The sequence below is a fragment of the Streptomyces sp. NPDC096132 genome (assembly GCF_044763345.1).
Classification (GTDB): domain Bacteria; phylum Actinomycetota; class Actinomycetes; order Streptomycetales; family Streptomycetaceae; genus Streptomyces.
In genome coordinates this window covers 191169-248839 of record NZ_JBIWGA010000002.1, presented here as the reverse complement: position 1 = coordinate 248839, position 57671 = coordinate 191169, and the positions used below count along the sequence as shown (strand labels likewise).

Below are 57671 nucleotides of genomic sequence, written 5' to 3'. Positions count from 1 at the left end.
GGCGGACGATCCGCGCCATCCCGCGTGGGGCGGGTCAAGCGGCGCGTGAACGCCGCGCAGTTGCGGCCACCGGCGTTCGGTGCCCCGGTGAGATGCGGGTGTCCGGAGGCGCGACGAGAATGGAGGGGCGCCGGGACCAGCGGTGCCCCCCGCGCCGCGCCGGCCGTCCGGCACCGGGAGGTATCCATGACCACAGCCGGAGACATCATGCACCGGGGCGCCCGTTGGATCCCCGCCCAAGAAACCCTCGACCGAGCCGCACAGTTGATGCGCGAGCTCAATGTCGGAGCCCTTCCCATCAGCGACGAGAACGAGCGGCTCTGCGGCATCCTCACCGACCGCGACATCGTCGTCGGCTGCGTGGCCCAGGGCCGCGATCCGTCCAAGGTCACCGCCGGAGAGATGGCCCGCGGCACCCCCCGCTGGATCGACGCCAACGCCGACGTCGGCGACGCGCTCCGCGAGATGCAGGACCACCAGATCCGCCGGCTGCCCGTCATCGAGAACAAGCGCCTGGTGGGCATGATCAGCGAGGCCGACCTCGCCCAGCACCTCAGCGAGGACCAGATCGCCTCCTGGGCCGGGAGCGTCTACGCCAGGACCGGAGCCGGCCCGCACTGACGCCGGTCCCACGCGGCGGCACCGGCACCGAGGCAGGCCTTGCTCGGAGCCGGGCCGTGTGCCCTCAGAGCCAGCCGTTGCGCCGGAAGCCGCGGTACAGCACCAGGCAGGCCACGGATATGACGCCGATGACCAGCGGGTAGCCGAACCTCCAGTGCAGCTCCGGCATGTGATCGAAGTTCATGCCGTACACCCCGCAGACCATCGTCGGCACCGCGATCACCGCGGCCCAGGCCGTGATCTTCCGCATGTCCTCGTTCTGCGCGACCGTGACCTGCGCCAGATGCGCCTGCAGGATCGAGTTCAGCAGTTCGTCGAACGCGGCGATCTGCTCCGTGGCCCGCAGCAGGTGGTCGGAGACATCCCGGAAGTACGCCTGTATCTCAGGGTCGACCACCCGCACCGGCCGATCGGCGAGGTCCAGGAGCGGGCGCTTCAGCGGTACCACCGCCCGCTTCAGCTCCAGGAGTTCACGCTTGAGCTGGTAGATGCGCCCCGGGTCGGCCCGCGCGCCGTTCTCCGCGAAGACGTCCGCCTCGACCTGGTCGATGTCCGCCTGCACGGCGTCCGTGACGTTCAGATAGTCGTCGACGACATGGTCCGCGATCGCGTGCAGCACCGCCGACGGGCCCTTGGCGAGCTGGGCGGCGTCGGACTCCAGCTCCTCGCGCAGCGGACCCAGTGAACCGTGCCGCCCGTGCCGTACCGTGATCACGAACTCCTGGCCGACGAACACCATGATCTCGCCGGTGTTCACCACCTCGCTCGTCGCCGTGAGCTCCTCGTGCTCGACGTAGCACACCGTTTTGAAGACCGCGAAGAGCGTCTCCCCGTACCGCTCGACCTTGGGGCGCTGATGGGCTTCGACGGCGTCCTCCACGGCCAGCGGATGCAGGTCGAAGAGCTCGGCGATTCCTGCGAACTCGTCGTTGGTCGGCTCGTGCAGGCCGAGCCAGACGAAGCCGTGGCCGCTCTTGCGCACCCGCTCCACCGTGTCGACGAGATCCTCGCCGACGGGGGCCCGTAGGCCGTCCTGGTACGTCACACAGTTGACCACCGAGGAACCCAGCGGGGAGCGCGCGGGGTGACTCAGGTCGACCCGGGCACGCCGCCGGCCCAACCGTGCCACCTTCCGCAGGCCGCCGACCCTTCCGAGGCCGGTGACCTTCCGCAGATTCCCTGCCATGGTCATCTGGATCTCCTTGCGTGGATCTCCTCGCGCCGCACTCCTGCGCCCTGGCCAGCCAGTCTGCCAGGCCCGCGGATGTCGTGGGTAAGCCTGTGGAAAGGGCCCATTCCGCTTTGTTCCCGCCTGTGGACGAAGGGACTTCGGACCGCCACCGGTACGGACTTCCAGGCCGCTACGGCCATGGATTCCCCGCCGTGCCACCGTGGGCGCGGCGCGCAATCCCGCCGCGTCGACCGCCTCCGGCAAGCCGGACAACTGGGATGATCAGCACATGACGCGAACCGACGGGTACCTTCTCGACAACCAGCAGACCGAGGCGGGGGAACGCTTCGACGCCTTCGCCACCGTCTTCGACCCCACGACGTTCCGCCACCTCGAAGGGCTGGGCATCGGCCCCGGCTGGCGCTGCTGGGAGGTCGGAGCCGGCGGCACCTCGGTGGTGACCTGGCTGGCGAAGAAGGTCGGTCCCACCGGCAAGGTCGTCGCGACCGACATCGACACCTCCCGGCTGGCCCCGGCCGCCCGCCCGCCGGTCGAGGTACGCGTCCACGACGTCGGCGTCGAGGAGCCCCCCACCGAGGGCTTCGACCTGGTGCACGCCCGGCTCGTCCTGGTTCACGTCCCGGACCGGGAGCGGGCATTGCGCTCGATGGTCAAGGCCCTGCGCCCCGGCGGACGCCTCTTGATCGAGGACGGGGACCCCGCCCTGCAGCCCCTGCTCTGCCCCGACGAGCACGGCCCCGAACAGCAACTGGCGAACCGGCTGCGGCACGGCTTCCGCACACTGCTCGCCGACCGGGGAGCCGACCTCGCCTACGGCCGTAAGCTTCCGCGTCTGCTGCGCGAGGCCGGGCTGCACCGCGTCGAGGCCGACGCCTACTTCCCGGTCGCCTCATCCGCCTGCGCGGCCCTGGAATCGGCGACGGTCCGCCAGATCCGCGACAAACTCGTCTCCGCCGGTCTCGCGACGGACGAGGAGATCGACCGCCACCTGGCCAATGTCGCCTCCGGCACCATGGACCTGTGCACGGCACCGATGATCTCGGCGTGGGGGCGCAAGGGATAAGGGGCGAGACCCGTCCTCAGCCGACGCGGGCCTCCTCCGCGGGCGTCGACGTCGATCCGCTCCCGGTGGCCGGCGGCCGGGCGCCCACCCGTTCGACCGCCCGAGCCCCCGCCCGGCACCCCTCGGCCGCCGCGGCTCCGGGCTCCGTGCCCGTGAGCAGGGCGGCGAGGAAGGCGCCCGTGAAGGCGTCGCCGGCGCCCGTGGTGTCCCGGGGCGTCGCCGGAACGGCGGGGACGCGGGTCAGGACGGCTCCGTTCCGGGCGATCAGCGCTCCGTCCGCGCCCTGCTTGGACACCACGAGCGGGACATGGCGGCTCAGCTCGGCCGCCGCATCCGCCCCGTCGGGCAACCCGGTCAGCAGACACGCCTCGTCACGGCTGGGCAGCAGCACGTCCACCCCCTCGACGAGGTCCAGGAAACGGTCGACGCCCAGTTCGACCAGGAAACCCGCCGACGCCGGATCGAGGCTCACCCGCACCCCGTGCGCGCGTGCCGACGCCACCGCCGTACGCACCATCCCGCGCCCGGACTCGGAGAACAGCAGATAACCCGACAGATGCAGTCGGCGCACCCCGTCCAGGAGGGCTGCCGACCAGTCGCCGGGTTCGAGCCGCAACGCGGCGCCACTGTCGGTGAGAAACGTCCGCTCGGCCGCGGCATCCGTGTCGACCAGACAGATCACCGTCCCGGTCGGCGCCACCGGGTCGACGACGAGCCGGGGCCGCACCCCGCAGGCCGTCAACTCCCGTTCGTGCCAGGCCACCGAGTCCGCGCCCACCCGACCGAGCAGCCGTACGTCCGCGCACCCCCAATGCGCCGCCCAGCACGCCACGTTGGCACCCGCGCCGCCCGGCAGCGTCCGGATCACGGCGGCCGTGTCCGTCCCCGCCGCCAACAGCCCCCGATGCCGCGCGACGACGTCCGTCACGACGTCCCCGACGACCAGCAGCGCCCCGCCCGACCGGATCCCGGCCCCCGGCACCCCGGCCGTGGCCAGGTCCGGAACCGGACCGCCACGCTCGCGTTCCGTCTCGCCCGGCCGCCCGGTCACACCCTCACGCCCCGGCCCGAGCCGCCGCGATCCGTGCGGCCAGCCGTACGTTGCCCCGCACCGCTGCCAGATTCGCGCTCAGGGACGCGCCGTCGGTGTGCCGGACCAGGTAGTCGAGGAGGAACGGCGTGACGCCCTGGCCGGTGACGCCGGCCTCCTCGCACGCGTGCAGCGCGTCGGCGAGCACGCGCGCGTGCAACTCCGGATCCAGCTGCTCCTCCTCGGGCACCGGGTTGGCGACGATCAGGGCCGACTCCGGCCCGCCGAGCGTGTCCTGAGCTCGCATCACCTCGGCCACCTGCGTCGGCGTCTCCAGCGTCCAGTCCACCGGATGGCCCGAGTCGGACAGATAGAAGCCCGGGAAGCGGTCCGTGCCGTAACCGGCGATGGCCACGCCCAGCGTCTCGAGGCGCTGCAGGGTCGCCGGAACGTCCAGGATCGACTTCACTCCCGCGCACACCACCGTGATCCGCGTGCGCGCCAGCAGCCCCAGGTCGGCCGACTCGTCCTGGGTCACCGTCCACTCCCGGTGCACCCCGCCGAGCCCGCCCGTGGCGAACACCCGCACACCCGCCAGCGCCGCCAGCAGCGCCGTCGCCGACACCGTGGTCGCCCCGCTCGCTCCCGAGGCGACCGCGAGCGGCAGGTCGCGATGGCCCAGCTTGCGGATGCCGTCCTCGTTGGCGACGCGCTCCAGTTGTTCCTTGTCCAGGCCGACATGGGGCCGTCCGTCCAACACTGCGATGGTCGCCGGGACGGCACCCTCCGCGCGGACGACCGACTCCAGTTCCAGCGCCACCTGGAGGTTGCGCGGGCGCGGCAGCCCGTGGGCGATGATCGTGGACTCCAGGGCCACCACGGGGCGACGCGCGTCGACCGCCTCCCGCACCTCTTCCGACACCACCAGCACCATGCGCCTGTCTCCTGTCCTCGGGTTCTCCCTCATCTCTGGCGGGCGGCACGCCCGGCCAAACCCCGGCGGCCTGTGGGGGACACCACCGGCCCGCGACGCATGACGGCGCGGGCCCGGTCCTCAGAACAGCGGCTCGGGCAGTACCCCCTCCAGCGCGAGCAGCTTCCGCTTGGTCTCCAGACCGCCCCCGAACCCGCCGATGCCGCCGTCGCTCTCGACGACCCGGTGGCAGGGCACGACGACCGGCAGGGGATTGGCACCCATCGCCGTCCCCACCGCCTGCGCCGCACCCGGCTGCCCGACCCGCTTGGCGAGATCCCCGTAGCCGACGACCGCGCCGTACGGCACACCGGAGGCGAGTTCGCGCAGGACCTGGCGGTTGAAGCCCGAGATCAGCGACCAGTCCAGGGGCAGCTCGAAGTCGCGCCGCTCACCCGCGAAGTAGGCGTCGACCTGCCGTATCGACTCGGTCAGCAGCGGGGAATCGGGCGCCTCGACGGGATCCGTGCCCAGCCTGTCCGCGAGCCGGCCGAGCGCCTTGTCACGGACCGCCACGGTGGCGTGGAAGACGACGTTGACCAGACCCTCGCGGGTCGCGGCCAGCAGCAGCGGACCGATGTCGGTGCCGACGACGGCCCACACGACCTGCTGCTCGTTGTGCCCATGGCTGTTCATGCGACCCACCGTACGACCTGCCACTGACAACCGGGTCAGTACCAGTACAGGGCCCTGTGCACCACGTCCGGCTTGTTGGTGATGACGCCGTCGACGCCGTACCCGGCGACGGTCCGCGCGGTGGCGGCGTCGTCGACGGTCCAGACGAAGACCCGCATCGGTTGGCCGTGCGGTCCCCTCAGCGCGTGCACGGCGTCGACATAGCCGCGGGACACGGCGGTGTGCGACGGGTTGATCAGGTCGGCGAAGCCCGCGTACCGGGCCAGGTCCGCCTTGGCCGGCGCGCCCAGCAGGCCGGTGCGCACCGCCGGCTTCAGGGCGTGCACGGTGCGCAGACTGTCGGCGCTGAAGCTCTGCACGATCAGCCGGCCGGTGACATGCCGGCGGTCGAGCCAGCCCTCGTTGCTCAGCAGCTTCAGCGTCTGCTGCTCGATCCCCGGGTACAGCTCGGGGTTCTTGATCTCCAGGAGCAGCTTCTGGTGGTTGTGCTCCACCCGTTCCACGTACTGTTCGAGCGTGGGTACGCGCGCGCCCGTGTACGTGTCCCCGAACCAGCTTCCCGCGTCCAGCCGCGCGATCTCGGCCGCCGTGAAGTCCTTCACCTTCCAGGGCGCACGGTCGGGAAAGACCTCCTCGACGTCGGTCGTACGGCGGAGACTGTCGTCGTGGATCACCACGAGCTCGCCGTCCTTGGTGCGCTGGACGTCGTTCTCCACCCAGAGGATGCCCAGGGCGGAGGCCTCGTCGACGGCGTCGAGGGTGTTCTCCGGTGCGAGTGCGGAGGCACCCCTGTGGGCGATCACCGCGGCCCGGGCGGCGATGCCCGCTCGGGCGTCGTGAACGGGGAGCAGAAGGGCGACGGTGCCCAGGAGCGCGGTGGTCGTGGCGGCAAGTGCGCGCGCGTGCATGCGTACTCCTCGCGTCGTGTGATCACGTACAGCTCCACTGTGACAGCACAGAGTCAACGACGGAGGGGTGCAGGATGACCACAGGATGAAAGGAGACGTCCGAGCCCGCTCACTGCTGCCGCACATGTGCGGCAAGGACGTGTTTCTTTGCCGGAAAATCGTTCGACCATTCCGGTGGGAGTCATACTCTCTCTCAGCCTTTGACCGCTCACGCGGTCCTGGGAGGGCCCGTTTCAGGGAAATCGAGCAACAGGGCGGAAGGGCAACCGCGCATGCAAGGCACGGTCGACGGATTCAGCTACGGACTCGTCACACCGCTGGTGGCCTACGTCATGGCCTGCCTCGGCGGTGCCCTCGGCCTGCGCTGCACCACCAGAGCCCTGCTCGTCGCCCACTCCTGGCGCCCCGGATGGCTCGCCCTCGGCTCGGCGGCGATCGGCTCCGGCATCTGGACCATGCACTTCATCGCGATGATGGGCTTCACGGTCAAGGGGGCGCCGATCCACTACGACAAACCGACGACCTACGCCAGCCTCGGCGTCGCCATCGTCATGGTGGGCGTGGGGATCTTCATCGTCGGCTACAGGGGTGCGACCGGCACCGCGCTGTTCACCGGCGGCACGATCACCGGTCTGGGCATCGCGTCGATGCACTACCTCGGCATGGCCGGGATGCGGTTCAGCGGCAAGCTGGAATACAACACGTTCACCGTCGGCGTCTCCGTCGCCATAGCCATGGCCGCTGCCACCGCCGCGCTGTGGGCCGCCGGACAGGTCAGGGGCTTCCTGTGGAGCGTGGGTGCCAGCCTCGTCATGGGGCTGGCCGTGACCGGCATGCACTACACGGGCATGGCCGCCCTGAGCGTCCACCTGCACGCCACCGGCACCCCGACCGAGGGCGACTCGCCCGCGGCCCTGCTCGCGCCGATGCTGATCGGTCCCCTCGCCTTCCTCCTCCTCGCCGGGGTCGTCGTGATGTTCGACCCGCTGATGGTGATGAAGCCCGACTGGACCCCCGTCGAGCACAAGCCCGGCGTCCCGGCACACCCGCCCGTACAGCACGCCGCACGCCGTACCGCGCTCCGCACCCGCCGAGGGGTGCCCCACCGCGAGTCACGCACCCCGCAGAACCGCTGACCCCGCACCCCGCGCACCCCCGAGCCCCTCCCGGACCGAGCTCCGTTCCCCGGTGAAACCGCTGATCCGACCCCGTTGTCAGTGGGTGGTCGTACGGTGGATGGCATGCGGCCCGTCTCTCACATCGAACGCACGGTGGCGCCCTTCGAGGTCGTCAGCCCCTACCAGCCCAGCGGCGACCAGCCGACGGCCATCGCCGAGCTCGCCCAGCGCATCGAGGGCGGCGAGAAGGACGTCGTCCTCCTCGGCGCGACCGGCACCGGCAAGTCCGCCACCACCGCGTGGATGATCGAGAAGCTCCAGCGGCCCACCCTGGTGATGGCCCCGAACAAGACCCTCGCCGCCCAGCTGGCGAACGAATTCCGGGAACTGCTGCCGAACAACGCGGTCGAATACTTCGTCTCGTACTACGACTACTACCAGCCCGAGGCCTACGTCCCGCAGTCGGACACCTACATCGAGAAGGACTCCTCGATCAACGAGGAGGTCGAGCGGCTGCGCCACTCCGCGACGAACTCGCTGCTCACCCGGCGTGACGTCGTCGTGGTCGCCTCGGTCTCCTGCATCTACGGCCTCGGCACGCCACAGGAGTACGTGGACCGCATGGTCCCCCTGAAGGTCGGCGAGGAGATCGACCGGGACGACCTGCTCCGCCGCTTCGTGGACATCCAGTACACGCGCAACGACCTGGCGTTCACCCGCGGCACCTTCCGGGTACGCGGCGACACCATCGAGATCTTCCCGGTCTACGAGGAGCTCGCCGTCCGCATCGAGATGTTCGGCGACGAGATCGAGGCCCTGTCCACCCTGCACCCCCTCACCGGCGAGATCATCAGCGACGACCAGCAGCTGTACGTCTTCCCCGCCTCCCACTACGTCGCGGGCCCCGAGCGCCTGGAGCGGGCCGCCAACGACATCGAGAAGGAGCTGGGCGAGCGTCTGGCCGAACTGGAGAAGCAGGGCAAGCTCCTCGAGGCCCAGCGCCTGCGGATGCGCACCACGTACGACCTCGAGATGCTCCGCCAGATCGGCTCCTGCTCCGGTGTCGAGAACTACTCGATGCACTTCGACGGCCGCTCGCCCGGCTCCCCGCCGAACACCCTGCTCGACTACTTCCCGGACGACTTCCTGCTCGTCATCGACGAGTCCCATGTCACCGTCCCGCAGATCGGCGCGATGTACGAGGGCGACGCCTCCCGCAAGCGCACCCTCGTCGACCACGGCTTCCGGCTGCCCTCCGCCCTCGACAACCGCCCCTTGAAGTGGGAGGAGTTCCAGGAGCGCATCGGTCAGACCGTGTACCTGTCGGCGACGCCCGGCAAGTACGAGCTCTCGCGCGGGGACGGCGTCGTCGAGCAGATCATCCGTCCCACCGGCCTCATCGACCCGGAGGTCGTCGTCAAGCCCACCGAGGGCCAGATCGACGACCTGGTGCACGAGATCCGCAAGCGCACGGAGAAGGACGAGCGGGTCCTGGTCACCACGCTGACCAAGAAGATGGCCGAGGACCTCACGGACTACTTCCTGGAACTGGGCATCCAGGTGCGCTATCTGCACAGCGACGTCGACACCCTGCGCCGCATCGAACTGCTGCGCGAGCTGCGCGGCGGCGAGTTCGACGTGCTGGTCGGCATCAACCTGCTCCGTGAGGGACTCGACCTGCCCGAGGTGTCCCTGGTGGCGATCCTCGACGCCGACAAGGAGGGCTTCCTGCGCTCCGGCACCTCGCTGATCCAGACCATCGGCCGTGCGGCCCGCAACGTCTCCGGCCAGGTCCACATGTACGCCGACAAGATCACCCCGGCGATGGAGCGGGCCATCGAGGAGACCAACCGGCGCCGCGAGAAGCAGGTCGCCTACAACACGGCGAACGGCATCGACCCCCAGCCGCTCCGCAAGAAGATCAACGACATCGTCGCGCAGATCGCGCGCGAGGAGGTCGACACCGAGCAGTTGCTCGGCACCGGCTACCGCGCGAAGAAGGACGGACGGGGCACCAAGGCCCCCGTGCCCTCCCTCGGCGACAAGGCGGCCAAGGGCGCGAAGACCAAGGCCGCCAAGGGCAAGGCCAAGGAGACGGTCCCCACCGACCGCCCCGCGGCCGAACTCGCCGAGCAGATCGAGGAGATGACGGAGCGCATGCGGGCCGCCGCCGCCGACCTGCAGTTCGAGGTCGCCGCCCGACTGCGTGACGAGGTCGCGGAGATGAAGAAGGAACTGCGTCAGATGAAGGAGGCGGGGCTGGCCTGACGGACCCGTGCGGCTCCTGTTCCCGGGCCGCGCACGCGCTGTGTTGCAAGACCGACACAAAGTGCGTGCCCGGGTACGGGACTGTCAGTGCCTGTGCGTAGGGTTTCCGGCAACCGCGGAGTCCGCGGCAACAGGGGACAGTTCGAGAGGGGAATCAGCCCGTGACCGTCAACATGACCAAGGGCCAGGCCATCAGTCTGCAGAAGAACGACGGGGGCAGCCTGACCGCGGTCCGCATGGGTCTCGGCTGGCAGGCGGCCCCCCGGCGCGGCCTGTTCGGCTCCCGTACCCGGGAGATCGACCTCGACGCCTCCGCCGTCCTGTTCGCGGACAAGCAGCCCGTCGACGTCGTCTTCTTCCGTCACCTGGTGAGCGACGACGGCTCCGTCCGGCACACCGGTGACAACCTCGTGGGCGGCGTCGGCCAGGGCGGCGACGACGAGGCGATCCTCGTCGACCTCGCACGCGTCCCGGTCCACATCGACCAGATCGTCTTCACCGTGAACTCCTTCACGGGCCAGACCTTCCAGGAGGTGCAGAACGCCTTCTGCCGTCTGGTCGACGAGACCAACGGCCAGGAGCTGGCGCGCTACACGCTCGCGGGCGGCGGCGCCTACACGGCCCAGGTGATGGCCAAGGTGCACCGATCGGGCTCGGGCTGGACGATGACGGCCCTCGGTACGCCGGCCAACGGCCGTACCTTCCAGGACCTGATGCCCGCCCTGCTGCCGCTGCTGTAACACGACCCGGCCCGCGGACACGACAACACCACACGCGACACAGGGGGACAGGCGATGACGGCCGAGCTGGTGCGGGGGCAGAACCACCCGCTCTCCCAGGCCCGCCTCGAGATCAGGGTCTCGGCCGGCACGCCCGTCGTGGCCGCGGCCACGCTCAGCGACGAGAACGGCACGGCGCAGGGCGTCGAAGGGGTGGCCCACCCGGGCTCGCCGACGCTGCCCGGCCTGGAGGTCTCCCGGCAGGCCGCCGCCGATCACCGTCTCGCGGTGGACCTGGACGCCATGCCGGCGAGCGTGCACCGCGTCAACGTACTGCTCTCCCTGCCGCCGGCCGACGGGGGCGGGCCGGTCAGCTTCGGTTCCGTCCCGTCCCCCGCCGTCGCGGTCACCGGCCTCGACGGCACCGAGATCGCCACGTACACCCTCACCGGCCTGTCCGCCGAGTCGGCGGTCGTCGCCCTGGAGCTCTACCGGCGCCAGGGCGCCTGGAAGGTGCGCGCCGTCGGGCAGGGGTACGCGGGCGGCCTCGCCGAACTCCTCACCGACCAGGGCCTTCCGCAGGCGCACCAGCTCGCGGCCGGTATCAACGAGGCGGTGGCCCAGGGCCTGGCCCGCTCGGTGCCGGCCCCACCGCCCCGCCCGGCCGACGGCGACCGTGCCCGGCAGGCGGCCGCGTCCGCGCTCGGCCCGGACCAGAGCGGCTCCCCGTACGGAGCGCAGGGCGCCACCGGCCCCTACGGGCCGGGGCAGGGCTCGCAGAGCGCCTCCGGGCCGTACGGCCCTGGCCAGAGCCCGCAGTCCGGCACCGGGACGGGCTACCCGACGGGCACACCCGGTCCCACACCGACGGGTTCCGTGCCGACGGGCGCACCGATGGACCCCGCGTCCACCCCCCAGCCGACACCGGCCCCGCCCACCAGCGGCGGCCCGGTCGACTACGTCCACCCCCGGCGGCAGAACGCGGCTCCGCCGCCGCCCCCGCCCACCGCGCCCCCGGCCCAGCCCGGGCAGCCCGCCCCGCCCGTCGCGGGCGACGCGACCGGCTGGTCCATGGACGAGCGGCTCTACAACCAGGTCTGGGGCATGTTCGAGGACCTGGCCCGCACCACCGCCGCCTACCGCAGTGCCGTCGACTTCGCCGACACGCGCCTGGAGAAGGAGCTGGACCAGGTCCTGTCCGACCCGCGCAGCAGGATCGGCGGCCAGGGCGACGCGGCCCGCGAGGCGGCCCAGGCCAGACACATCCAGCTCGTCGACCAGGCCCGGGAGGCCCTGGAGCGGGACCTCGTCCAGCTCACGGCCGAGGCCGACGTCGTCGAACCGGCGCTGCCCCCGGCCTACGCCCGCTGGGACAACCCCGTGTGGCACGCCTACCGCGTCCCCATGGAGATGCCCATGGCCCTGCGCCTGGGCGACCTCCACCTGCCCGAGAGCGACCCGCTGCGCATCCCCGTGCTCGTCAGGCTCCCGCTGGAGCGCGGGCTGTGGATCGACAGCGGAAACACGCCGTCGTCCGAGGAGTCGTTCGCCGACTCCCACGAGCTGCGGCATCTCGCCCTGGTGTCGGCCGTGGCGCACACCGCCCGGCTGCTGGCGGCGTATCCGGCGGGCGAGTTCACCGTGCATGTCATCGACCCGGCGGGCTCGGGCGCGCAGGCGCTCGCTCCGCTCGTTCAGGCCGGAGTGCTCGCGGCCCCGCCCGCCGCCGGCGCCGCGGGGGTGGCGGACGTCCTGGGCCGGCTGACCCAGCGCGTCGACCTGGTGCAGATGGCGGTGCGGGGCGGCGCGGCCGACTCCCTCCCGCCCGGCTTCGACACGTCCCAGCAGCTTCTGGTCGTCAACGACTTCCCGCACGGCTTCGACGACCGTGCCGTGACCCAACTCCGCTACCTCGCGGACGAGGGCCCCTCCGTCGGCGTCCATCTGATGCTGGTCGCCGACCGGGAGGACGCCGCCGGTTACGGTCCGTTGCTGGACCCGCTGTGGCGCGGGCTGCTCCGGCTGACCCCGGTGCCCGACGACCACCTGGCGGACCCCTGGGTCGGGCATGCCTGGACGTACGAACCGGCGCTCGTGCCGCCCGGCAGCCAGGTGCTCCAGCAGGTGCTCGCCCAAGTCGCGAGGGCTCGCACCAAGCACATGTAAAGACACCTGACCAGGGGATTTGGTCTTTCTTTTGCCAATCGCTTTACCTTTCCTTGGTGATTGGGGTACTGTTTTCCTCACGGAGGGGAGTACTCCCTGCTGCGGCGTACCCGTCAATACGGATCGGCTCGATCCCGGGGCGTCGGCCCACTTCCGGGTGGAAGAGACCTCCGGCAGCGCGACGACGCTGATTACCTGCCGTTACGTACTGCCGGAGGCGCAGTGGATGTTTCCCTGAACCTGTGGGTTCTGACCATCGTGGGCCTGGCCGCCCTCATCGCGGTCGACTTCTTCATCGGTCGCAAGCCGCATGACGTGTCGATCAAGGAAGCGGGCATCTGGACCGTCGTCTGGATCGCCCTGGCCGGCCTCTTCGGCCTCGGCCTGCTCGTCTTCGGCGGTGGCCGGCCCGCCGGCGAATTCTTCGCCGGCTTCATCACCGAGAAGTCGCTCAGCGTCGACAACCTCTTCGTCTTCGTCCTGATCATGGCGAAGTTCGCGGTTCCGTCGCAGTACCAGCAGCGGGTCCTGCTGGTGGGCGTCCTCATAGCCCTGGTCCTGCGGGCCATCTTCATCGCCGCGGGCGCCGCCATCCTCGCCAGCTTCGCTTGGGTGTTCTACCTCTTCGGTGCCTTCCTCATCTGGACCGCCTGGAAGCTCATCCAGGAGGCCCGGGCCGACGAGGAGGACGAGGAGTTCGAGGAGAACAAGCTGCTCAAGGCCGCCGAGCGCAGGTTCGGTGTCGCCGACCGCTACCACGGCACCAAGCTGTGGATCCAGCAGAACGGCAAGCGGGTCATGACCCCGATGCTGGTCGTCATGCTGGCGATCGGCACCACCGACGTGCTGTTCGCCCTCGACTCCATCCCCGCGATCTTCGGCCTCACACAGGACCCGTACATCGTGTTCACCGCCAACGCCTTCGCGCTGATGGGCCTCAGGCAGCTGTACTTCCTCATCGGCGGCCTGCTGAAGAAGCTGGTCCACCTCAGCTACGGCCTGTCGATCATCCTGGGCTTCATCGGCGTCAAGCTGGTGCTGCACGCGCTGCACGAGTCCGGGGTCCACGTCCCCGAGATCAGCATCCCGGTCTCGCTCGGCGTCATCTGCGCCGTCCTGATCGTCACCACGATCACCAGCCTGCGCGCCTCGAAGAAGCAGGCGGCGGCCGAAGAGGCGCAGACCGCGAGCGAAGGCGCTCCGAAGGACAGCATCCAGGCCTGACCACGGACGACGTAGAAACAACCAGCCCGGGGAGCGGTGCGCGGCGAATTGCCGACCGCCGCTCCCGGTGCTTCCTTGGGACACGGGCGTCTCCACCAGGAGACGCCCGCTACGGGCGGAGGCACCATGGGCACTTCACAGAAGTTCGTACAGATCATCGACTTCGAGACCGACCGCATCGACGAGATGCGGGCGCTCGCCGAGGAGGGCGAGCAGGGCCTCAGGGACAGCGCGGACGGCCCCAGGCGCCGCCTCGTCCTCAAGGACAGGAACCAGCCGAACCGCTACCTGGTCGTGGTCGAGTTCGACTCCTACGAGGAGGCCATGCGCAACAGCGAATCCCCCGAGACCAGCAAGTTCGCGGAGCGGATGGCCGCGCTCTGCACCACGCCCCCGTCCTTCGTCGACTGCGACGTCGAGGACGCGGCCGAGTTCAGGTGATGCGGGGGGCGCACCGGCCCTAGAAGCCGGAATGCGAAGCCCTGGCAGCTCTGCGACGATCGCTGCATGATCGCTCGGCTCAGGTCGCTCACCACCCGGTGGACGTCCTTCGTGCCGGTGCTCGCAGTCGTCCTCCTGGCCCTGACCTGGGGCCGCGACCTGCCCGCAGCGGTCGTCGCGCTGGTGACGCCGGTCCTCGCCGGGGCCGTCCTGGCCGCCGTGCACCACGCCGAGGTGGTCGCCCACCGGGTCGGTGAACCCTTCGGCTCCCTCGTCCTGGCGATCGCCGTGACGATCATCGAGGTCGCCCTGATCGTGACCCTGATGGTGGACGGCGGCGACAAGAGCGCGACGCTGGCGAGGGACACGGTCTTCGCGGCCGTGATGATCACCTGCAACGGCATTGTCGGCATGTGCCTCCTGGTGGCCTCCCTGCGCCATGGCACAGCCGTCTTCAACCCCGAGGGCACCGGCGCCGCCCTCGCCACCGTCGCGACCCTGGCCACCCTCAGTCTGGTCCTGCCGACCTTCACGACCAGCAAACCGGGCCCGGAGTTCTCCACCGTCCAGCTCACCTTCGCCGCACTGTCCTCGCTGATCCTCTACGGCCTGTTCGTGGCGACCCAGACCGTCCGGCACCGCGACTACTTCCTGCCGGTCACCCGCCAGGGAGAGGTGATCACCGCCGACGACCACGCGGGCGCGCCGTCCTCCCGGACCGCCCTGATCAGCCTCGGGCTCCTCGGTCTGGCCCTGATCGGAGTGGTGGGCCTCGCGAAGGGCGTCTCGCCGACGATCGAGTCCGCAGTGGAGGCGGCCGGCCTGCACCAAGCCGTCGTCGGGGTGGTCATCGCGCTGCTCGTGCTGCTCCCCGAGACCATCGCCGCACTGCGCTCCGCCCGCCGCGACCGCGTGCAGACCAGCCTCAACCTCGCGCTCGGCTCCGCCATGGCCAGCATCGGCCTGACGATCCCCGCCGTCGCCCTCGCCTCCGTCTGGCTCTCCGGCCCGCTCGTCCTCGGCCTGGGCGCCACCTACATGGTGCTGCTCGCGCTGACCGTCGTCGTCAGCTCCCTGACGGTGGTACCCGGACGGGCCACCCCGCTCCAGGGCGGCGTCCACCTCGTGCTGTTCGCGGCCTACCTGGAGCTGGCCATCAACCCATGACCGAAGATGATCGACCAGGTCACTCCATGACCGGCCGTACGGCCGCCACCGGCACCGGCCGGGTCTCCGGCAGCAGCGCGAAGCAGCCGAGGCTGAGCAGCGCGATCCCGGTGAGGTACGCGCCCACACCCCACGGCACCCGCCCCGAGTGCTCCGCCAGAGCCGTCGCCACGATCGGCGTGAGCGCGCCCCCGAGGACACCGCCGAGGTTGTAGCCGACCGCCGCGCCCGTGCAGCGCACCCTCGGCTCGTACAGCTCGGGCAGGTAGGCCGCGATCACCCCGAACATCGTGACGAACGCGAGCAGCGCCCCCAGGAAACCCAGGAACATCGGCAGGGGAGCGCCGGTCGCCAACAGCGCCACCATCGGCATCATCCACAGCGCGGCCGCCGCGCACCCGACGAGACACAGCGGCCGCCGTCCGAAGCGGTCGCCCAGCATCGCCGCCACGGGCGTCAGCGCGCCCTTCACCACCACCGCGCCCATGATGCAGGTCAGCATGACGGTACGGCTCACCCCGAGCCGTTCCGTCCCGTACGCCAGGGACCAGGTCGTCACGGTGTAGAAGATCGCGTAGCCGACGGCGAGCCCGCCCGCGGTCAGCAGGACCAGCCGCCAGTGGTCGCGCACGACCTCCGCGAGCGGCACGCGCGCGTGCTCGCCGATCTCCAGGAACCGGGGGCTCTCCGGAAGCGACGACCTGAGCCACAGCCCGAGCACGGCCAGCACCCCGGCCGCCCAGAACGGCACCCGCCACCCCCACTGGGCGAACTGCGCCTCCGTCAGCGTCGCCGACAGCACCAGCACCACCCCGTTGGCGAGCACGAACCCGACCGCGGGCCCGACCTGCGGGAAGCTCGACCACAGCCCCCGCCGATCGGCGGGCGCGTGCTCCGCCGTGAGCAGCACCGCGCCACCCCACTCCCCGCCGAGCCCCAGCCCCTGCAGAAAGCGCAGTACGAGCAGCAGCAGGGGAGCGGCCGCACCGATCCTGTCGTACGTCGGCAGACAGCCGACCGCGACCGTCGACGCCCCCGTCAGCAGCAGCGAGACCACGAGGACCGGGCGCCGGCCGCGCCGGTCCCCGATGTGCCCGAAGAGCACCGACCCCAGCGGCCGCGCCACGAAGCCCACGCCGAACGTCCCGAACGCGGCCAGCGTCCCGGCCAGCGGCGAGAACGTCGGGAAGAACAGCGGCCCCAGGATCAGCGCGGCCGCGGTCCCGTAGACGAAGAAGTCGTAGAACTCGATGGCCGTCCCCGCGAGCGAGGCGGCGGCGAGCCGTGGCATGGAGGGCGCCCTTACGGTGCGTACATCGTGCATGTCGCGTCAACTACCCACGGTGACGGCCGGTTACGGGGGCGCGCGGGGTGACGGGAGGGGCGGCAGGGTGACGGAGGCGGCCTCTCACCGCGCCGTTTCACCGTGATAGACCGGTTCTGAGCAGCGGTCCCCGACGGACCGCCCCCGAACGGACCGGAGGAACCGTGCCCCGCACCCTGGCCAACGCCCCGATCATGATCCTGAACGGCCCCAACCTGAACCTCCTGGGCCAGCGCCAGCCGGAGATCTACGGGTCCGACACGCTCGCCGACGTCGAGGCGATGTGCGTGAAGGCGGCGGCGGCCCACGGCGGCACGGTGGACTTCCGGCAGTCCAACCACGAGGGTCAGCTGGTCGACTGGATCCACGAGGCACGCCTCAACCACTGCGGCATCGTGATCAATCCGGGCGCCTACTCGCACACGTCGGTCGCGATCCTGGACGCGCTCAACACCTGTGACGGCCTGCCGGTGTTGGAGGTCCACATCTCCAACATCCACAAGCGCGAGTCCTTCCGCCACCATTCGTACGTCTCCCTGCGCGCCGACGGCGTCATCGCGGGGTGCGGGGTGCAGGGATACGTGTTCGGCGTCGAGCGCGTCGCCGCTCTGGCCGGATCGGGCCAGGCCGACGCGTAGACACCGGCCGCCGCGACAGCGGCAAAGTCACGCGACAGCAGCAAAGTCAGAGGCGGCCGGCTTCCACGATCCGCCGCAGGAACCGCTGCGTGCGTTCCTGCTGCGGGTCGCCGAAGACCTGCTCGGCGGTGCCGCGCTCCAGCACCACGCCTCCGTCCAGGAAACAGACCTGGTCGGCGACCTCGCGGGCGAAGCCCATCTCGTGCGTGGCCAGCACCATGGTCATGCCGTCGCCCTTGAGGTCGCGCACGACGTTCAGGACCTCGCCCACCAGCTCCGGGTCGAGGGCCGCGGTGATCTCGTCGAGCAGCAGCAGCCGGGGACGTACGGCGAGGGCGCGCGCGATCGCCACACGCTGCTGCTGGCCGCCGCTGAGCCGGTCGGGGTACTCGCCGGCCTTGCCGCCCAGTCCGAGCCGCTCCAGCAGCCCCCTGGCCTGTTCCTCGGCCTCCGCGCGGGCGACGCCGTGCACGCGGCGCGGCGCGAGCGTGATGTTCTCCAGCACCGTCATGTGCGGGAACAGGTTGTACGCCTGGAAGACCACGCCGATCCGGCGCCGTACCGCGTCCTGGTCGGCACGCGGGTCGGTGATCTCCTCGCCGTCCAGCCAGATCGCGCCGTCGTCGATGTCCTCCAGGAGGTTGGCACAGCGCAGCAGCGTGGACTTGCCGGAGCCGGAGGCGCCGATCAGCGCGGTCACCGTGTGCGGGGCGACCTCCAGGTCGACGTCCCGCAGGACGACCGAGCCGCCGAAGGTCTTGCGGACGGACTCCATCCGCAGCACCGGCGCGTCGCTCATGTCGTTCCTCCTTGGGCCCGCTGACGGTCCATCCGGGCCGTCACCCAGTCCGTGAAGCGGGTCATCGGAATGGTCAGGGCGACGAAGACCAGCCCCGCCACGATGTACGGCGTGTAGTTGAGGCTGCGGCCCACGATGATGTCCGCCGCGCGTACGGCGTCGACGGCGCCGCCGATCGACACGAGACCGGTGTCCTTCTGCAGCGACACCAGGTCGTTCAGCAGCGGCGGCACCTGACGGCGCACCGCCTGGGGGAGCACCACGTACCGCAGCGCCTGCCGGTTGGACAGGCCCAGCGAGCGGGCCGCGGCGCGCTGCGAGGGGTGCACGGACTCGATGCCGGCGCGGAACACCTCGGCGACGTACGCCGAGTAGGTCAGCGTCAGCGCCGTACCGCCGAGCCACACCGGGTCGACCGTCACGCCCTGCAGACGCAGCGCGGGAACGCCCAGGACCACGATCATCAGGTTGATGATCAGCGGCAGTCCGCGGAAGAAGTCCGTGTACGCGGCCGCCAGCACCCGCAGCGGGAAGAAGACGGGGCCGCGCAGGGTGCGGGCTATGGCGATGAGCATGCCGAGCACCAGCACCGCGGCACCGCAGACCAGCAGCAGCCGCAGGTTCAGCCAGAGCCCGTCCAGGACCTTGGGGAACGCCTCGCGCGCGTACTGCCCGTTGAAGAACGTCTCCTTGGTGCGCGGCCAGCCGGGCGCACTGACGACGACCAGGTAGAGGACGACGGCGGTGACCAGGGTCGACAGCGCGGCGATCGCCGTCGCCCGGCGGGCACGCGTGCGCTTGTAGCGCTCCCGCTCCCGCCGCCGCTGCGACGGGACGTACGCGTCACCGCTGCCGCCCCCGGGCATGTCCCCCTTGCCGTCCGCGCCTTCCTGGCCGGACTCGTCCTTCGTGACCGTCACTTGAGCACCGGGGCGTCGACGGCGTCGGAGAGCCACTCCTGCTCGATCTTCGCCAGCGTGCCGTCCTTGCGGAGGGCGTCCACGGCGTCCGTCACGCAGGAGGTGAGCGCGCTGCCCTTGTCGAGCACGAGCCCGAACTGCTCCGGCGTGCCGCCCTGGTTCTCGAACTGGCCGACGATCTGGGCGTCCGTCACCTCGGCGGCGGTGATGTAGAAGGCGGTCGGCAGGTCGACCACGATGGCGTCGACCTGGCCGTTCTTCAGCGCGGACTTGGCCTGGTCGTTCTTCGCGTAGACGGCGGCGTCCTGGGTCGGCTTCACCACGTCGTCGATGTAGTCGAGGCTCGTCGTGCCGACCTGGGCGCCCAGCTTGAGGCTCTTGAGGTCCGCGATGCTCGTGGCCTTCGCGGCCTTGGTGCCCTTCAGCGCGATGACGGCCTGGCGCACGTCGTAGTAGCCGGACGAGAAGTCGACCGCCTTCTTGCGCTCGTCGCTGATGGACACCTGGTTGATGTCGAAGTCGAAGGTCTTCTCACCCGGCGCGAAGGCCTTGTTGAACGGCACGCTCTGCCAGACGACGGCGCTCTGGTCGTAGCCGAGTTGCTTCGCCACGGCGTACGCCACCGCCGACTCGAAGCCCTTGCCGTTGGACGGCTTGTCGTCCTTGAACCACGGCTCGTACGCGGGTTCGTCCGTGGCGATCGTCAGCTTGCCCGAGGTCTTGGTCGCCAACTCGCCCTTGGCGCAGGTCGTTCCGGTCGACGCGGAGGACGTGGCGGACGCGTCGGCCTCGGGCTGCGGGGCGCAGCCGACCGCGGTCGCGAGGAGGGCGACGGTGGCGCCGGCGACGGCGCGGCGCAGAACACGAGGGGCGAGGTGCATGGCGGGAGAGTGGCAGCGAAATCCCTGTTTGTCCACGTCACGCCGGTGTTTGTCCGCATAGTGGGAACGCGTGTTGCATTCTCGTGAACAGGGTCGCGGTGCCATGTCTTGCCTGGGCCGCCGGCCGAGGGCGGGGATCGTAGACCGGCGGCCCATTCCGCGCCGGAGCCGTCATCCCGCGCGGGGCTGCCACCAGTTGACCGCGCAACCACGTGTGCGGGGAGCGCGCGTGGGGCACCGGCGCGTGCGCACGATTCACACGGGGCGCGTGAACGACTTCACGCGCCCCGTGTCAGGAGTTCACCACCCGTGACTCACCACCCGCGCGCGTGCCACTCCGGAAGGTGCGGCCGCTCCGCGCCCAGCGTGGTGTCGTTGCCGTGTCCCGGATAGACCCAGGTCTCGTCCGGAAGCGCGTCGAAGATCTTCGTCTCGACGTCGTGGATCAGGCTGGCGAACGCCTCCGGATCCTTCCAGGTGTTGCCCACGCCGCCCGGGAAGAGGCAGTCGCCCGTGAAGACATGGGGATGCCCGTGCGGGTCGTCGTAGACGAGCGCGATCGAGCCCGGCGTGTGCCCGACCAGATGCCGCGCGGTGAGCTCCACGTTCCCCACGCGGATGACATCGCCGTCGTCGACCAGGACGTCGGTCGGTACGGGGATGCCCTCGGCGTCCTCCCGGCCCGCGTACGTACGCGCACGCGTGGCCGCGACGACCTCGGCGAGTGCCTGCCAGTGGTCGCCGTGCTGATGGGTGGTGACGACGGACGCGATGCCGTCGTCGCCGATCGTCCCGAGCAGTGCCTGCGCGTCGTTGGCCGCGTCGATCAGCAGCTGCTCGTCCGTGGCCCGGCAGCGCAGCAGATAGGCGTTGTTGTTCATCGGGCCGACCGCGATCTTGGTGATCATCAGGTCCTTGAGCTCGTGCACGTCCGCCGGGCCGCCGACCGTCACCTCTCCGCTGTACGTCATGACGGCAGCCTATAGCGGCGGCAGGGCCGGGAGCGGTCCGCCGGCCACGGTCAGCCCGGATCCGTCGCGGCGCCCGGCGAGCCGGCCCAGGAGATCGGCGCGGGACCCGGTGACGGTCACCGCCGGGTTTTCCGCCCCCCGGCCGGTGATCCACGCGTGTGTGCCGTCCGTCAGACGGGTCGGTGGTACGTCGGGGTGCCCGGCGAACCGCTCCGTGAGGAAGTCGATCTCCCGCGCGACGAAGTCCTCCGGCAGGTCCTCCAGCTCGTAGCCGATGCCGAGGTCCACATGGTGCAGCTCGACCTCCACCCAGCGCCGGAAGGGCACCCTGGCCGCCGCGTCGGTGACGCCGTTGCGCAGCTCCACCGTGCGCGACCAGTCGGCGGGCACGGCCGCGGCCTCCTGGAAGCGGGCGGCGCTCTCGCGGAGGTCGGCGAGCTGGACGTCCAGGGGGCGCGGGGCGTCCCGCTCGATGTCGGTGTCCCGGACGGCGGCATCGGCGTACATGGGCCGGCCCTCGAGGACGTTCACGAGGGCGTCCGCGTTGCGGGCGAGGTGGGCGAGGACGTGACCGCGGCTCCAGCCGGACAGGCGTGACGGCTCCCGCACCGCCGCGTCGTCCAGTTTGCCGACTGCGGTGAGCAGTCGCTCGGTCGCTTCACGTACAGACACCAGGTCATGAGCGTGATCAATCATGCTGCTGACCTTAGCTCCGCCACTCCTTCGGGTGAAGGTGTCGGACCGTGGCCCAAAATCGAATGCACGTGCTATATGGTCGGTGGCGGCGTCGGGCATGCTGGATGGCCGGGGATTGTTGTCAACCGGTGAATCCGACCGGCGTTGTCAGTGGCTCCCCCTAGTCTGAGAAAGACGGGGGCCCCGCCCCTGTCACTTCTCTCAAGAAAGGTGCGGACCGGCGTGGCCGACCGTCTCATCGTCCGTGGCGCGCGCGAGCACAACCTCAAGAATGTCTCGCTCGACCTGCCGCGCGACTCGCTCATCGTCTTCACGGGCCTGTCGGGGTCGGGCAAGTCCTCGCTGGCCTTCGACACCATCTTCGCCGAGGGGCAGCGGCGCTACGTGGAGTCGCTCTCCTCGTACGCCCGCCAGTTCCTCGGCCAGATGGACAAGCCGGACGTCGACTTCATCGAGGGTCTCTCGCCGGCCGTCTCCATCGACCAGAAGTCGACCTCGCGCAATCCGCGCTCGACGGTCGGCACCATCACCGAGGTCTACGACTACCTGCGTCTGCTGTTCGCGCGCATCGGCAAGCCGCACTGTCCCGAGTGCGGCCGCCCGATCTCGCGCCAGTCGCCGCAGGCCATCGTCGACAGGGTCCTGGAGCTGCCGGAGGGGAGCCGCTTCCAGGTGCTCTCGCCGCTGGTGCGCGAGCGCAAGGGCGAGTTCGTCGACCTCTTCGCCGACCTCCAGACCAAGGGCTACTCCCGCGCGCGCGTGGACGGCGAGACGATCCAGCTGTCCAGCCCGCCCACGCTGAAGAAGCAGGAGAAGCACACCATCGAGGTGGTCATCGACCGCCTCACGGTCAAGGACTCCGCCAAGCGCCGCCTCACCGACTCCGTGGAGACCGCGCTCGGCCTCTCCGGCGGCATGGTCGTGCTCGACTTCGTCGACCTCCCCGAGGACGACCCCGAGCGCGAGCGCATGTACTCGGAGCATCTGTACTGCCCGTACGACGACCTGTCCTTCGAGGAGCTGGAGCCCCGCTCCTTCTCCTTCAACTCGCCCTTCGGCGCCTGCCCCGAGTGCACCGGCATCGGCACGCGCATGGAGGTCGACCCCGAGCTGATCGTCCCCGACGAGGACAAGTCCCTCGACGAAGGCGCCATCCACCCCTGGTCGCACGGCCACACCAAGGACTACTTCGGCCGTCTGATCGGCGCCCTCGCGGACGCGCTGGGCTTCCGGACCGACATCCCCTTCGCCGGCCTGCCGCAGCGCGCCAAGAAGGCCCTGCTGTACGGCCACAAGACGCAGATCGAGGTCCGCTACCGCAACCGCTACGGTCGCGAGCGCGTGTACACGACGCCCTTCGAGGGTGCCGTGCCGTTCGTGAAGCGCCGGCACAGCGAGGCCGAGAGCGATGCCAGCCGTGAGCGCTTCGAGGGCTATATGCGCGAGGTGCCCTGCCCCACCTGTGAGGGCACGCGCCTGAAGCCGATCGTCCTCGCGGTCACGATCATGGAGAAGTCGATCGCCGAGGTCTCCGCGATGTCCATCAGCGACTGCGCGGACTTCCTGGGCGAGCTGAAGCTCAACGCCCGCGACAAGAAGATCGCCGAGCGCGTCCTGAAGGAGGTCAACGAACGGCTGCGCTTCCTGGTCGACGTCGGCCTCGACTACCTCTCCCTCAACCGCGCGGCCGGCACGCTCTCCGGCGGCGAGGCCCAGCGCATCCGCCTCGCCACCCAGATCGGCTCCGGACTCGTCGGCGTGCTCTACGTCCTCGACGAGCCGTCCATCGGCCTGCACCAGCGCGACAACCACCGGCTGATCGAGACCCTGGTCCGGCTGCGCGACATGGGCAACACGCTCATCGTCGTCGAGCACGACGAGGACACCATCAAGGTCGCCGACTGGGTCGTCGACATCGGCCCCGGCGCCGGTGAGCACGGCGGCAAGGTCGTCCACAGCGGCTCCCTGAAGGAACTGCTCGCCAACGCCGAGTCGCAGACCGGTCAGTACCTGGCCGGCAAGAAGTCGATCCCGCTCCCGGACATCCGGCGCCCGCTGGACCCGTCCCGGCGGCTCACCGTGCACGGCGCCCGCGAGAACAACCTGCAGGACATCGACGTGTCCTTCCCGCTGGGCGTGTTCACCGCGGTCACCGGTGTCTCCGGCTCCGGCAAGTCCACGCTGGTCAACGACATCCTGTACACCCACCTCGCGCGCGAGCTCAACGGCGCGAGGAACGTCCCCGGGCGGCACACGCGCGTGGACGGCGACGACCTCGTCGACAAGGTCGTGCACGTCGACCAGTCGCCCATCGGCCGCACCCCGCGCTCCAACCCGGCCACGTACACCGGCGTCTTCGACCACGTCCGCAAGCTGTTCGCCGAGACCACCGAGGCGAAGGTCCGCGGCTACCTGCCCGGCCGCTTCTCCTTCAACGTCAAGGGAGGCCGCTGCGAGAACTGCGCCGGTGACGGCACGATCAAGATCGAGATGAACTTCCTCCCGGACGTCTACGTCCCGTGCGAGGTCTGCCACGGCGCCCGGTACAACCGGGAGACCCTGGAGGTCCACTACAAGGGCAAGTCCATCGCCGACGTGCTGAACATGCCCATCGAGGAGGCGACGGAGTTCTTCGAGGCCGTCCCCGCGATCGCCCGCCACCTCAACACGCTGAAGGACGTCGGCCTCGGCTACGTCCGGCTCGGCCAGTCCGCGACCACCCTCTCCGGCGGCGAGGCGCAGCGCGTCAAGCTCGCCAGCGAACTCCAGCGCCGCTCCACCGGCCGCACGGTCTACGTCCTGGACGAGCCGACCACGGGCCTGCACTTCGAGGACATCAGCAAGCTGCTGAAGGTCCTCTCCGGCCTGGTCGACAAGGGCAACACGGTCATCGTCATCGAGCACAACCTCGACGTGATCAAGACGGCCGACTGGGTCGTCGACATGGGCCCCGAGGGCGGCGCCGGCGGCGGTCTGGTCGTCGCCGAGGGCACGCCGGAGGAGGTCGCCGGGGTACCGGCCAGCCACACCGGCAAGTTCCTGCGGGAGATCCTCGGCGCCGACCGCATCAGCGACGCGGCACCGGTGAAGGCCCCCCGCAAGACGGCGGCGAAGAAGACGGTCGCTGCCAGGACCGCCAACAACACGGTGACGAGGAAGGTCGCGGGGGCCACCAAGAAGGCCGCCCCCGCGAAGAAGACGACGCGGGCCCGCAAGGCCTGAGCCGAGCGGCCGGCACGTCCTGGCACATCCCGCACCACACGGCGCCCCCCGGGTACTTCCCGCGGGGCGCCGCTCGTTCGACCGCCGGCCACCCCGACCCCGCGGAGTGGCCAGGGCCCCGTCTCCTACAGTTCGCCCAGCTCCGAGGCGTACGGCGGTTCCGCGCCCGCCCGCGAGCAGGTGATCGCCGCCGCCCGCGCGGCGAACCGCAGCAGCTCCCGCCAGCCGTCGGCGCCCAGTTCCGCGAGACCCGCGGGGGACAGGGCGTCCCGCCCCGCGAGGCCGTGCAGCAGCGCCGCGTTCACGGTGTCGCCGGCGCCGATGGTGTCCACGACGTCGACCTCCTCACCCGGCACGGAATACACGGCCCGGTCCTGGGTGATGACGCTCAGCCCGGCGGAACCGTGCGTGATCACGACGGCCGAGGGACCGGCGGACAGCCACTCCTGCGGGGTGCCGCCCAGCCACAGGGCGTCCTCCTCCGAGAGCTTCAGCAGGTTCACCGAGGGCAGCCAGCTCTTGAAGCGGGCCCGGTAGGCGTCGGCGTCGGGGATCAGCCCGGGCCGGATGTTCGGATCGAGAGCGGTGAACACGCCCTCTCCCGCCGCGGTCCGCAGCAGCTCCTCGTAGGCGCTCGCACCCGGCTCCAGGACCAGCGAACACGTGCCGAAGGACACCGCGCGCGTGCCCGCGGGAAGGGCGGCCGGGGCGGTGAACAGGCGGTCGGCGGTGCCCTCGACGTAGAAGGAGTAGGCGGCGGAGCCGTTCCCGTCGACGGTGGCGACCGCCAGGGTGGTCGGCTCGGTGCCGCGCTGCACGGCGGACACGTCCACGCCCGACTCCCGCAGCCTCCCGAGCAGCGCCTCCCCGAAGGCGTCGTACGAGACGCGGGAGCAGAAGGCGGTGGGGGAGCCGAGGCGGCCGAGGGCGACGGCTGTGTTGAAGGGCCCGCCGCCGAGCGCCGGCTGCAGACCCGCGAGGGCACCCGTGCCCTGCGGTACCAGGTCGATCAGGGCCTCACCGGCGACGACGATCACGGGGTGCTTCCTTTCGCGGAGACTTCGCACTTCTGGGACGGCTCGGACCGTCGGGACGGCTCGGACGGGTCCGCGCAGCCACACGACGTGCGGTGCACGAACGCGCAGGGCAGCCGCACGGTACGGGCCGGACGGTCGGGAGCGTCCAGGCGTTCGAGGAGCACCCGGACGGCCTGGGCGCCGATCTCCCTGCTGGGCTGGGCGATCGCGGTGAGCCGGGGCGAGAACAGGTCCGCCCACGTGAAGTCGTCGAAACAGCACAGTGCGAGGTCGTCGGGCACGGACAGGCCCCGGTCGCGCAGGGCGCGCAGCGCGCCGATCGTCATCGCGTTGTTGGCGGTGACGAGGGCGGTGGGCGGGGCGGCGAGGGAGAGCAGGGCGGCGGTGGCCCGTTCGGCGCCGGCGGACGAGGAGTCGCCGTGCGCGAGGAGACGTTCGTCGTGGGGGAGCCCGGCGGCGGCCAGGCCGTGCCGGTAGCCGGTGATGCGTTCGGCGGTGGTGCTGAGGCCGGGCAGGCCCGCGACCAGGCCGATGCGGCGGTGGCCGAGCTCGGCGAGGTGGGCGACCAGACGGGTCGTCGGTTCGGCGTTCTCGGCGCAGACCTGGTCGAAGCGGGGGGAGACGCCCGCCGCACCGTCCGTGGTCTCCGGAACGTAGACGAGCCGGTCGAGGAACACGGTGGGGACGGAGTGCCGGGTGAGGTACGAGAGGAGGCCGCGCGGGTCGGCGGACGGGGCGACGATCATGCCGTCCACGCGGCGCTCGTGCAGCAGCTGGACGACCTTGCGTTCGTGTACCGGATCGTCGTGCGGATCGGCGATCAGCAGGCTGTAGCCCGCCGCCAGGGCGGCCGCCTCGACGCCCTGGAGGATGTCCGTGAAGTAGGGGTTGCTGATCGCCGACACCGCGAGCCCGATGGAGCGGGTGCGGGAGGTCACCAGGGAGCGGGCCAGGGTGTTGGGCGTGTAGCCGAGCGCGTCGATGGCGTCCAGGACGGCCTGACGGGTGTGCGGGAGCACCGGGCGGGTGTCGTTCAACACGTGGGAGACGGTCGCCACGGACACCCCCGCGCGCCGTGCGACGTCGGCCATGGTCGGCATCGCGTCTTCCTTCCCGGGCCCTGCCGGTGCGGCGACCTCTCCGGTGCGCCGCCCCCGTCGTCCGGCCTTCTGGGCGGGAAGCTACCTCATTCCGGGCCGCACGTAAACGCTTGCGCAAGCGTTTACGCACGGCGGCGGACGCGCCCCGCAAGCGCCCGCGACCGTGCCGCGTCCGTCCCGCTCAGTCCCAGTCCCAGCCGATGCCCACCAGACCCGACCGCACGCGCGGCTCGACGAGGTGGACCGAGTGGTGGCGGAAGCTGAGCGGCAGCTCCTGGCGGCCGCCCCGCGGTGCCGCCGCCGAGTGCTGGGTGAACCGGTGGCAGCGCACGGGCAGCGCCTGCTCGTGGAACCGGATCTGGAGGGCGTACTGGCCGCCCGCCGCGCCGAAGCCGCGGACGTACTCGCGGGAGACGTCGGCGGTGCCGTCCTCGACGGCGTAGCGGAAGAGGAAGGTGTCACCGGCCCGCAGCCGGGTGTCGAAGAGGAACTCGGCCACCAGGACGCCGGTGTCGTGGTGGCGGCGGACACGGCCGACGCGGCAGTTCTCCAGGGCGTGCACGGTCATCCGCTCGGGCGCGCAGCCGGGGTCTCCCTGGTGGACGGCCACGAAGCGGTCGACGCCGTCGCGGTGGGCGCGCACGATGTGCTGCGACTCGCGGCCCAGGAGCTCGCGGCGCGCCCCGATGCGGACGCGCTCGTGGTGGCCCAGGGCGTGCAGTCCGCCGTCGAGTGGGCACTCCAGTTCGGCGTGCAGGCGTTCAAGGACGTCGGAGGCCTCCAGGGAGGAGCGGTAGGACCGGCCCGCGGGATGCCCGGCCGCGGGGACGGCGCCCTCCCGTCCCTCGGAGTCCTCCAGGAGCCGGATCAGGGACTCGTCCGGCAGGTGCAGAATCTCCTCCAGCGCGCGGACGGCCCGCAGCGACTCGGGGCGCTGCGGGCGCCGCGCGCCCTGCTGCCAGTAACTCAGGCTCGTGACGCCGACTTTGACCCCGTGACGTGACAGATGGTGCTGGACGCGCTGCAGGGGCAGTCCACGGGCGGCGATCGCGGCACGCAGCGCGGCATGGAACGGGCCGCCTTGCAGGACCGTGTCCAGTTCCGCGGCGGCGACGTCCTCGGCGGCGTCCGCGTGCTGTGTGGCGTGCGGCATGCAGGGGCCTTTCTGTGAAAGCTCGCGACGGCTGGTCGGACCGTGCGTATGAGGGTTCGGGGCTTCCCCGCTGACGCCGGGGGCTCCTTCACATCCGTAAGGCGCCCTTCAGTGCCCCGAGTTCCCCCGCATTGAAGCGTGTTGACCAAGTCCCGACAACACCTGATGCCTGAGTGGCACATGCGGTTTGGCCGGTGTGCGAGGCTCGGCCGCGTGGCGGAGTTCCGGACATCGGGCGCCGGGCGCGCCCGACGGCGCCCGGGGCGAGGGCGGCTCCTCGCCACCGGCGTCCCGCCGGCCGGCGCCGCCCGGATCGTCGACCGCTGAGCCCGACCCTGGCGGGAATGGACCCTGCCGGACTTGTCCACAGGTCCGACGGACCGGCCGTGGTTGTCCACAGGCCCGTCGGAGTGTCACTCTGCGCCAGTAGGGTGTGAGACATGGCCGACCCCTCCAGCTACCGCCCCAAGCCGGGACAGATCCCGGACTCCCCTGGGGTGTACAGGTTCCGCGACGAGCACCGCCGGGTGATCTACGTCGGAAAGGCGAAGAGCCTGCGCCAGCGCCTGGCGAACTACTTCCAGGACCTGGCGGGCCTCCACCCGCGCACCCGCTCGATGGTCACCACGGCCGCGTCGGTGGAGTGGACGGTCGTGTCCACGGAGGTCGAGGCGCTCCAGCTGGAGTACTCCTGGATCAAGGAGTACGACCCCCGGTTCAACGTGAAGTACCGCGACGACAAGAGCTACCCGTATCTCGCGGTGACGATGAACGAGGAGTTTCCGCGCGTCCAGGTGATGCGCGGCCACAAGAAGAAGGGCGTCAGGTACTTCGGGCCGTACGCGCACGCGTGGGCGATCCGGGACACCGTCGATCTGCTGCTGCGCGTCTTCCCCGTACGCACCTGCTCCGCCGGCGTCTTCAAGAACGCCGCCCGCACCGGCCGGCCCTGCCTGCTCGGCTACATCGGCAAGTGCTCCGCGCCCTGCGTCGGCCGGATCTCCGCCGACGACCACTGGGAACTGGCCGACGAGTTCTGCGACTTCATGACGGGCCGCACCGGCACCTACCTCCGCCGTCTGGAGAAACAGATGATGGAGGCGGCCGAGGAGATGGAGTACGAGCGGGCCGCCCGCCTGCGCGACGACATCGAGGCCCTGAAGAAGGCCATGGAGAAGAACGCGGTGGTGCTCGCGGACGCCACCGACGCCGACCTGATCGCGGTCGCCGAGGACGAGCTGGAGGCGGCCGTCCAGATCTTCCACGTCCGCGGCGGACGCGTGCGCGGCCAGCGCGGCTGGGTCACCGACAAGGTCGAGGAGATCACCACCGGCGCCCTCGTCGAGCACGCCCTGCAGCAGCTGTACGGCGAGGAGACCGGCGACGCCGTCCCCAAGGAGGTGCTCGTCCCGGCCCTGCCCGACCCGGTCGAGCCCGTCCAGGAGTGGCTCACCGGGCGCCGCGGCTCGGGCGTCTCGCTGCGCATCCCGCAGCGCGGCGACAAGCGGGCCCTGATGGAGACCGTGGAGCGCAACGCGCAGCAGGCGCTCATCCTGCACAAGACCAAGCGCGCCTCCGACCTGACCACGCGCTCGCGTGCCCTGGAGGAGATCGCCGAGGCCCTCGACCTGGACAGCGCCCCGCTGCGGATCGAGTGCTACGACATCTCGCATCTCCAGGGCGACGACGTGGTGGCCTCCATGGTCGTCTTCGAGGACGGCCTGGCCCGCAAGAGCGAGTACCGCCGCTTCCAGATCAAGGGCTTCGAGGGCCAGGACGACGTCCGCTCCATGCACGAGGTGATCACCCGCCGCTTCCGGCGCTACCTCGCCGAGAAGGAGCGCACGGGCGAGTGGACCGACGGCGAGAGCGCCCTCGCCGACGGCACCGCCCCCGCGGTCGACGGTTCCGACCCTGCCGCCGACGGCACCATCCTCGCCAACGGCAAGGAAGCCCCCCTTGTCGGCAGCCTCAAGGACGACGAAGGCCGCCCCAAGCGGTTCGCCTACCCGCCCCAGCTCGTCGTGGTGGACGGCGGGCAGCCCCAGGTCGCGGCCGCCCGGCGCGCGCTGGACGAGCTCGGGATCGACGACATCGCCGTCTGCGGCCTTGCCAAGCGCCTGGAGGAGGTCTGGCTGCCGCACGACGACGACCCGGTCGTCCTGCCCCGCACCAGCGAGGGCCTCTACCTCCTCCAGCGCGTCCGCGACGAGGCCCACCGCTTCGCGATCACCTATCAGCGCACCAAGCGGGCCAAACGCTTCCGCTCCGGCCTCCTGGACGACGTACCGGGCCTCGGCGAGACCCGCAAGCAGGCGCTGATCAAGCACTTCGGCTCGGTGAAGAGGCTGCGTGCCGCGACGATCGACCAGATCTGCGAGGTCCCGGGCATAGGCCGCAAGACGGCCGAGACCATCGCCGCGGCCCTCGCGCAGGCGGCTCCGCCCGCCCCCGCCGTGAACACGGCGACCGGAGAGATCATTGAAGATGAGGAACCCGAAACGACGGCGGGTTCCCCCGGAGATCCCGTGACAACGGGCGCCCCGGAAGAACGACGGGGGCAGGAGACATGACCGAGCACGAGCACGACGCACACCCCACGGACGAGCGAGATCAGGCGCCCGTAGCAGCGCCCCACGAACACGACGCACGCCAGGAAGACGGAGCACAGGTGAGTACGGACAGCACGCCGCCCGGGATCCCCGAGGCGGCCATCCCCGAGCTGGTGATCATCTCCGGCATGTCCGGGGCCGGCCGTTCGACGGCCGCCAAGTGTCTGGAGGACCTCGGCTGGTTCGTGGTCGACAACCTCCCGCCCGCCCTTATCCCCACCATGGTGGAGCTGGGCGCCCGCTCCCAGGGCAACGTGGCACGGATCGCGGTCGTCGTCGACGTCCGCGGCCGCCGCTTCTTCGACAACCTCCGCGAGTCCCTCGCCGACCTGGAGTCGAAGAACGTCACCCGGCGGATCGTCTTCCTGGAGTCCTCCGACGACGCCCTGGTGCGCCGCTTCGAGTCGGTGCGCCGCCCGCACCCCCTCCAGGGCGACGGTCGGATCGTCGACGGCATCGACGCCGAGCGCGAGCTGCTGCGTGAGCTGCGCGGCGACGCCGACCTGGTGATCGACACCTCCAGCCTCAACGTGCACGAGCTGCGCGCCAAGATGGACGCCCAGTTCGCCGGCGAGGAGGAGCCCGAGCTGCGGGCCACCGTCATGTCCTTCGGCTTCAAGTACGGCCTCCCGGTCGACGCCGACCTGGTGGTGGACATGCGCTTCCTGCCCAACCCGCACTGGGTCCCGGAGCTGCGCCCCTACACCGGCCTCAACGAGGAGGTCGCGGCGTACGTCTTCAACCAGCCCGGCGCGAAGGAGTTCCTCGACCGGTACGCGGAGCTCCTGCAGCTGGTTGCCGCGGGCTACCGCCGGGAGGGCAAGCGCTATGTGACCATCGCGGTCGGCTGCACGGGCGGCAAGCACCGTTCGGTCGCGATGTCGGAGAAGCTCGCCGCGCGCCTCGCGGCCGAGGGCGTGGAGACGGTGGTCGTACACCGGGACATGGGACGGGAATGACAGGACGTACTCCGCGGCTGGGCCGGCTGCGCAGGGTGGCGCCGGAGGGGCGGGTGAGCCGGCCGGTGGAGGCCCGGGGCGCGAGACCGCGCCGCCGGGGCACCCAGCCCAAGGTCGTCGCGCTGGGCGGCGGCATGGGCCTGTCCGCCTCGCTGGCCGCGCTGCGCCGGATCACCGGCGACCTCACCGCCGTGGTCACCGTCGCCGACGACGGCGGCTCCAGCGGGCGACTGAGGGACGAGCTGGGCGTGCTGCCGCCCGGCGACCTGCGCAAGGCGCTGGCCGCGCTCTGCGGCGACGACGACTGGGGCCAGACCTGGGCCCGGGTCATCCAGCACCGCTTCCAGTCGCAGGGCGAGATCAACGGGCACGCGGTCGGCAATCTGCTGATCGTCGCGCTCTGGGAGCAGCTCGGCGACCACGTCCAGGCCCTGGACCTGGTCGGCAAGCTGCTGGGCGCGCACGGCCGTGTGCTGCCCATGTCCGCCGTGCCGTTGGAGCTGCAGGCCCTGGTCAAGGGGCATGACCCGCGGCGCCCGGAGGACGTGGACACGGTCCGCGGACAGGCGACCGTGGCGCTCACCCCGGGCGAGGTGCAGTCCGTGCACCTCGTGCCGCACGACCCGCCCGCGGTCCCCGAGGCGGTGGCGGCCGTCCTCGACGCGGACTGGGTGGTGCTGGGCCCCGGATCCTGGTTCTCCTCGGTCATCCCGCATCTGCTCGTGCCCGAACTGCTGGACGCCCTCATGGAGACCAAGGCGCGCCGGGTACTCTCGCTGAACCTCGCGCCGCAGCCGGGAGAAACCGAGGGCTTCTCCCCGCAGCGTCATTTGGAGGTTTTGGGACGACACGCCCCTAAACTCGCCCTGGACGTGGTGCTGGCCGACGAGGCCGCCGTGCCCGACCGCGACTCCCTGACCGACGCCGCCACCCGGTTCGGGGCCGCTGTCGAGCTGGCGACGGTGGCCCGGACCGACGGAACGCCCCGGCACGACCCGGAGCTCCTCGCCGCCGCGTACGACCGTATTTTTCGGATGCATGGAAGGATCGGCCCATGGCGATGACGGCAGCGGTGAAGGACGAGATCTCCCGGCTCCCCGTCACCCGGACCTGCTGCAGAAAGGCGGAGGTCTCCGCCATCCTGCGGTTCGCCGGCGGCCTGCACCTGGTGAGCGGCCGCATCGTGATCGAGGCGGAGCTGGACACGGCGATGGCGGCCCGCCGGCTCAAGCGGGACATCCTGGAGATCTTCGGCCACAGCTCGGAACTGATCGTGATGGCGCCCGGCGGTCTGCGCCGGGGCTCGCGGTACGTCGTGCGCGTGGTCGCCGGCGGTGACCAGCTGGCCCGCCAGACGGGCCTGGTCGACGGCCGCGGGCGCCCCATCCGGGGCCTGCCCCCGCAGGTGGTCTCCGGCGCGACCTGCGACGCCGAGGCGGCCTGGCGCGGGGCCTTCCTGGCGCACGGCTCGCTGACCGAGCCCGGCCGGTCCTCCTCGCTGGAGGTGACCTGCCCGGGGCCCGAGGCCGCGCTCGCGCTGGTCGGCGCCGCCCGTCGGCTGTCGATCGCCGCGAAGGCCCGTGAGGTGCGGGGCGTCGACCGGGTGGTCGTCCGCGACGGCGACGCGATCGGCGCCCTGCTCACGCGTCTCGGCGCGCACGAGTCGGTGCTGGCCTGGGAGGAGCGCCGGATGCGCCGCGAGGTGCGGGCCACGGCGAACCGGCTCGCCAACTTCGACGACGCGAACCTGCGCCGCTCCGCCCGCGCGGCCGTGGCCGCCGGTGCCCGGGTCCAGCGCGCGCTCGAGATCCTCGCCGACGAGGTGCCCGAGCACCTCGCGGCGGCCGGTCGGCTGCGCATGGAGCACAAGCAGGCCTCCCTGGAGGAGCTGGGCGCGCTCGCCGACCCGCCGCTGACGAAGGACGCGGTCGCCGGCCGGATCCGCCGACTGCTGGCGATGGCCGACAAGCGCGCCGCCGACCTCGGCATCCCGGGCACGGAGGCCAACCTCAGCGAGGAGCTGGCCGACAACCTCGTGGGCTGACGGGTCCCCAGCTCACGGCCTCTCGGACTGACGGTCTCTCAAGGACGCCGGTGATGTGCCCCGATCGGGTGATATCACCGGCGTTTCCCTGTCCTTGAGGCGCCCTTGACTGGATCATGAACTGTCATGAGCCTGGCAGAGTTCGCTGCTGTGGCGAACCTATGCAAGGGGGGTTCATGAGACGTAGAGCGAGATCGATCCTCGCTGTCGGCACGCTCCTGCTCGGCGGAGCGGCCCTCGCACCCATCGCCCAGGCACAGCCCGCAAACGCGCCGAAGCCCGACCCGGACGAGGTCAAGGTGTTCCGCGCCGAAGTCACGAAGAAGCAGGTACCCCTGCTGCTGGCGGCCGGCCAGGACGGGCACGAACTCAGTGAGCAGGCGCCCGAGAAGGGCACCGCCACCGTCGAGGTCTACCTCACCGACAAGCAGGCGGACGAACTCGAGAAGAAGGGTGTCGAGCTCACCGAGCACACCCTTTCGGCCAAGGCCGAGAAGCGCGTCGAGGCGGCCTCCGACGGCGTGTTCCGCCCCTACAGCGGCAGCGGCGGGCTCAAGGAGGAGATCCTCCGCACCGGGCAGCAGAACCCGGGCCTCACCAAGGTCGTCTCCATCGGCAAGACGGTGGGCGGCCAGGACATCCTCGCGCTCAAACTGACCAAGAACGCGAAGAAATCCAAGGACGGCGCCAAGCCCTCGGTCCTGTACGTGTCCAACCAGCACGCACGCGAGTGGATCACGCCGGAGATGACCCGCCGGCTGATGCACTACTACCTGGACAACTACAAGACCGACCAGCGGGTCAAGAAGGTCGTCGACTCCACCGAGCTGTGGTTCGTGCTGTCGGCCAACCCCGACGGCTACGACTACACCTTCCAGAACACCGACAACCGCCTCTGGCGCAAGAACCTGCGGGACGTCAACGGCGACGGCGCGATCTCCACCGGCGACGGCGTCGACCTCAACCGCAACTTCCCCTTCAAGTGGGGCTACGACGACGAGGGTTCGTCCCCCAACCCCACCAGCCAGACCTACCGCGGCGCGAGCCCCGGCTCCGAGCCCGAGACCAAGGCACTCGACGCCTTCGAGAAGCGGATCGGGTTCACGTACGGCATCAACTACCACTCCGCCGCCGAGCTGCTGCTCTACGGCGTCGGCTGGCAGGTCGCCACCGACACCCCGGACGACGTCCTCTACAAGGCGCTCGCCGGCACCCCCGACAACTCCGCGATCCCGGGCTATCACCCGCAGGTGTCCTCGGAGCTGTACACGACGAACGGCGAGGCGGACGGCCACGCGGCGAACGTCAACGGCACCGCGATGTTCACCCCGGAGATGTCGACCTGCCAGACCGCGTCGAACATCGACCCGAACGACCAGTGGAACGCCACCGACTGCCAGTCGGTCTTCAACTTCCCGGACGACGAGAAGCTGATCCAGGACGAGTTCACCAAGAACATCCCGTTCGCGCTCTCCGTCGCCGAGTCCGCAGCGCGCCCCGACCAGCCGAAGTCCGCGGTCGGCCTGAGCGCCGCCGACTTCACCCCCGCGCCGTTCAGCACCTCGTACTCGCGCGGCGCTGACCAGGAGGTCTCCGTCGTCGTACGGAAGGCGGTCCGCGACAAGGAACTCAAGTACCGCGTCAACGGCGGCCGTACGCACGACCGGGCTCTCAAGCCCTGGAAGGGCGGCGAGACCTACGGCGGGGACGACAACCTCTACTTCGACGAGTACCGCGCCAAGGTGAAGGACGGCGAGCCGGGCGACAAGGTCGAGGTGTGGTTCACCGGTCGGACGAAGGCCGGGAAGAAGGTCTCCAGCCCGCACTTCACCTACACCGTCGCCGCGCGGCCCAAGGCCGACACGCTCGTCGTCGCCGAGGAGGGCGCGACCGCCGCACAGGCGCAGACCTACGTCGACGCGCTGAAGGCCAACGGCCGCAAGGCCGTCGTCTGGGACGTCGCCACCCAGGGCGCGCCCGACGCGCTCGGCGTGCTGGGTCACTTCGACACGGTCGTCCACTACACGGGCGCGAGCACCCCCGGCAATCTCACCCAGCTCGAACTGCGCGCCTACCTCAACGAGGGCGGCAAGCTGATCGAGGCGGGCGAGCTGGCCGGCGGCACCGTCGACCTCGGTGACGGCACCCTGTCCGACGACTTCAGCCAGTACTACCTGGGCGCCTACTCCCGTACGTCGACCCCCGGCGCCACCGGATTCACCGGCTCCGGCAAGCTCGCCGGTTTCAGCGGGGCCCTCGGCGCCGCCACCGGCAACCCGCTGGACAAGGCGGGCACCTACGGGGTCACCTCCGACGAACTGCCGACCGCCACGTTCCCGCAGTTCGCCAGCGCCGGCGGCGGTCAGTTCTCCGGCACGGTCAACCCCTACGGCCCGTACGCGGGCTCGTACATGGCCGCCGCGGTGCACACCGACGATGCCTACAAGCGCCTCACCCGCACCATCGATCTCAGCGGTGTCGGCGCGGCGAGCAAGCCGGCGCTGCGGACCCGGTTGCTGTGGGACACCGAGCCCGGCTACGACAACGCGATCGTCGAGGTCCACACCGTCGGCGCCGACGACTGGACCACGCTCCCCGAGGCGGGCGGCGCCACCGGCACCGCCGTACCGGCGGAGTGCGGCGCCGGCTTCTACATCGGCGAGCACCCGTGGCTGAAGCACTACCTGACCCTCGGGGCGAACGACTGCACCGCGACCGGCACCACCGGCTCCTGGAACGCCCTCACCGGTGCCTCCAGCGGCTGGCAGCAGGTCAGCTTCGACCTGAGCGCCTACGCGGGCAAGAACATCGAGGTCTCGATCAGCTATGTCTCCGACCCCGGCTTCGGCGGCCACGGCGTCCTCGCCGACGACGCGTCGCTGGTCGTCGGCGGCACCGCCACCGAGACCGAGGGCTTCGAGACCTCGCTCGGCGCCTGGAAGGCCGCCGGACCGCCCGCGGGCAGCCCGGCCGTCCTGAAGGACTGGACCCGCACCGGAGCCCTGTTCCAGACGTACGGCGCGGTCACCACCGACGACACCGTGCTGCTCGGCTTCGGCCTGGAGCACGTGACCTCGGCGGCCGACCGCAAAACGCTCATCGGAAAGGCCCTCGCATCACTTGATCAGTGACACACCGGTCAACGATCTTTGACGCCCCGTGACGAAATCGGGCGACAAAGGCCTCAGGTCCGGGCGGTCCGTACCCCTACTGGCGGGTACGGACCGTCCTGCCGTGTATGGGCGGAGTCGATGTCACCACGGGGCCCTCGGAGAGGTAGGGTCGGGGGTGGTCGGGGACATCCCAAATACAGCTCGCCGGCACCGCATGGCCGGCGTACCAACGAGGAGATCGGTTCGTGACGATCCGCGTAGGCATCAACGGCTTTGGCCGCATCGGTCGTAACTACTTCCGCGCGCTGCTGGAGCAGGGTGCTGACATCGAGATCGTGGCTGTCAACGACCTGGGTGACACCGCGACCACCGCGCACCTGCTGAAGTACGACACCATCCTGGGCCGCCTCAAGGCCGAGGTGTCGCACACCGCCGACACGATCACCGTCGACGGCCACACCATCAAGGTCCTGTCCGAGCGCAACCCCGCCGACATCCCGTGGGGCGAGCTCGGTGTCGACATCGTCATCGAGTCCACCGGCATCTTCACCAAGAAGGCCGACGCCGCGAAGCACCTCGCCGGTGGCGCCAAGAAGGTCCTCATCTCGGCTCCGGCCAAGGACGAGGACATCACCATCGTGATGGGCGTCAACCAGGACAAGTACGACCCGGCGAACCACCACGTCATCTCCAACGCCTCCTGCACCACCAACTGTGTGGCGCCGATGGCCAAGGTCCTCGACGAGAACTTCGGCATCGTCAAGGGCCTGATGACGACGGTCCACGCGTACACCAACGACCAGCGCATCCTGGACTTCCCGCACTCGGACCTGCGCCGCGCCCGCGCCGCCGCCGAGAACATCATCCCGACCACGACGGGTGCCGCGAAGGCCACCGCCCTGGTCCTCCCGCAGCTCAAGGGCAAGCTCGACGGCATCGCGATGCGCGTCCCGGTCCCGACCGGCTCGGCCACCGACCTGGTCGTGACGCTCCAGCGCGAGGTCACCAAGGACGAGGTCAACGCCGCGTTCAAGAAGGCCTCCGAGGACGGCGACCTCAAGGGCTACCTGGCCTACACCGAGGACGAGATCGTCTCCTCGGACATCGTCAGCGACCCGGCCTCCTGCACCTTCGACTCCTCCCTGACCATGGTCCAGGAGGGCAACACGGTGAAGATCCTGGGCTGGTACGACAACGAGTGGGGCTACTCCAACCGTCTCGTGGACCTGACGGTCTTCGTCGGCAACCAGCTCTGATCGTCGGATCAGGCACCCCGATGTGAACGCAGGGCTCGGGCAGCGCAGGGACGCGCCGCCCGGGCCCTGAGTCACGTGCAGAACCGCCCTGTCTACGATCACGGAGCATCACCAGCCCTCGGGAGTCCCTTTCATGAAGACGATCGACGAACTCCTCGCCGAAGGAGTGACCGGCCGGCGGGTCTTCGTCCGCGCCGACCTCAACGTGCCGCTGGACGGCGCCACCATCACCGACGACGGCCGTATCCGCGCCGTCCTGCCCACCGTCAAGGCCCTCGCGGACGCGGGCGCCAAGGTGGTCGTCGCCTCCCACCTGGGCCGCCCCAAGGGCGCCCCGGACCCGGCGTTCTCCCTCGCCCCCGCCGCCGCCCGGCTCGGCGAACTCCTCGGCTCCGCCGTGGCCTTCGCGACCGACACCGTCGGCGACTCCGCCCGGGCGACGGTCGCCGGCCTCATCGACGGCCAGGTCGCCGTCATCGAGAACCTGCGCTTCAACGCGGGTGAGACCGCCAAGGACGACGTCGAGCGCGGCGCCTTCGCCGACCAGCTCGCCCAGCTCGCGGACGTCTACGTCGGCGACGGCTTCGGCGCGGTCCACCGCAAGCACGCCTCCGTGTACGACCTGCCGGCCCGGCTGCCGCACGCCGCGGGCTTCCTCATCGCCACCGAGGTCGGCGTCCTGAAGAAGCTCACCGAGGACGTCCGGCGTCCCTACGTCGTCGCGCTCGGCGGCGCCAAGGTCTCCGACAAGCTCGCCGTCATCGACGAGCTGCTCGGCAAGGCCGACCGGATCCTCATCGGCGGCGGGATGGCGTACACCTTCCTCAAGGCCAAGGGCTACGAGATCGGCAGCTCCCTCCTCCAGGAGGACCAGATCCCGGCCGTCCAGGAGTACATCGAGCGCGCGGAGAAGACCGGCGTCGAGCTGGTGCTGCCCGTGGACGTGCTGGTCGCCCCCGCGTTCCCGGACCTGAAGACCAAGGCCCCCGCGCACCCCACCGCCGTCGCCGCGGACGCCGTCCCCGCCGACCAGATGGGCCTGGACATCGGTCCGGAGACCCGCAAGCTGTACGCCTCGAAGATCACCGACGCCGCCACGGTCTTCTGGAACGGCCCGATGGGCGTCTTCGAGCACCCCGATTTCGCCGAGGGCACCAAGGCGGTCGCCCAGGCCCTCCTCGACTCCCCGGCCTTCACGGTCGTCGGCGGTGGCGACTCCGCCGCCGCCGTCCGCCTCCTGGGCTTCGACGAGAACGCATTCGGCCACATCTCGACCGGCGGCGGCGCCTCCCTCGAATACCTCGAGGGCAAGACGCTCCCCGGCCTCGCCGCACTGGAGGACTGACCCTCAATGAGCACGCGCATTCCGCTGATGGCGGGCAACTGGAAGATGAACCTCAACCACCTCGAGGCCATCGCCCACACCCAGAAGCTCGCCTTCGCCCTGTCCGACAAGGACTACGAGGCCGTCGAGGTCGCCGTCCTGCCGCCCTTCACCGACCTGCGCTCCGTGCAGACCCTGGTCGAGGGCGACAAGCTCGCCATCAAGTACGGCGCCCAGGACATCTCGGCGCACGAGTCCGGCGCCTACACCGGCGAGATCTCCGGCCCGATGCTCGCCAAGCTGAAGTGCACGTACGTGGCCATCGGCCACTCCGAGCGCCGCCAGTACCACGCCGAGACCGACGAGCTGGTCAACGCCAAGGTCAAGGCCGCCTTCAAGCACGGCCTCACCCCCATCCTGTGCGTCGGCGAGGAGCTGGAGGTCCGCGAGGCGGGCAACCACGTCTCCCACACCCTCGCCCAGGTCGAGGGCGGTCTGAAGGATATCCCCGCCGACCAGGCCGAGACGATCGTGATCGCCTACGAGCCCGTCTGGGCCATCGGCACCGGGAAGGTCTGCGGCGCCGCGGACGCCCAGGAGGTCTGCGCCGCCGTCCGAGGCAAGATCGCCGAGCTCTACTCGCAGGAGCTGGCCGACAAGGTCCGCATCCAGTACGGCGGCTCCGTCAAGGCCGGCAACGTCGCCGAGATCATGGCACAGGCCGACATCGACGGCGCGCTGGTCGGCGGCGCCTCGCTGGACGCCGAGGAGTTCGTCAAGATCGTGCGTTTCCGCGATCAGTGAGCCGGGCCGTGAGTAGGCGGTAGGCCCGATCCGTCGTACCCTTGCGGGGGCACAGCCGAGGTGCTGTGCCCCCGTCGTTATCCGAATCCGAGGAAGTTGGTCCAGCCGTGGTTCTGGGGTTCTCGATCGCCCTGATCGTCTTCAGCCTGCTGATGATGCTGCTGGTGCTGATGCACAAGGGGAAGGGCGGCGGCCTCTCCGACATGTTCGGTGGCGGCATGCAGTCCTCCGTCGGCGGCTCCTCGGTCGCCGAGCGCAACCTCGACCGCATCACCATCGTGATCGGTGTGCTGTGGTTCGCGTGCATCATCGTCCTCGGCATCCTGATGAAGACGAACAGCTGATCAGCCTCTCACAGGCACGCACATTCCGTACGTAAGGCCCCATGTTCGGTACGCGCAGCTGAGCGCGGCCTATCATGGGGCTTGCGTCTGGGTGGGGAGCTGTAACTCCAATCACTGGACGCGCGTTGGGCCTTACGTAGACTGAGGCGCTCGCAGCGAAGCGAAACGCCGACTCGCTTTGCGGCACCATCACGCAGGGAGTTACGACCGTGGCAAGTGGCAACGCGATCCGAGGAAGCCGGGTCGGGGCGGGGCCGATGGGCGAGGCCGAGCGGGGCGAGTCCGCGCCCCGTCTGCGCATCTCCTTCTGGTGCTCCAACGGGCACGAGACGCAGCCCAGCTTCGCCAGCGACGCGCAGGTTCCCGATACCTGGGACTGCCCGCGCTGCGGCTTCCCGGCCGGTCAGGACCGGGACAATCCCCCGGCCCCGCCGCGCACCGAGCCCTACAAGACGCACCTCGCCTATGTGCGGGAGCGGCGCAGCGACGCGGACGGCGAGGCGATCCTCGCCGAGGCGCTCGCCAAACTGCGGGGCGAGATCTAGAAGTTGAGACCGGCCGGGTGCCCACGAGGTACCTGGCCGGACCTGTCTGCCGCCTCGGCGACCGGCCGTCGCCGGATCCGTCGCCGGACCGATTGTCAGTGGCCTCCTCTACGGTTCTTCGTGTGGGTTCCCGTGTCCGCGGTGAACCGGCGGGCCGGAGGGGGAGCCGTGACGGGGGTCGAGGCGGGGGAGGGGTGTGCGCCCGCGTGGCGCGGAGGTTTCGGGCGACTGTGGAGTGCCGCCGTGATCTCGCGCTTCGGGGACGCGCTGCGCACGGCCGCCCTGCCGCTGCTCGCCGTGCGGCTCACGGACGAGCCGCTGGTCGTCGCCTCGGTGACCGCCTGCGGCTATCTCCCCTGGCTGCTGTTCGGACTGCTCGGCGGGGCCGTCGCCGACCGGGTGGACCAGCGGCGGGCGATGTGGGCCGTCGACACCGTACGAGGATTGCTCGTCGCCGGCTTCGCGCTCGCCGTGGGCCTCGGCCACGCCTCCGTCCCGCTGCTGCTCGCCCTCGCCTTCCTGCTGACCACCCTCCAGACCCTCTTCGACAACGCCTCCACGGCCCTGCTGCCGTCCCTGGTGCCCCGCCAGGCCCTGGGCAGCGCCAACGCCCGGCTGATGACCGGCCAGCAACTCGCCGGCGGCCTGCTCGCCGGACCGTTCGTGCCCCTGCTGCTGGGCATCGGCGCCTTCATGCCGTTCGCCGCCGACGCGGGCAGCTATCTGCTGGCCGCCGCCCTGGTCGCCTCCCTGCGGATACAGCCGCCCGAGCGGGAGCCGCGCCCCGCGGGCAGCACCCTGCGGGCGGAGATCGCCGAGGGGCTGCGCCATCTCTGGCGCGACCGCGTCCTGCGACCGGTCTGCGTGGCCACCCTGCTGTGCAACATCGGCATGGGCGCCCTCATCGCCACCCTGGTGCTGCACGCGACGCGCTGGCTGCACGCGGGCACCACCGGGTACGCCGCGGCCATGACGGTGTACGCGCTCGGCAGCCTCGCCGGCGGCTTCGTCGCCCAGCGCCTCGCGCGCCGCACCGGCCGGGCGCGGGCCCTGCTGCTCGGCGGGAGCGTCCAGGTCGTGTCGCTGCTGCTCATGGGCACCGTCCGCCACCTGGGCGCGCTGCTCGCGGGCATGCTGCTGCTCGGGATCATGGGCATGGTGTGGAACGTCAACCAGGTCACGCTGATGCAGCAGCGCAGCCCCGAGTCCATGGTCGGCCGCATCGCCTCCGCCTTCCGTACGGCGTCCACGTCCGGCGCTCCCCTGGGCGCCCTGCTCGGCGGAGCCGCGGCCGGTGCCCTCGGCCTCAACGCGCCCGCGCTGCTGGCGGCCCTGCTCTTCGCCCTGGCCGTCGCCGCGTTGATACCCGCGGGCCGGGCGGACGTACCTGTTGTTGTCCCGCAGGACGGTTCGTCGTCCGCTCGGGTGACCCGCTGATCAACTAGGTTGTGACAGGCGGGGCAAGGCGTGCACAGCAGCACGGACAGGTGAGGAAGGGCTGAAGTCCGACATGAACGCAGACGGCCGTACGAGGCTCAACCAGACGCCCGAGTGGACGGCTCTGGCCAAGCACCACGAGGAGCTCGGTGAGGTACAGCTGCGAGAGCTGTTCGCCGCCGACCCGGAGCGCGGCAGCGGGTACACGCTGCAGGTCGGGGACCTGCACGTCGACTACTCCAAGCACCTCGTCACCGACGAGACGCTGAGGCTGCTGCGCGAGTTGGCCGCGGCCACCGACGTCTTCGGCCTCAGGGACGCCATGTTCCGCGGCGAGAAGATCAACACCACCGAGCACCGCGCGGTGCTGCACACCGCCCTGCGCGCCCCGCGCGAGACGGTGGTCGAGGTCGACGGGGAGAACGTGGTCCCCGCCGTGCACGCCGTCCTGGACAAGATGGCCGACTTCTCCGAGCGTGTGCGCTCCGGCGCCTGGACCGGCCACACCGGCAAGCGCATCAAGAACGTGATCAACATCGGCATCGGCGGGTCCGACCTCGGGCCCGCCATGGCCTACGAGGCGCTGCGCAGCTACACCGCCCGCGACCTCACGGTCCGCTTCGTGTCGAACGTCGACGGTGCCGACCTGCACGAGGCCACCCGCGACCTGGATCCGGCCGAGACGCTGTTCATCATCGCTTCCAAGACCTTCACCACCATCGAGACGATCACCAACGCCACCTCGGCCCGCACCTGGCTCCTGGACGCGCTGGTCGACAACTCGGCCGTCGCCAAGCATTTCGTGGCGCTGTCGACCAACGCCGAGAAGGTCGCCGACTTCGGCATCGACACGGCCAACATGTTCGAGTTCTGGGACTGGGTCGGCGGTCGCTACTCCTACGACTCGGCGATCGGCCTCTCCCTGATGATCGCCATCGGGCCGGACCGCTTCCGCGAGATGCTCGACGGTTTCCACCTGGTCGACGAGCACTTCCGCACCGCCCCCGCCGAGTCCAACGTGCCACTAATGCTCGGCCTGTTGGGCGTCTGGTACGGCAACTTCCACGACGCCCAGTCGCACGCCGTGCTGCCCTACAGCCACTACCTGTCCAAGTTCGCCGCCTACCTCCAGCAGCTGGACATGGAGTCCAACGGCAAGTCCGTCGACCGGGACGGCAAGGGAGTCGACTGGCAGACCGGCCCGATCGTCTGGGGCACGCCCGGCACCAACGGGCAGCACGCCTACTACCAGTTGATCCACCAGGGCACCAAGCTGATCCCGGCCGACTTCATCGGCTTCGCCCGCCCGGTCGACGAGCTCAGCGACGAGCTCACCGCGCAGCACGACCTGCTGATGGCCAACTTCTTCGCCCAGACCCAGGCGCTGGCCTTCGGCAAGACGCCCGAGGAGGTGCGTGCGGAAGGGGTGCCGGAGGAACTGGTCGCCCACAAGACGTTCCAGGGCAACCACCCCACCACCACGATCCTCGCCCGCGAGCTGACTCCGTCGGTCCTCGGCCAGCTCATCGCCCTCTATGAGCACAAGGTGTTCGTCCAGGGCGCCGTGTGGAACATCGACTCCTTCGACCAGTGGGGCGTGGAGCTGGGCAAGGTCCTCGCCAAGCGCGTCGAACCCGCGCTGACGGAGGGCGCCGAGGTCCCCGGCCTGGACGCGTCGACCACGGCGCTGGTTGCCAAGTACCGTGAGCTGCGGGGCCATTAGCCGACAACATCCCGTGTGTAGACTCCCGGGCGATCATGTACACGATTGCTCGGGAGCCTCACGTGGGCAACGCACATCGCAGGCGCTGGACCGACGGTGAGCTGACGGTCGGGTCCTACCTGCTGCCCCATCGCGCGGCGCGGGCGGTGTTCCACCCCGCCTGGATCCCGGACTCGCTCGACCCGACCGTGGAGCGGCTCAAGCGGGCCAGGGTCGCCGTCGGATTCGTCGCGGCCCTCGGCGTCCACCTGGTCATCGAGACAGGGTTCTCCTGGGTGGATCTGCCGAGGAACGCCACGATCGCATCGATCGTGCTCTTTTGCGTCACCCCGCTGACGACCGGTGTGATGCTCCTGGTCTGGCGGCGCGGTGCCACCGTGCGCCGGATGCGGGCGCGCCTCCTCGACACGGTCAAACTGCTCTCACTCTTCACCGCCTCGGCCTTCTTCTGCTTCGAGCTGTTCGTCTTCGGCGAGAAGGTGGGGACGATCCCGAAGATCGTCCTGAACGGGCTGGGCCTGTGGATGGGCTTCTTCGTGATCTGGGGTGCGGTCATGCTCACCGGCAACTTCTTCGGCACCGCCGCGGTGCACCGCTGTCTGCCGCCGCTGCTCGCCACCGTGACGAGCTGGGTGATGGCCGTTCCCGACCTGGTCAGCCCCGAAGACCGCGGCATGGACGACTTCGTCGGAGTGGTGTGCATCCTGTCCGCCCCGGTGACGGTCACGGCGATCGCCCTGCTGGAGACGCATCGCCTCAAGAAGCACCACGGCATCCGCCTCATGTCCCACCCGGCCACCTTCCCACCCGCCCCGGCGCCGGCCCCGCAGCCGACGGCGTACGTGCCCCAGCAGGGCACCCCGTTCAGCCCCCACAACGGACGGAACCCGTACGGCGCTTGACCGTACGGGTTCCGTGAGCACGTCGGCTCAGGGAGACGACGGCGGATACAGCGACCTCGGCAGCTGCGAGGCCGCCGCCTGGTCCAGGAGCCACAGGGTGCGGGCACGGCCCCGGGCTCCCGCCGCCGGGGCCTGGATCTCGCCCGCGCCCGACAGGGCGATCGCCGCGGCCTGCGCCTTGTCCTCGCCGGCCGCCAGCAGCCACACCTCACGGGCCGCCCGGATCGCCGGAAGGGTGAGGGTGACCCGGGTCGGCGGCGGCTTGGGCGCGCCGCGGACGCCGACCACCGTGCGCTCGGTCTCCCGTACGGCCGGCAGCTCGGGGAAGAGCGAGGCCACATGGGTGTCCGGGCCGACGCCCAGCATCAGGACGTCGAAGGTGGGCACGGTGCCGCCCGCGGCGTCAGCCGCTGATTTCATGGTCTCGGGGCCGGCCGCACGGGCCAGCTCCTCGGCGTACGCCTCCGCGGCGGCCTCGACGTCGGCGCCGTGGGGACCGTCGGACGCGGGCATGGCGTGCACGCGCTTCGGGTCCAGCGGCACCGCGTCCAGCAGGGCCTCGCGGGCCTGGGTGACATTGCGCTCCGGGTCGCCCTCGGGCAGGAACCGTTCGTCGCCCCACCACAGGTCGAGCCGGCCCCAGTCGATGGCGTCCCGGGCCGGCGCGGCCGCCAGGGCGGCGAGCAGGCCGTTGCCGTTGCGGCCGCCGGTGAGGACCACGGACGCGGAGCCCCGGGAGGCCTGCGCGTCCACGATCTTCGTGATCAGACGGGCCGCCGCGGCCTGCGCCATCAGGTCCTTGTCGCGGTGCACGACCAGTTGCGGCGCGCTCACTTCGCCGCCGCCTTGTCGGACAGGCCGGAAGGGACCGGCTTCAGCGGTGCCTGCGCCTCCCCTTCCTCCCCGGGAGCTTCCGCAAGGCCTTCGGAGGCGTCCGGTTCTCCTTTGGCCGGCTCGGCTTCGACCTCGGCCTTCTCCACCGCGACCTCGGCCTGCTCGACCGCGGCCCCGGCCTTCTCGACCGCGGCAAGGGCCCGCGCGACCGCGTCCCCGCTCGGCGAGACCGTCGAGGCAGAGGCCGACGCGTTCAGCCGGTCCACCCCGAACCGCAGGGCGGACGCGTAGGTGTCGTCCGGGTCCAGCCGGCGCAGCTCCTCCGCGATCAGCTCGGCCGTGTCGCGGCGCTTCAGCGCCACCGCGCGGTCGGGCTGCCCCTGGATGGAGAGCGTGGCCAGCGAGCCGTCGGCCCGGTCCAGGACGATCGGCCCGGAGGAGGTCGCCATGCGGACGGCGGTGAGCCCGGGGCCGCCCGACAGCGAGCGCCTGACGGGCACGTCCAGCCGGTCCGCGAGCCACATCGCCAGCAGCTCGCAGCTCGGGTTGAACTCCTCGCCCTCCACCTCGACCGACTGCACCGTGCAGGTGACCTGGTCCAGGGCCGCGGCCAGCATCGAACGCCAGGGCGTGATGCGGGTCCAGGACAGGTCCGTGTCACCCGGGGTGTAGGTGTCGGAGCGGGCGCCGAGCTCGCGCACCGGCTGCTCGGAGGCGTAGGTGTCGGTGACGCGGCGCTGGGCCAGCGCGCCGAGCGGGTCGGCGGCCGGGTCGAGCGGCGCGTTCACCGGCCACCAGACGACGACCGGCGCGTCCGGCAGCAGCAGCGGCAGCACGACGGACTGGGCGTGGTCGGACACCTCGCCGTACAGCCGCAGCACCACCGTCTCGCCGGTGCCCGCGTCCGCGCCCACCCGCACCTCGGCGTCCAGCCGGGACTGCGTGCGGTCGCGGGGGGTGCGGGAGACGCGCTTGATGACCACGAGCGTGCGCGAGGGGTGCTCGCGGGAGGCGTCGTTGGCGGCCTTGAGCGCGTCGTACGCGTTCTCCTCGTCGGTGACGATGACCAGGGTGAGCACCATGCCCACGGCCGGGGTGCCGATCGCCCGGCGGCCCTGGACCAGCGCCTTGTTGATCTTGCTGGCGGTGGTGTCCGTGAGGTCTATCTTCATGGCCGGCGCCAGCTCCGTCCGTCTCGTTCGAGCATCTGGTCCGCCTCGACGGGCCCCCAGGTACCGGCGGGGTACTGTGCGGGCCTGCCGTTCTCGTCCCAGTACCGCTCGATCGGGTCGAGGATCTTCCAGGACAGCTCGACCTCCTCCGTGCGGGGGAAGAGGTTCGAGTCGCCGAGCAGCACGTCGAGGATGAGGCGCTCGTACGCCTCGGGCGAGGACTCCGTGAACGACTCGCCGTAGGCGAAGTCCATGGACACGTCCCGGATCTCCATCGAGGTGCCGGGCACCTTGGAGCCGAAGCGGACGGTCACGCCCTCGTCGGGCTGGACGCGGATGACGATCGCGTTCTTGCCGAGCTCCTCCGTCGCCGTGTGGTCGAAGGGGGAGTGCGGGGCGCGCTGGAAGACGACCGCGATCTCGGTGACCCGGCGGCCGAGCCGCTTGCCGGTGCGCAGGTAGAAGGGGACGCCCGCCCAGCGGCGGTTGTCGATCTCGACCTTGATGGCGGCATAGGTGTCGGTCTTCGACCGGGGGTCGATGCCGTCCTCTTCGAGGTAGCCGATGGCCTTCTCGCCGCCCTGCCACCCGGCCGCGTACTGGGCGCGCACGGTGTCCCGGCCGAGGTCCTCGGGCAGCCGTACGGCCCCGAGCACCTTGGTCTTCTCGGCGGCCAGCGCGTCCGCGTCGAAGGAGGCCGGCTCCTCCATGGCCGTGAGGGCCATGAGCTGGAGGAGGTGGTTCTGGATGACGTCACGGGCGGCGCCGATGCCGTCGTAGTAGCCGGCGCGGCCGCCGATGCCGATGTCCTCGGCCATCGTGATCTGCACGTGGTCGACGAAGGACCGGTTCCAGATCGGCTCGAACATCGTGTTGGCGAAGCGCAGCGCCAGGATGTTCTGGACGGTCTCCTTGCCCAGGTAGTGGTCGATGCGGAAGACCTGGTCCGGGGCGAAGACCTCGTGGACGACCTTGTTGAGCTCCTCGGCGGACTCCAGGTCGTGGCCGAAGGGCTTCTCGATGACCGCGCGCCGCCAGGAGTCCTTCGTCTGGTCGGCCAGCCCGTGCTTCTTCAGCTGCTGGATGACCACCGGGAAGGAACGCGGCGGCACGGAGAGGTAGAAGGCGAAGTTGCCGCCCGTGCCCTGCGCCTTGTCGAGCTCCTCGATCGTGGCGCGCAGCCGCTCGAACGCGTCGTCGTCGTCGAAGGTGCCCTGCACGAAGCGCATGCCCTGGATGAGCTGCTGCCAGACCTCCTCGCGGAAGGGCGTGCGGGCGTGCTCCTTGACGGCGTCGTGGACCTCCTGCGCGAAGTCCTCGTTCGCCCATTCACGGCGGGCGAAGCCCACCAGGGAGAAGCCCGGCGGCAACAGACCCCGGTTGGCGAGGTCGTACACGGCGGGCATGAGCTTCTTCCGGGAGAGATCGCCCGTGACGCCGAAGATGACCAGGCCCGACGGCCCCGCGATACGCGGGAGCCGTCGGTCGGCGGGGTCACGAAGCGGGTTCGCTCCGGAACCGGAGAAGGGGGACAATTCAGCCCTCCGAGGGGGCGAGGCGCTCCAGCTCCGCCTCGGTCGACTTGAGCAGGTCGTTCCAGGACGCCGCGAACTTCTCGACGCCCTCGTCCTCCAGCAGCTGCACCACGTCGTCGTACGAGATCCCGAGCCGCTCGACCGCGTCGAGGTCGGCGCGGGCCTGCTCGTAGGTGCCGGCGATGGTGTTGCCGGTGATCTCGCCGCGCTGTTCGGTGGCCTGCAGGGTGGCCTCCGGCATGGTGTTCACCGTGTTCGGCGCCACCAGCTCGTCGACGTACAGGGTGTCCTTGTACGCCGGGTCCTTCACTCCGGTGGAGGCCCACAGCGGACGCTGCTTGTTGGCGCCCGCGCTCTCCAGCTTGCTCCAGCGCTCGGTCGAGAAGACCTCCTCGTACGCCTCGTAGGCGAGCCGGGCGTTGGCGAGGGCGGCCTTGCCGCGCGCGGCCTTGGCCTCGTCGGTGCCCAGCGCGTCGAGGCGCTTGTCGATCTCGGTGTCCACGCGGGACACGAAGAAGGACGCCACCGAGTGGATCAGCGAGAGGTCCAGGCCCTTCTCACGGGCCTTCTCCAGGCCCGCCAGGTAGGCGTCCATGACCTCGCGGTAGCGCTCCAGCGAGAAGATCAGCGTGACGTTGACGCTGATGCCGTTGCCGATGACCTCGGTGATCGCCGGCAGACCCGCCTTGGTGGCCGGGATCTTGATCAGCGTGTTGGGGCGGTCGACCAGCCAGGCCAGCTGCTTGGCCTCGGCGACCGTCGCGCGGGTGTTGTGCGCCAGGCGCGGGTCGACCTCGATCGACACACGGCCGTCCTGACCGCCGGTGGCGTCGAAGACGGGGCGCAGGATGTCGGCGGCGTCCCGGACGTCCGCCGTGGTGATCATGCGGATGGCCTCTTCGACGGTGACCTTGCGGGCGGCGAGGTCGGCGACCTGCTGCTCGTAGCCGTCGCCGCCGCTGATCGCCTTCTGGAAGATCGACGGGTTGGTGGTGACGCCCACGACGTGCTGCTGGTCGATCAGCTCGGCGAGGTTGCCGGACGTGATCCGCTTGCGCGACAGGTCGTCCAGCCAGATCGCGACGCCTTCCTCGGAGAGGCGCTTCAGTGCGTCTGTCATGGAATTACATCTCCTACGTGTCGTATGTGAGCGTCAGCGCCGGGCGTCGGTGAGGGATTCCCTCGCCTTCGCGGCCACGTTCTCGGCGGTGAAGCCGTACTCCTGGAAGAGGACCTTGCCGTCGGCGGAAGCACCGAAGTGCTCCAGCGAAACGATGCGGCCGGCGTCCCCCACGTACTTGTGCCAGGTCAGACCGATGCCGGCCTCGACCGACACACGGGCCTTCACGGACGGCGGCAGAACGCTGTCCCGGTACCCCTGGTCCTGCTCCTCGAACCACTCCACGGACGGCATGGACACCACTCGCGTCGGCACACCGTCGGCCTCCAGCTGCTCGCGCGCCTCGACGGCGACGTGCACCTCGGAACCGGTCGCGATCAGGATGACCTCGGGAGTGCCGTTCGACGCCTCGAAGAGGATGTAACCGCCACGAGCGGCATCCTCGTTGGGCTCGTACGTCGGCACGCCCTGGCGGGTCAGCGCGAGGCCGTGCGGGGCGCCCTTGCCGAAGACCTTCGTCCAGCGCTTGAGGATCTCGCGCCAGGCGATCGCGGTCTCGTTGGCGTCGGCCGGGCGCACGATGTTCAGGCCCGGGATGGCGCGCAGCGACGCGAGGTGCTCGACCGGCTGGTGGGTAGGACCGTCCTCGCCGAGGCCGATGGAGTCGTGCGTCCACACGTACGTCACCGGCAGGTGCATCAGCGCCGACAGCCGGACGGCGTTGCGCATGTAGTCGGAGAACACGAGGAACGTGCCGCCGTAGATACGGGTGTTGCCGTGCAGGGCGATGCCGTTCATCTCCGCGGCCATGGAGTGCTCGCGGATACCGAAGTGGATCGTGCGGCCGTACGGGTTCGCCTCCGGCAGCGGGTTGTCCGCCGGGAGGAACGACGACGTCTTGTCGATCGTCGTGTTGTTGGAACCCGCGAGGTCGGCCGAGCCGCCCCACAGCTCCGGGATCACCGCGCCGAGCGCCTGCAGCACCTTGCCGGACGCGGCGCGCGTCGCGACACCCTTGCCGGGCTCGAAGACCGGGAGCTTCTCCTCCCAGCCGGCCGGCAGCTCGCCCGCGGCGATCCGGTCGAACTCGGCGGCGCGCTCGGCGTTGTCGTCCCGCCACAGCTGGAAGGACTTCTCCCACTCGGCCTTCGCGTCGGCGCCCCGGTCGAGAGCCTTGCGGGTGTGGGCGATGACCTCGTCGGTGACCTCGAAGGACAGCGCCGGGTCGAAGCCCAGGACACGCTTGGTCGCGGCCACCTCGTCGTCGCCGAGCGCCGAGCCGTGGGCGGCCTCGGTGTTCTGCGCGTTCGGGGCGGGCCAGGCGATGATCGAGCGCATCGCGATGAACGACGGCTTGTCCGTCACCTGCTTCGCTGCCTCGATCGCGTTGTAGAGGGCGTGCGGGTCGAGGTCGCCGTCCGGCTTCGGGGCGATCCGCTGCACGTGCCAGCCGTAGGCCTCGTAGCGCTTGACGGTGTCCTCGGAGACGGCCGTCTCGGTGTCGCCCTCGATCGAGATGTGGTTGTCGTCCCACAGCATGACCAGGTTGCCCAGCTTCTGGTGGCCGGCCAGCGAGGACGCCTCGGCGGAGATGCCCTCCTGGAGGCAGCCGTCACCCGCGATCACGTACACGAAGTGGTCGAAGGGGGACTCGCCCTGCGGGGCGTCCGGGTCGAACAGACCGCGCTCGTAGCGGGCGGCCATCGCCATGCCGACGGCGTTGGCGACACCCTGGCCCAGCGGGCCGGTGGTGGTCTCGACGCCGACCGTGTGGCCGTACTCGGGGTGACCCGGGGTCTTCGAACCCCACGTACGGAAGCTCTTCAGGTCGTCCAGCTCCAGGCCGAAGCCGGCCAGGTACAGCTGGGTGTAGAGGGTCAGTGACGAGTGGCCCGCGGACAGCACGAAGCGGTCGCGGCCCACCCAGTCGGCGTCCGCCGGGTCGTGCCGCATCACCTTCTGGAAGAGGGTGTAGGCGGCAGGAGCCAGGCTCATCGCCGTACCGGGATGGCCGTTGCCGACCTTCTGTACGGCGTCGGCGGCCAGGACACGGGCCGTGTCGACGGCCCGCTGGTCCAACTCGGTCCACTCGAGGTCTGTGGTGGTCGGCTTGGTGCTCACCCTGGGTCAGGGCTCCTCTCCACATGTCACGCATGTCGAATGCCGGTGCACGCGGCGCCCACCGGCCGTTGTCGAGCCTACCCCCGTAAGAACGTCCATTTTTGCGAGCCATTCCAGACTGCCGGGGCTCCCGGGGATCCGCCTCCCGACTGGGAAGTTTCCTGTTCGGCAAGTGAATACGGAGGTGCTCGTACGAGTGCTCAACAGAGTGCCGGTCGGCTCTTCCGGGGGCGCCGTCCAACACGACCCCACCCCCGCGGATAACGGGGTATGGGCAACGTCTACAGTGGCGTGGTACGCGCGAGCCTTTACCCGGCATTCACATGGGGAGGCTTGCTGGGAGTCTCTGTCAGGGGTGTGCGTGACGGCCGTTGAATCCCGTCCAGTAGGGATGATCGGGACGAGCCAGAGCCCGAGCCGGCGGCCGCTGAGGGCCCGGGTCATGGGGTTCGTGGCGCTGACCAAGCCGCGGATCATCGAGCTGCTGCTGATCACCACGGTTCCGGTGATGTTCCTCGCCCAGCAGGGCGTGCCGGACCTCGGCCTGGTGCTGCTCACCTGCGTCGGCGGCTACCTCTCCGCGGGCGGCGCCAACGCGCTGAACATGTACATCGACCGCGACATCGACGCGCTGATGGACCGCACCTCGCAGCGCCCGCTGGTCACCGGCATGGTCAGCCCGCGCGAGTGCCTCACCTTCGGCATCACCCTCGCGGTCGTCTCGACCCTTCTCTTCGGTCTGACCGTCAACTGGCTGTCCGCCTGGCTGTCGCTCGGAGCGCTCCTCTTCTACGTCGTCGTCTACACGATGCTCCTCAAGCGGCGTACCTCGCAGAACATCGTGTGGGGCGGCATCGCCGGCTGCATGCCGGTGCTGATCGGCTGGTCGGCCGTGACGAACTCGCTCTCCTGGGCCCCGCTGATCCTCTTCCTGGTCATCTTCTTCTGGACGCCGCCGCACTACTGGCCGCTGTCCATGAAGGTGAAGGAGGACTACGCGCGCGTGGGCGTGCCCATGCTGCCCGTCGTCGCCTCCAACAAGGTCGTGGCGAAGCAGATCGTCCTCTACAGCTGGGTGATGGTCGCCGTCTCGCTGCTGCTGACCCCGCTGGGCTACACGGGCTGGTTCTACACCTCGGTCGCGCTGGCCGCGGGCGGCTGGTGGCTCTGGGAGGCGCACGCCCTGCAGAACCGTGCGAAGGCCGAGGTCACGGGCGCCAAGCTGAAGGAGATGCGCCTGTTCCACTGGTCCATCACCTATGTGTCGCTGCTGTTCGTGGCGGTCGCCGTGGACCCGTTCCTGAGGTAAGCGTCACTCACCCCGGGCGTCGCCGTTCGATCTACCCGTCGGTAGCATCCTGGGCATGGCAGACACGCAGCAGGTGGACGCGAAGGCCGAGCGCCGGGCCGCCCGTCTCACCAAGCAGATCAACGGCTTCGCCAAGGAGCACGGCGGCGCCGAGGCGCAGGTCGCGTACATCGGGGAGCGCGGCGCCCGGATCGTCCTCGTCGGCGAGGACGGCGGCTGGGGCGACCTCGTGGCGCCCTCGGTGGAGATCGCCGAGAAGGCCGTGGAGAAGGCCGGGATCACCGTCCACGAGTCCTTCGACGGCGAGTTCGCGGCGAAGGTGACGACCGGCCCGTACGAGTGGACCCGTATGGCGGGGATCCAGGTCGGCGGCCCCAAGAACGGCTGAGCCGCTCCCACGGCACTACCTGACACCGGGTTCACCCGTTAGGACCTCAGGAGTACGAGGTCCAGTCACGGGAGTCCCGATGATCGAAACGCCGTCCCTGGTGGACCAGTACTGCCACGGCGTCCTGAGAACGGAGCTGGGTCTCGGCACCTTCGAGACCCAGCTGGCCCGTACCGAGGGGCCGCCCGCCCCCGGCACGACCCTCTTCGACACCCAGACAGGGTTCGCCGTACGCCGCTGGTGCCCGCCGCTGCTCGGCCTGGAACCGCACTGCCCGCCGGCCCGCTATCTCGCCCGGCGCCGTGAACTCGGCGTACTGGAATCGGGACGCAGACTGCTGCGCGGCAGCGGCATCACGACCTATCTCGTCGACACCGGGCTGCCCGGCGACCTCACCGGCCCGGACGAGCTGGCCTCGGCCGGAGCCGCCGAGGCGCGCGAGATCGTACGCCTGGAACTGCTCGCCGAGCAGGTCGCCGACACCTCCGGCACCGTCGAGTCCTTCCTCGCCAACCTCGCCGAGGCGGTCCACGTGGCCGCCGGGAACGCCGTCGCCTTCACCTCCGTCGCCGGCGTCCGGCACGGCCTCGCGCTGGCACCCGAGCCGCCCGGCCCGGGAGAGGTGCGGGGCGCGGCGGGCCGCTGGCTGGCCGCCCGCCGGGTCGGCGGCGCGCTGAGCGACCCCGTCCTGCTACGGCACCTGCTGTGGATCGCCGTCGCCTCGGGACTGCCCCTCCAACTGCACGCCGGGCTGGGCGAGCCCGGCCTGCGCATCGACCGCACCGATCCCGTGCTGCTCACGGACTTCGTCCGCGCCACGGCCGGCCTCGGCACCGACCTGGTCCTGCTGCACGGCTACCCCTACCACCGCCACGCCGCCCATCTCGCCGGTGTCTTCCCGCACGTGTACGCCGACTCCGGCGCCGCGCTCGTCCGCACCGGCGCCCGCGCCGCGACCGTCCTCGCGGAGATCCTGGAACTGGCCCCCTTCGGCAAGATCCTCTTCTCCAGCGGCGCCCAGGCCCTGCCCGAACTGCACGTCGTGGGCGCCCGGCTGTTCCGCGAGTCCCTCGGACGGGTGCTGGGCGGCTGGGTGGCCGAGGGCGCGTGGTCCCTGACGGACGCCCAGCGGGTGGCGGGGATGATCGCGGCGGGGAACGCGCGGAGGGTGTACGGGCTGGGGTGAGCGCCGGTGGGGACTACGGCGCGTGAACGCCTCCGGCGGGAACGGGCCGGGGTCAACGGGCCGGGGTGAACGCCTCCGGCGGGAACGGGCCGGGTGAACGGGCCGGGGTCAACGGGCGGGGTGAACGGGCCGGGGTCAACGGGCGGGGTGAACGGGCCGGGGTGAACGCGCCTAGGCGTTCGAGCCGACCGTCGTCTCCGCCGCCGGGCCGGGCAGATCGACCGTCGTCGCCGGGCGCTCGCGCAGCGCCAGCAGCACCAGCAGCACCCAGATCCACACCAGGGCCGACCCGAGCATGTGCAGGCCGACCAGGACCTCGGGCAGGTTCGTGAAGTACTGGACGTACCCGATGACGCCCTGCGCGAGCAGCACCAGGAACAGCTCCCGGGTGCGGTTCAGCGGGCCCTTCGGGGCGTCGACCGCCTTGAGGATGAACCACAGGGCGAAGGTCAGCGTCACCACGATCCACGCGAGCACGGCGTGCAGCTTGGCCACGGTCTCCCAGTCCAGCGGCATCCGCTCGACCTCGCTGGAGTCACCCGCGTGCGGGCCCGCGCCGGTCACCACGGTGCCGACGGCGATCAGCAGCGCCGAGGCGGCGACCAGGAACCACACCAGTTGCTGCACCGGCTTGCCGACCAGCGGCCGGGGCTGCCCGTCGCCCTCCCGGGTGCGCTGCCACATCACCGCGGCGACCGCGATCAGCGCCGAGGCGAGCAGGAAGTGCGCCGCGACCGTGTAGGGGTTGAGGCCGACCAGCACCACGATCCCGCCGAGGACCGCGTTGCCCATCACCAGCCAGAACTGCGCCCACCCCAGCCGGGTCAGCCCCGTACGCCGCGGCTTCTCGGACCGCGCGGCGATGATCGCCCAGCCGACCGCCGCGCACAGCACGTACGTCAGCATGCGGTTGCCGAACTCGATGGCACCGTGGAAGCCCATCGCACTGGTCGCGGTCAGCGAGTCGTCGGTGCACTTGGGCCAGGTCGGGCAGCCGAGCCCGGAGCCGGTGAGCCGCACCGCACCGCCGGTGACCACGATGACCACCGACATCACGAGCGCGGAGAGAGCCGCCCGCCGAACCGTCCGCGGAGCGGGGGTCCAGCGTGCGGCGATGAAGGCGAGCGGGTTGCGCACGGCGGCTACGGCGTCGGCACGGGTCACGTTTGGCACGCCCACCATCGTAGGCGGCTGCTTGTGCACGCTTTCACGAGGGTCACTCCCAGCGGAAGAACCGCCCGGCCGCCGCGAGGCCGGCCACGGCCCACACCGCCAGGATCCCCAGGTCGCCCCACGGCATGCCCGCGCCGTGCTGGAGGACGTCGCGCAGGCCGTCGGACAGCGCCGAGATGGGCAGCAGGCCGAGGACGTCCTGGGCGGCGGACGGGAACTTGTCCAGGGGGACGATGACCCCGCCGCCCACGAGCAGCAGCAGGAAGACCAGATTGGCGGCGGCCAGGGTCGCCTCCGCCTTCAGGGTGCCCGCCATCAGCAGACCGAGGCCGGAGAAGGCCGCCGTGCCGAGGACGAGGAGGAGCAGGACGGCGAGGGGGTTGCCGTGCGGGTTCCAGCCCAGCGCGAAGGCGATCACCGTCAGGAGGACCACCTGGAGGACCTCCGTGACCAGCACGGACGCGGTCTTCGCCGCCATCAGCCCCCAGCGGGGCAGCGGGGAGGACGCCAGCCGCTTCAGCACGCCGTACCGGCGCTCGAAGCCCGTCGCGATGGCCTGGCCGGTGAAGGCCGTGGACATCACCGCGAGCGCCAGGATGCCGGGGGCGAGGAAGTCCACCGCCTCGCCCGCCCCGGTGTCGACGATGTCCACGCTGCTGAACAGGACCAGGAGCAACGTCGGGATCACCACGGTGAGCAGCAGCTGCTCGCCGTTGCGCAGGAGCATCCTCGTCTCCAGCGCCGCCTGCGCCGCGATCATGCGGGGGAGGGGCGCCGCGCCCGGCTCGGGGGTGTAGGTGCCAGTGGCGGTCACGAGCGCAGCTCCTTGCCGGTCAGTTCGAGGAAGACGTCCTCCAGGGTGTGGCGCTCCACCGAGATGCGGTCCGGCATCACCCCGTGCTGCGCGCACCACGAGGTGACCGTCGCCAGCAGCTGCGGGTCGACCTTGCCCATGACCCGGTACGAGCCCGGCGTCAGCTCGTCGGCGGAGGAGTCGGCGGGCAGGGCCTTGAGCAGGGAATTGACGTCGAGGCCGGGGCGGCCGGTGAAGCGCAGGGTGTTCTCCGCGCCGCCGCGGCACAGTTCCTCGGGGGAGCCGTGGGCGATGACCCGGCCCGCGTCGATGATCGCCACGTCGTCAGCGAGCTGCTCGGCCTCGTCCATGTAGTGGGTGGTCAGGATGACCGAGACGCCGTCCGCGCGCAGGTCGCGGACCAGGTCCCAGGTGGCGCGGCGGGCCTGCGGGTCGAGGCCGGCGGTGGGCTCGTCCAGGAACACCAGTTCCGGGCGGCCGACCACGGCCATCGCCAGCGCGAGACGCTGCTGCTGGCCGCCGGAGAGACGGCGGTACGTCGTCCGGCCGCAGGAGCCGAGCCCGAGCCGCTCGATCAGCGCGTCCACGTCCAGCGGACGCGCGTGCAGCTTCGCGACGTGCCGCAGCATCTCGTCGGCGCGCGCACCCGAGTAGACGCCCCCGGACTGCAGCATCACACCGATCCGGGG

At 70.7% G+C, this 57671-nt stretch carries 50 protein-coding genes (2 of these 50 cut by a window edge); 28 read left to right on the top strand and 22 right to left on the bottom strand.

Features of this window, described 5'->3' with window-relative positions:
• A protein-coding gene (locus ACIRF9_RS05520) for a uridine kinase (protein ID WP_403816755.1) crosses the window boundary here: on the top strand, nt 1–49 show its 3' portion. Its footprint begins 605 nt before the window's first position; the window shows 49 of its 654 coding nt (coding positions 606–654); its start codon lies off the left edge, out of view; it ends in the stop codon at nt 47–49.
• 137 nt (nt 50–186) lie between these two features.
• Nucleotides 187–621, top strand: coding sequence for a CBS domain-containing protein (locus tag ACIRF9_RS05515; protein WP_403816752.1), 435 nt, complete (start codon nt 187–189; stop codon nt 619–621).
• A gap of 64 nt (nt 622–685) precedes the next feature.
• Here the strand turns inward: ACIRF9_RS05515 and ACIRF9_RS05510 are convergent, their stop codons facing one another.
• Nucleotides 686–1813 carry a magnesium and cobalt transport protein CorA gene (locus ACIRF9_RS05510; protein WP_403816749.1) on the bottom strand — a complete coding sequence of 376 codons (1128 nt, stop codon included), beginning with the start codon at nt 1811–1813 and terminating at the stop codon, nt 686–688.
• Nucleotides 1814–2081: 268 nt separating this feature from the next.
• Here ACIRF9_RS05510 and ACIRF9_RS05505 point away from each other — a divergent pair, with 268 nt between their 5' ends.
• A complete protein-coding gene (locus ACIRF9_RS05505; RefSeq protein ID WP_403816746.1) occupies nt 2082–2876 on the top strand; it encodes a methyltransferase in 795 nt (264 codons plus the stop codon).
• Nucleotides 2877–2892: 16 nt separating this feature from the next.
• Here the strand turns inward: ACIRF9_RS05505 and ACIRF9_RS05500 are convergent, their stop codons facing one another.
• From ACIRF9_RS05500 to ACIRF9_RS05485, 4 genes are all read right to left on the bottom strand, one after another.
• Nucleotides 2893–3873: a carbohydrate kinase family protein gene (locus tag ACIRF9_RS05500; protein ID WP_403817929.1), complete on the bottom strand. Its 981-nt coding sequence runs from the start codon at nt 3871–3873 to the stop codon at nt 2893–2895.
• A gap of 58 nt (nt 3874–3931) precedes the next feature.
• The gene (locus tag ACIRF9_RS05495; protein ID WP_403816743.1) at nt 3932–4840 is read right to left on the bottom strand and encodes a pseudouridine-5'-phosphate glycosidase; all 909 of its coding nucleotides are present in this window, start codon (nt 4838–4840) and stop codon (nt 3932–3934) included.
• Nucleotides 4841–4960: 120 nt separating this feature from the next.
• Nucleotides 4961–5515 (bottom strand): methylated-DNA--[protein]-cysteine S-methyltransferase, encoded by a 555-nt coding sequence (locus ACIRF9_RS05490; RefSeq protein WP_403816740.1) that lies wholly within the window; start codon nt 5513–5515, stop codon nt 4961–4963.
• 35 nt (nt 5516–5550) lie between these two features.
• On the bottom strand, nt 5551–6423 hold the full coding sequence (locus ACIRF9_RS05485) for a glycerophosphodiester phosphodiesterase (RefSeq protein WP_403816738.1): 873 nt from the start codon (nt 6421–6423) through the stop codon (nt 5551–5553).
• A 272-nt stretch (nt 6424–6695) separates the two neighbouring features.
• Between ACIRF9_RS05485 and ACIRF9_RS05480 the strand changes: the two genes are divergently transcribed.
• The 7 genes from ACIRF9_RS05480 (at nt 6696) to ACIRF9_RS05450 (ending at nt 15526) form a co-directional block, all read left to right on the top strand.
• Nucleotides 6696–7559, top strand: a complete 864-nt coding sequence (locus tag ACIRF9_RS05480) for an MHYT domain-containing protein (RefSeq protein ID WP_403816734.1) — start codon at nt 6696–6698, stop codon at nt 7557–7559.
• A gap of 105 nt (nt 7560–7664) precedes the next feature.
• A complete protein-coding gene (uvrB, locus tag ACIRF9_RS05475) occupies nt 7665–9809 on the top strand; it encodes an excinuclease ABC subunit UvrB (protein WP_403816731.1) in 2145 nt (714 codons plus the stop codon).
• 161 nt (nt 9810–9970) lie between these two features.
• Nucleotides 9971–10549 (top strand): TerD family protein, encoded by a 579-nt coding sequence (locus ACIRF9_RS05470; RefSeq protein ID WP_403816728.1) that lies wholly within the window; start codon nt 9971–9973, stop codon nt 10547–10549.
• Nucleotides 10550–10603: 54 nt separating this feature from the next.
• Entirely contained in the window at nt 10604–12694 is a 2091-nt protein-coding gene (locus ACIRF9_RS05465) for a TerD family protein (RefSeq protein ID WP_403816725.1), read from the top strand.
• 222 nt (nt 12695–12916) lie between these two features.
• A complete protein-coding gene (locus ACIRF9_RS05460) occupies nt 12917–13918 on the top strand; it encodes a TerC/Alx family metal homeostasis membrane protein (protein ID WP_403816722.1) in 1002 nt (333 codons plus the stop codon).
• 126 nt (nt 13919–14044) lie between these two features.
• On the top strand, nt 14045–14359 hold the full coding sequence (locus ACIRF9_RS05455) for a hypothetical protein (RefSeq protein WP_403816719.1): 315 nt from the start codon (nt 14045–14047) through the stop codon (nt 14357–14359).
• Between the two features lie 66 nt (nt 14360–14425).
• Nucleotides 14426–15526 carry a calcium:proton antiporter gene (locus tag ACIRF9_RS05450; RefSeq protein WP_403816716.1) on the top strand — a complete coding sequence of 367 codons (1101 nt, stop codon included), beginning with the start codon at nt 14426–14428 and terminating at the stop codon, nt 15524–15526.
• A 19-nt stretch (nt 15527–15545) separates the two neighbouring features.
• On the opposite strand, the gene ACIRF9_RS05445 is transcribed toward ACIRF9_RS05450, so the two are convergent.
• Complete coding sequence (locus tag ACIRF9_RS05445; RefSeq protein ID WP_403816713.1) at nt 15546–16817, bottom strand: MFS transporter; 1272 nt, start codon at nt 16815–16817, stop codon at nt 15546–15548.
• A 197-nt stretch (nt 16818–17014) separates the two neighbouring features.
• Between ACIRF9_RS05445 and aroQ the strand changes: the two genes are divergently transcribed.
• Nucleotides 17015–17488 carry a type II 3-dehydroquinate dehydratase gene (aroQ, locus tag ACIRF9_RS05440; RefSeq protein ID WP_403816710.1) on the top strand — a complete coding sequence of 158 codons (474 nt, stop codon included), beginning with the start codon at nt 17015–17017 and terminating at the stop codon, nt 17486–17488.
• 46 nt (nt 17489–17534) lie between these two features.
• Here the strand turns inward: aroQ and ACIRF9_RS05435 are convergent, their stop codons facing one another.
• From ACIRF9_RS05435 to ACIRF9_RS05415, 5 genes are all read right to left on the bottom strand, one after another.
• On the bottom strand, nt 17535–18287 hold the full coding sequence (locus tag ACIRF9_RS05435) for an amino acid ABC transporter ATP-binding protein (protein ID WP_403816707.1): 753 nt from the start codon (nt 18285–18287) through the stop codon (nt 17535–17537).
• Nucleotides 18284–19207 carry an amino acid ABC transporter permease gene (locus ACIRF9_RS05430; protein WP_403816704.1) on the bottom strand — a complete coding sequence of 308 codons (924 nt, stop codon included), beginning with the start codon at nt 19205–19207 and terminating at the stop codon, nt 18284–18286. Before ACIRF9_RS05430 ends, ACIRF9_RS05435 begins: the two co-directional genes overlap by 4 nt.
• Entirely contained in the window at nt 19204–20088 is an 885-nt protein-coding gene (locus tag ACIRF9_RS05425; protein ID WP_403816702.1) for an ABC transporter substrate-binding protein, read from the bottom strand. Before ACIRF9_RS05425 ends, ACIRF9_RS05430 begins: the two co-directional genes overlap by 4 nt.
• A 314-nt stretch (nt 20089–20402) precedes the next feature.
• On the bottom strand, nt 20403–21059 hold the full coding sequence (locus tag ACIRF9_RS05420) for an MBL fold metallo-hydrolase (protein WP_403816699.1): 657 nt from the start codon (nt 21057–21059) through the stop codon (nt 20403–20405).
• Between the two features lie 9 nt (nt 21060–21068).
• Complete coding sequence (locus ACIRF9_RS05415) at nt 21069–21755, bottom strand: maleylpyruvate isomerase family mycothiol-dependent enzyme (RefSeq protein ID WP_403816697.1); 687 nt, start codon at nt 21753–21755, stop codon at nt 21069–21071.
• Nucleotides 21756–21977: 222 nt separating this feature from the next.
• Between ACIRF9_RS05415 and uvrA the strand changes: the two genes are divergently transcribed.
• Nucleotides 21978–24977 (top strand): excinuclease ABC subunit UvrA, encoded by a 3000-nt coding sequence (gene uvrA, locus ACIRF9_RS05410; RefSeq protein WP_403816694.1) that lies wholly within the window; start codon nt 21978–21980, stop codon nt 24975–24977.
• 125 nt (nt 24978–25102) lie between these two features.
• Here uvrA and ACIRF9_RS05405 read toward each other — a convergent pair whose 3' ends face one another.
• The 3 genes from ACIRF9_RS05405 to ACIRF9_RS05395 form a co-directional block, all read right to left on the bottom strand.
• The gene (locus ACIRF9_RS05405; protein WP_403816691.1) at nt 25103–26014 is read right to left on the bottom strand and encodes a carbohydrate kinase; all 912 of its coding nucleotides are present in this window, start codon (nt 26012–26014) and stop codon (nt 25103–25105) included.
• On the bottom strand, nt 26011–27114 hold the full coding sequence (locus ACIRF9_RS05400) for a LacI family DNA-binding transcriptional regulator (protein ID WP_403816688.1): 1104 nt from the start codon (nt 27112–27114) through the stop codon (nt 26011–26013). The genes ACIRF9_RS05405 and ACIRF9_RS05400 overlap by 4 nt, the downstream gene beginning before the upstream one ends.
• Before the next feature lie 181 nt (nt 27115–27295).
• Entirely contained in the window at nt 27296–28267 is a 972-nt protein-coding gene (locus tag ACIRF9_RS05395) for a hypothetical protein (protein ID WP_403816685.1), read from the bottom strand.
• Nucleotides 28268–28707: 440 nt separating this feature from the next.
• Between ACIRF9_RS05395 and uvrC the strand changes: the two genes are divergently transcribed.
• From uvrC to ACIRF9_RS05330, 13 genes are all read left to right on the top strand, one after another.
• Nucleotides 28708–30840, top strand: coding sequence for an excinuclease ABC subunit UvrC (gene uvrC / locus ACIRF9_RS05390; protein WP_403816683.1), 2133 nt, complete (start codon nt 28708–28710; stop codon nt 30838–30840).
• Nucleotides 30837–31838 carry an RNase adapter RapZ gene (gene rapZ, locus ACIRF9_RS05385; RefSeq protein ID WP_403816681.1) on the top strand — a complete coding sequence of 334 codons (1002 nt, stop codon included), beginning with the start codon at nt 30837–30839 and terminating at the stop codon, nt 31836–31838. The genes uvrC and rapZ overlap by 4 nt, the downstream gene beginning before the upstream one ends.
• Entirely contained in the window at nt 31835–32902 is a 1068-nt protein-coding gene (gene yvcK, locus ACIRF9_RS05380; RefSeq protein ID WP_403816680.1) for a uridine diphosphate-N-acetylglucosamine-binding protein YvcK, read from the top strand. The genes rapZ and yvcK overlap by 4 nt, the downstream gene beginning before the upstream one ends.
• Nucleotides 32893–33882: a DNA-binding protein WhiA gene (whiA, locus tag ACIRF9_RS05375; RefSeq protein WP_403816677.1), complete on the top strand. Its 990-nt coding sequence runs from the start codon at nt 32893–32895 to the stop codon at nt 33880–33882. The genes yvcK and whiA overlap by 10 nt, the downstream gene beginning before the upstream one ends.
• 176 nt (nt 33883–34058) lie before the next feature.
• Nucleotides 34059–37013, top strand: a complete 2955-nt coding sequence (locus ACIRF9_RS05370) for a M14 family zinc carboxypeptidase (protein WP_403816674.1) — start codon at nt 34059–34061, stop codon at nt 37011–37013.
• A 227-nt stretch (nt 37014–37240) separates the two neighbouring features.
• Nucleotides 37241–38251, top strand: a complete 1011-nt coding sequence (gap, locus tag ACIRF9_RS05365) for a type I glyceraldehyde-3-phosphate dehydrogenase (RefSeq protein WP_403816672.1) — start codon at nt 37241–37243, stop codon at nt 38249–38251.
• A gap of 133 nt (nt 38252–38384) precedes the next feature.
• Nucleotides 38385–39596, top strand: coding sequence for a phosphoglycerate kinase (locus ACIRF9_RS05360; RefSeq protein WP_403816669.1), 1212 nt, complete (start codon nt 38385–38387; stop codon nt 39594–39596).
• Nucleotides 39597–39602: 6 nt separating this feature from the next.
• Nucleotides 39603–40379 carry a triose-phosphate isomerase gene (gene tpiA, locus ACIRF9_RS05355; RefSeq protein WP_403816666.1) on the top strand — a complete coding sequence of 259 codons (777 nt, stop codon included), beginning with the start codon at nt 39603–39605 and terminating at the stop codon, nt 40377–40379.
• Nucleotides 40380–40492: 113 nt separating this feature from the next.
• Nucleotides 40493–40723, top strand: a complete 231-nt coding sequence (secG, locus tag ACIRF9_RS05350) for a preprotein translocase subunit SecG (protein ID WP_403817926.1) — start codon at nt 40493–40495, stop codon at nt 40721–40723.
• A 209-nt stretch (nt 40724–40932) separates the two neighbouring features.
• Nucleotides 40933–41268, top strand: a complete 336-nt coding sequence (locus ACIRF9_RS05345) for an RNA polymerase-binding protein RbpA (RefSeq protein WP_010352468.1) — start codon at nt 40933–40935, stop codon at nt 41266–41268.
• Nucleotides 41269–41511: 243 nt separating this feature from the next.
• Nucleotides 41512–42705: an MFS transporter gene (locus ACIRF9_RS05340; protein ID WP_403816663.1), complete on the top strand. Its 1194-nt coding sequence runs from the start codon at nt 41512–41514 to the stop codon at nt 42703–42705.
• Between the two features lie 73 nt (nt 42706–42778).
• Nucleotides 42779–44428 (top strand): glucose-6-phosphate isomerase, encoded by a 1650-nt coding sequence (gene pgi, locus ACIRF9_RS05335; RefSeq protein WP_403816661.1) that lies wholly within the window; start codon nt 42779–42781, stop codon nt 44426–44428.
• Nucleotides 44429–44490: 62 nt separating this feature from the next.
• Nucleotides 44491–45330, top strand: coding sequence for a hypothetical protein (locus tag ACIRF9_RS05330; protein ID WP_403816658.1), 840 nt, complete (start codon nt 44491–44493; stop codon nt 45328–45330).
• Between the two features lie 27 nt (nt 45331–45357).
• Here the strand turns inward: ACIRF9_RS05330 and pgl are convergent, their stop codons facing one another.
• The 5 genes from pgl to tkt are packed head-to-tail and all read right to left on the bottom strand — an operon-like array spanning nt 45358 to nt 52112.
• Entirely contained in the window at nt 45358–46164 is an 807-nt protein-coding gene (gene pgl, locus ACIRF9_RS05325) for a 6-phosphogluconolactonase (RefSeq protein ID WP_403816655.1), read from the bottom strand.
• Nucleotides 46161–47336 (bottom strand): glucose-6-phosphate dehydrogenase assembly protein OpcA, encoded by a 1176-nt coding sequence (gene opcA, locus ACIRF9_RS05320; RefSeq protein ID WP_403816652.1) that lies wholly within the window; start codon nt 47334–47336, stop codon nt 46161–46163. Before opcA ends, pgl begins: the two co-directional genes overlap by 4 nt.
• A complete protein-coding gene (gene zwf / locus ACIRF9_RS05315; RefSeq protein WP_403816649.1) occupies nt 47333–48871 on the bottom strand; it encodes a glucose-6-phosphate dehydrogenase in 1539 nt (512 codons plus the stop codon). The genes opcA and zwf overlap by 4 nt, the downstream gene beginning before the upstream one ends.
• Nucleotide 48872: 1 nt before the next feature.
• On the bottom strand, nt 48873–49991 hold the full coding sequence (gene tal, locus ACIRF9_RS05310) for a transaldolase (protein WP_403816646.1): 1119 nt from the start codon (nt 49989–49991) through the stop codon (nt 48873–48875).
• Between the two features lie 33 nt (nt 49992–50024).
• On the bottom strand, nt 50025–52112 hold the full coding sequence (gene tkt, locus ACIRF9_RS05305) for a transketolase (protein WP_403816643.1): 2088 nt from the start codon (nt 52110–52112) through the stop codon (nt 50025–50027).
• Between the two features lie 391 nt (nt 52113–52503).
• Here tkt and ACIRF9_RS05300 point away from each other — a divergent pair, with 391 nt between their 5' ends.
• The 3 genes from ACIRF9_RS05300 to ACIRF9_RS05290 all read left to right on the top strand — a co-directional run bounded on the left by ACIRF9_RS05300 (nt 52504) and on the right by ACIRF9_RS05290 (nt 54995).
• Entirely contained in the window at nt 52504–53421 is a 918-nt protein-coding gene (locus ACIRF9_RS05300) for a heme o synthase (RefSeq protein ID WP_403816641.1), read from the top strand.
• Nucleotides 53422–53476: 55 nt separating this feature from the next.
• Entirely contained in the window at nt 53477–53809 is a 333-nt protein-coding gene (locus ACIRF9_RS05295; RefSeq protein ID WP_403816639.1) for a hypothetical protein, read from the top strand.
• Nucleotides 53810–53888: 79 nt separating this feature from the next.
• Nucleotides 53889–54995 (top strand): amidohydrolase family protein, encoded by a 1107-nt coding sequence (locus ACIRF9_RS05290; RefSeq protein WP_403816636.1) that lies wholly within the window; start codon nt 53889–53891, stop codon nt 54993–54995.
• A 171-nt stretch (nt 54996–55166) separates the two neighbouring features.
• Here the strand turns inward: ACIRF9_RS05290 and ACIRF9_RS05285 are convergent, their stop codons facing one another.
• The 3 genes in view from ACIRF9_RS05285 to ACIRF9_RS05275 are tightly spaced (at most 50 nt apart) and all read right to left on the bottom strand, a layout consistent with a single transcriptional unit that may run on beyond the window.
• Complete coding sequence (locus tag ACIRF9_RS05285; RefSeq protein ID WP_403816633.1) at nt 55167–56177, bottom strand: heme A synthase; 1011 nt, start codon at nt 56175–56177, stop codon at nt 55167–55169.
• A gap of 34 nt (nt 56178–56211) precedes the next feature.
• Nucleotides 56212–56928, bottom strand: a complete 717-nt coding sequence (locus tag ACIRF9_RS05280; protein WP_403817923.1) for an ABC transporter permease — start codon at nt 56926–56928, stop codon at nt 56212–56214.
• Nucleotides 56929–56978: 50 nt separating this feature from the next.
• Nucleotides 56979–57671 carry the 3' portion of an ABC transporter ATP-binding protein gene (locus tag ACIRF9_RS05275; protein ID WP_403816631.1) on the bottom strand. It continues 231 nt past the right edge of the window, so only the last 693 of its 924 coding nucleotides appear in the window; its start codon lies off the right edge, out of view; the stop codon is at nt 56979–56981.

Coding starts and splice junctions, on each gene's coding strand:
- yvcK (WP_403816680.1), top strand. CDS start 31,835: ATGACAGGACGTACTCCGCGGCTGGGCCGGCTGCGCAGGGTGGCGCCG.
- ACIRF9_RS05450 (WP_403816716.1), top strand. CDS start 14,426: ATGATCGCTCGGCTCAGGTCGCTCACCACCCGGTGGACGTCCTTCGTG.
- pgi (WP_403816661.1), top strand. CDS start 42,779: ATGAACGCAGACGGCCGTACGAGGCTCAACCAGACGCCCGAGTGGACG.
- ACIRF9_RS05490 (WP_403816740.1), bottom strand. CDS start 5,515: ATGAACAGCCATGGGCACAACGAGCAGCAGGTCGTGTGGGCCGTCGTC.
- ACIRF9_RS05455 (WP_403816719.1), top strand. CDS start 14,045: ATGGGCACTTCACAGAAGTTCGTACAGATCATCGACTTCGAGACCGAC.
- ACIRF9_RS05495 (WP_403816743.1), bottom strand. CDS start 4,840: ATGGTGCTGGTGGTGTCGGAAGAGGTGCGGGAGGCGGTCGACGCGCGT.
- ACIRF9_RS05400 (WP_403816688.1), bottom strand. CDS start 27,114: ATGCCGACCATGGCCGACGTCGCACGGCGCGCGGGGGTGTCCGTGGCG.
- ACIRF9_RS05285 (WP_403816633.1), bottom strand. CDS start 56,177: ATGGTGGGCGTGCCAAACGTGACCCGTGCCGACGCCGTAGCCGCCGTG.
- ACIRF9_RS05425 (WP_403816702.1), bottom strand. CDS start 20,088: ATGCACCTCGCCCCTCGTGTTCTGCGCCGCGCCGTCGCCGGCGCCACC.
- rapZ (WP_403816681.1), top strand. CDS start 30,837: ATGACCGAGCACGAGCACGACGCACACCCCACGGACGAGCGAGATCAG.
- opcA (WP_403816652.1), bottom strand. CDS start 47,336: ATGAAGATAGACCTCACGGACACCACCGCCAGCAAGATCAACAAGGCG.
- ACIRF9_RS05465 (WP_403816725.1), top strand. CDS start 10,604: ATGACGGCCGAGCTGGTGCGGGGGCAGAACCACCCGCTCTCCCAGGCC.
- ACIRF9_RS05420 (WP_403816699.1), bottom strand. CDS start 21,059: ATGACGTACAGCGGAGAGGTGACGGTCGGCGGCCCGGCGGACGTGCAC.
- ACIRF9_RS05480 (WP_403816734.1), top strand. CDS start 6,696: ATGCAAGGCACGGTCGACGGATTCAGCTACGGACTCGTCACACCGCTG.
- ACIRF9_RS05510 (WP_403816749.1), bottom strand. CDS start 1,813: ATGACCATGGCAGGGAATCTGCGGAAGGTCACCGGCCTCGGAAGGGTC.
- ACIRF9_RS05435 (WP_403816707.1), bottom strand. CDS start 18,287: ATGAGCGACGCGCCGGTGCTGCGGATGGAGTCCGTCCGCAAGACCTTC.
- tal (WP_403816646.1), bottom strand. CDS start 49,991: ATGACAGACGCACTGAAGCGCCTCTCCGAGGAAGGCGTCGCGATCTGG.
- ACIRF9_RS05515 (WP_403816752.1), top strand. CDS start 187: ATGACCACAGCCGGAGACATCATGCACCGGGGCGCCCGTTGGATCCCC.
- ACIRF9_RS05445 (WP_403816713.1), bottom strand. CDS start 16,817: ATGCCACGGCTCGCCGCCGCCTCGCTCGCGGGGACGGCCATCGAGTTC.
- ACIRF9_RS05395 (WP_403816685.1), bottom strand. CDS start 28,267: ATGCCGCACGCCACACAGCACGCGGACGCCGCCGAGGACGTCGCCGCC.
- whiA (WP_403816677.1), top strand. CDS start 32,893: ATGGCGATGACGGCAGCGGTGAAGGACGAGATCTCCCGGCTCCCCGTC.
- ACIRF9_RS05280 (WP_403817923.1), bottom strand. CDS start 56,928: ATGATCGCGGCGCAGGCGGCGCTGGAGACGAGGATGCTCCTGCGCAAC.
- ACIRF9_RS05370 (WP_403816674.1), top strand. CDS start 34,059: ATGAGACGTAGAGCGAGATCGATCCTCGCTGTCGGCACGCTCCTGCTC.
- uvrB (WP_403816731.1), top strand. CDS start 7,665: ATGCGGCCCGTCTCTCACATCGAACGCACGGTGGCGCCCTTCGAGGTC.
- ACIRF9_RS05295 (WP_403816639.1), top strand. CDS start 53,477: ATGGCAGACACGCAGCAGGTGGACGCGAAGGCCGAGCGCCGGGCCGCC.
- ACIRF9_RS05300 (WP_403816641.1), top strand. CDS start 52,504: ATGATCGGGACGAGCCAGAGCCCGAGCCGGCGGCCGCTGAGGGCCCGG.
- tpiA (WP_403816666.1), top strand. CDS start 39,603: ATGAGCACGCGCATTCCGCTGATGGCGGGCAACTGGAAGATGAACCTC.
- ACIRF9_RS05505 (WP_403816746.1), top strand. CDS start 2,082: ATGACGCGAACCGACGGGTACCTTCTCGACAACCAGCAGACCGAGGCG.
- uvrC (WP_403816683.1), top strand. CDS start 28,708: ATGGCCGACCCCTCCAGCTACCGCCCCAAGCCGGGACAGATCCCGGAC.
- ACIRF9_RS05360 (WP_403816669.1), top strand. CDS start 38,385: ATGAAGACGATCGACGAACTCCTCGCCGAAGGAGTGACCGGCCGGCGG.
- ACIRF9_RS05290 (WP_403816636.1), top strand. CDS start 53,889: ATGATCGAAACGCCGTCCCTGGTGGACCAGTACTGCCACGGCGTCCTG.
- ACIRF9_RS05415 (WP_403816697.1), bottom strand. CDS start 21,755: ATGATTGATCACGCTCATGACCTGGTGTCTGTACGTGAAGCGACCGAG.
- ACIRF9_RS05485 (WP_403816738.1), bottom strand. CDS start 6,423: ATGCACGCGCGCGCACTTGCCGCCACGACCACCGCGCTCCTGGGCACC.